Below are 57,671 nucleotides of genomic sequence, written 5' to 3' on the forward strand. Positions count from 1 at the left end.
CATATCGCATACGTGAAAATGACAATGCTGCATTACCATTCATAGTTGCAAAGGATTTGAAATTTTTGCCATCTTTTGCATATTGAAATTGTTCCTGTCCCTTAACAAATTTATAAGTTTCCGGCGTTGTGTCCGCTTCCGGTGTATAGGTGAAAGTCAATGGTGATGCGACTTTTACCCCACCTACTTGATCTATCATTTTTTCTAATCCACCCATATTAGCTAAAACGTAAAAATCAATTGGCACATTAAGATAATTCTGCAGCGTCATCATTGCTGATCCCACACCAGCAATCGGAAAAGCAGCATTTAACTTTTGCGGAAACGTATTCTCTGCACCAGAAATAGCCATCATGATATCGCGTGGTATGGACATCATCGTTGTTGTTTTAGTTTTCGGGTTAATAGTGACTATCATCATCGAATCTGTTAGTCCAGTGCGATCTCGTTGCAATGCACCAGTATCCGTCCCTAAAACCAGAACTGAAAACGGCTTGCCATCTTTCATAACTTGTTTAACATCACGTGCTTTAGTAATATTTGCGCTTCGTTGCATGCTATCCACTGATTTATGAATATTATGCAACGCTCTTGCAAATACAATGCCACCAACAACAAAAATTATAAGAATAATCATCAGTATCCAACGCCAAATTTTCTTGCGTTTACGTGGTGGCTTCGGTGGTTTTGGACCTCGTGATGGTTCTTTATTTCTATCATTTTGTTCACGTCGCGCAGCGCGACTAAAATTTTGATTATCCATAGTTCCCCCAGTCAATAATAAGTATTATACCATTAAAAATTGAGTGGTTCGCCACATATTAACAAAAATTTATCACATCTCAACAAATTATTGTCTACCTGTTATTTTTTTCAAAAGTCGATAAATTTTATACTTAATTGGTTGAACAGGCAATACAAAACTACCCACTAGTTGCCGTGCTTCGCCATCAAAAGCTGTTTTAAAGCCTAACACCCCATCTGATCCATCAAATCTACCAGATATACCGTAAAAATTATACTTTTTTATGCCATTAGCAACTGCTCTTTGAATTAATTTATCCTGAATTTGATAAGGACCATAATAGTCTTTATATGCTTCATAAGTGCCAGAATACAAATATGTCATCTCTTGTGGTTGCTGAATAAATAATGCCCCAGCCACTACAACCAATGATTTACCAGCCGCCTGCATTTGCTGAGTTGCCTTTTCAACGCGTTTGATATGATGCTGCTTCTGATCATCAAACTCGTTATATTGCCTTTTAAATTTATCTTGAGTTGGATACTTATCAATTTTCATCTGTAATTTATCTAACTTTTGATTTAAAATAATAATTTTTTGATTTTCCTCAGCAATATAGGTTTCAAAGTTCAATTCTGCAAAAATAAATGTTGCATCATCAGCGTATGTATCATAAACCATTTCATAAAAAGATAGATCTTTGTCATGATATTGTAGCCGATCAGCCGTTTTCTGCGTTAATAATTTAAATTCTGGTAAATCTTCACGTGATAATTCACGTAGTTTAATGCCAAATTGTTGATTTTTTTTGAGATAATACTGCACATTTTTACCATAAGACTTGCTAATTGTCTTACTGTCAGACAAATGAGACAAGTCTTTAACATATTCCCAAGTCGGTGAGCCAGTTGTCGACATACCAAATTCAAATGGTTGATGTTCAAAACCTCGTTGAGACATTAATTTTAAAAACGTGTCGTTTGGCGTTTCAATTAAATTGCCTTTATTATCAGTCTTTGCATATGTGACATTAGGCTCCCATTGTATATAGAGTATGCCAATTTTTTTTGCAAACTGACGTGCTTCACGGACAAAGAAAACCAATAAACTTGTATCATTAAAATCTAATAATGGCCCACGATCAAATAAAAAAACTGATCCAAACCGTGTTGATTCAGTCATTACCAATGCGGCAGCAACTACTCGACCATCGTTTTTGACACCTAATAAACGTGGTTTATGGCCACGTTGGATAAGCAATTTGTATTGTGCAATTGATTGTGTATATGTTCCTAAAGGGTGCTGACTCTCAAACTCAGTATATTCATTTGGTGATAATTCAGTAAAATCTAACGTCATAACATTATTATCCTCTATTACTATTATACAAAATAAAAAACGCCTTGCGGGCGTTTGAGAGATTATTAGTATTGTCCGACGTTTGATTCAGCAACAATTGTGTCGCCAACGATACCAAATCCTACAGAAGTTGCGCGTGCGTTAGCAACCCACATCCGGTGACCAGGTGTACCAGTAGTTATCATGTTAGTTTCGTTATACCATGCATCAATAACTTTCCCAATTTCCCACTGAGATGCAACTACTTCACCATTAGTAGCAAAATGATTAGTTGGTAAACCACCATTGGCTACAGCATTTTGGGCACGTGATTGGGCACGCGCTGACAAACCAGCATCCAATGATACAGGTGCTAATCCTAATGAAGCGCGCTTTGCGTTCAAAGAGTTCACCAATGTCTGTGCAGCTGAATCTGCTGCTGGTGCAACAGGTGCTGGTGTTGGTGCAACAGGTGCTGGTGTTGGTGCAACAGGTGCTGGTGTTGGTGCAACAGGTGCTGGTGTTGGTGCAACAGGTGCTGGTGTTGATGCAGCAGGTGCTGGTGTTGATGCAGCAGGTGCTGGTGTTGATGCAGCAGGTGCTGGTGTTGATGCAGCAGGTGCTGGTGTTGATGCAGCAGGTGCTGGTGTTGATGCAGCAGGTGCTGGTGTTGATGCAGCAGGTGCTGGTGTTGATGCAGCAGGTGCTGGTGTTGATGCAGCAGGTGCTGGTGTTGATGCAGCAGGTGCTGGTGTTGCATTAGCTGCAAAATTTAGCACTTGACCAACTGAAATATAATTAATATTTTGGATACTGTTTGCAGTTGCTAATTCGGCAACTGATACACCATTGTTAGCAGCAATGCGATATAATGTATCGCCAGCCTTAACAGCATATGTTCCAGCTGCTGACTTCTTAGAAGTTGTAGCCTCTTGTGATGGTGCCTTAGTTGATACTTGTGTGTTTAATTGTTGTCCAATAAAAATTAAATTAGTATTTTCAATTCCATTTTTTTGAGCCAATTCAGCAACTGTTGTACCATGTTCGGCAGCAAGCTTAGTTAGTGTATCTCCAGCTTTAACATTAATTGTGTCAGCCGATACAGAGGTAACGCCGGCAACGGCAAGAGCGCCGGCAGCAACAGCAGATTTGATAATAGTTGATGACTTCATAGTAGGTATGTTCTCCTTAAAAGTTAATGGCTTCTTAGTTAGTTTTTAAAATTTAGTGTCATGTGAGTTTACCTCAACAGTGATAAGTATATCAAAATAGCATAACATACATGTTTTATAATTTTTTCACTTTGTTATCAAAGTATTATTTGTATTACAAAAAAGCATTTTTAGCACGCTTTATTACTAAACGACTTCAAAATCATTTCATTTATATTTCAAAGAACACTGCCAGAAAAATCTGGATACCAATTATTGTTTAATACTTGCACATTAACCACTGAACCTTTTTCAGCCACTGAAATAAAGTGACCCCCACCGATATAAATACCAACACTATAAGGATGATCCCGTTTTCCCCAAAACAATAAATCTCCTGGACGTGAATTTTCTATCTTTTTTAAATCAGATAGTTCTTGTACAAGAGTATTAAGCGCTGGAGACCACTGACTACTTTTAGCGTTTATTCCTATTTTAGATGTGTTCATAACGAACGCAACAAACGCACCTGAAGAATGATAAGATTTCCCCAACTGCGTTAGTGCGACGTCAAGCCATTTGCCTGCCATAGAATGTTCTGATTAAAATTGACCAGCATCTGATTCGCCGACAATAATGCCGCCAACGATACCAAAGCCTACAGATGAGGCGCGTGCGTTAGCAACCCACATACGGTGACCAGGTTGACCATTTGGCGTACTCATATTTGTTTCATTAAACCAAGCATCAATAACAGAACCACTTGAGAAACCGTTAGCAACTACCTCACCGTTAGTTGAAAAGTGGTTCGTTGGGATACCACCATTAGCTGCAGCATTCTCAGCACGTTCTTGTGCACGTGCTGACAAACTAGCATTTAATGTTACAGGTGCCAAACCTAACGATGCACGCTTTGCGTTCAAAGAATTTACCAATGCTTGAGCATCTGACGAAGCAGCTGGTGCCGCCTGTGGTGCAGTATTTGTTGACACTTGAGTCACTTGTTCTGTAGCAGCTGGCGCAGTTGCTTGTACTTGTGGTGTTTGTGCTACAGTAGTAGTATTACCACCATTAGCTTTATACGTATTGTATTCATCCATTGACATGAAATTATCTTTATTCGTATCAGCAGCAGCAATGTATGACAATTTTTCGGTCGTTGTTTCTGGTGTAATAGCTTGTTGTTCTGTTGCAGTAACTGTTGGTACAGTATTCTGAGACACTGCTTGTTTTAATGCTAATACTTGGCCTGCTAGTACAAAATCGTGATTTGACAAATCATTTATGCTAGACAAGGTTTCAATATTAATACCAGTTTGTTGTGCCACCTTTGATAGCGTGTCACCAGTTTGAACAGTATATGTCGTGCCATCTGCAGAAACTGCTGAAGATGCTGGTGTAGATACTGTCAACTTTTGACCTGCTATAATCAAATTTTGGTCAGTAATATTATTTGCTTTTGCTAGATCTTCTGTTGATGTATTATTTGCGTGAGCAATACCACTCAAAGTATCACCCGTTTGCACTTCAACTGTATCAGCAGATGCAACGGCATGTCCACCAACTAAGGTAGCAACACCTGCAGCTGTTGCTAATAATGTCTTCTTTAAATTACTTGTCATTGATATAAGCTCCAAATGTTTAAATTTTATTATGATTATTAATTTTTAGACCTGTTGTTATACAAATCTTAATAACATTCTCTAGTATATCTACCTTTTATAACATCAGCGTTGTTTCAATTTGTCAATTTTATAACAATGTTTCATTTATATTACGCAAACAGAAATACACGCTATTCATCTATCTCATTGGGAATTTAACGTGCGCTTATTATTTTTTACCAATAAAAAAGATAGAATTCATCAAACAAAAATGACTGATTCTACCTTTTTTTTAAACTTATGTTTTGTTAATGCATTTAACTTATTCTTTAAAATTCAAACAGTATGCTACCGTAAGTAAATCCTGCACCAAAACCTGTCAATAGTACTCTTTTACCCTTTAGATTAACTGATTGTCTGAGTTCGTCAAAACCAATAGCTATGCCAGCAGAAGAAGTATTACCGTTACGAATGACGTTTGTTGAAAATTTATCGATTGGTTCATTTAATGCGTTTGCAATATATTCAATCAGCCTGAGATTGGCTTGATGTGGTATAAAATAATCTACGTCACTAGGTTTTAAAGATTTATTTTCTAAAAAACTGTAAATGTGCTGTGGAATTAACTCTGTCACTTCGTTAAAAACGTCGCGTCCAATTTGCGAAAAAGCATCTATCTTAGGATAATTATCTGGTGACAGCTGCGTTAAAGGTGCAATACGACCCGAATGCACAACATCTGCATTTCCAATTGTATGCATCTCCTCTCCAGCAACTATGCCATCGCCATGCTCATCTGCCGTCATTACTACAGCTCCCGCCCCATCACCAAAAAAAACGGTGCTTGTACGGTCTGAGAAATCCATCATCTTTGAATTAACCTCAGCAGCGATTACAAGTGCATTTTTGTAAGTCCCTGAGCGAATAAATTTATCTGCCGTACTCAAACCAAACACAAAACCAGCGCAGGCAGTCACAATATCATAAGCCCAAGCATTTTTTGCTGCTAAATTGCGCTGTACTAGTGCTGCAGTCGATGGTGCTAATCCATCGGGTGTAAATGTTGTTACAATAATTAGATCGATGTCTTCTGGCTTCATATGAGCTTGCGCTAATGCTAATTTAGCAGCTTGCGTTGCTAAATCACTCGTATTTTCACCTTGTAATGATATATGTCTTGTTTTAATACCTGTATGTGATTGTATCCATTCATCATTGGTATCTATTATTTGTGCCAAATCATCATTGGTCACTATGTCATTTGGTACATAATGCGCGCTCGCCAGTATTTTACTTCCGGGCATATATTTCCCCCTCTAACCGTGTTAACTGACGCTCATGTATAGCACATTGGAAATAATGGTCGATACATGTTAATCCTTATTTGTCTTGTTTTTTAATCCGACGACATAGTTACTCTTATATTATTGTAGCTGATTTTAGACATTACGCAAGTTCTTTGACGTATCTTGCCAAAGCAACGTTTGCGCCACGGTATCAATATCATGCCACATGAATGTGTCATATACACTCATTGCGAACAAATCATTACTTTTAAATTCTGCGTATAATACTTTTCCAACTGGCAATATACCTAATAAATCACGCCAAAGATCAAGTAATATCGCCATATCATCCCCAAATGTCCAGCCAAGTTTAAAGTCATTCTCATTTTCAAAAATTAGAATGACCGCGACAATGTGTTGCTGTGATAATCTTACAATGCTATGTTTCAAATCAAAATGGTGATTATCAAATAGCCAATCTTGATAGTTTATATTCTTGGAAGCCGGATTAGTACGATGGATGCGTTCATAATGATCGCGCAGCAGTATTAATAACTCTTGCTTTAGATCTGGCTCTAATTCATCAACCGTAACAACTGGTTCACCAGCATAATCTCGTACATTCAATTTAGCAAAATGAGTCGTATATATCAGATTAAATCCTCTATCTTCTAAAAAACCTAGAGAAACACGATCATATACTTGTGCGACAAGGCCTTTATGTTTTGCCTGAGCTTTTTCTTGTAATGTCCAGATTGTGTCCACATCCATATCTGGCACTTGCGTTAAATTAAAATTGTTTGGATGGTTTTCATTAATATTATAAAATTCAGTCATCATAATTTAAATACCGACTCAAAAATGAGATTAACTTATTTTCCCTAGATCTCTAATTGTTTACTTTGCTTTTTTGAGCGCGTTTAATCGGTCTTCTGTTGCAACTAGCTTCGCTTGCCAGTCAGCAAGCTTTTGTTTTTCAGAAAGAACCACAGCTTCTGGTGCCGAGTTCACAAACTTATCATTTCCTAACTTGCTTTCCGCACGCTTCACCTCAGCAGCAAACTTTTTAGTCTCTCCTGTTAAGCGATCAATTTCAGCATCGATATCAATTAACTCAGCCAAAGGCACATAAATCTCTGCACCAGAAATAACTTGTGACATAGCCAATGCCGGTATGTCAATTTCTGCCGAGATTTGCAATAACTTTGGATGTGCAAAACGATTAATATAATCTACATTTGATTTAAAGATATCGATCAACTTATCATCAGTTGTTTTAACTAATAAATCAATTGCTGTTGACATTGGCGCATGTGCTTCCGAACGAATGTTGCGCACAGCCACAATTAAATCTTGTAGTGATTTAAATGCCATTTCAGCTGCTTCATTGGCTAGTTCAGCATGTACCACTGGATATTTTGTAACAGAAAAATCAGCATTTTTGCCAGCCTGATCAGGCATTTCTTGCCAAATTGATTCTGTAACAAACGGCATAATTGGCTGTAGCAGACGCAATGTTTGATCTAAGACATACGCTAATGTTTGTTGTACGGGTGCTTTATCAGCATCTCCATTCAGGGTTTCTTTGGTCATTTCAATGTACCAATCAGCAAAATCAGACCAAATAAAGTTATACAGTTCACGGCCAGCTTCACCAAATTCAAATCTATCAAAATTACGCGTAACATCTTCGATTGTTGTATTTAATCGTGATAATATCCATTTATCACTTAATGACAGCTTGTCTAAATCAGGCAATGTTGATGGCGTCTTTTCATCCAAATTCATAATAACATAACGCGATGCATTCCAAATTTTGTTAATGAAATTCCAAGCAGCATCCATTTTATCATATGTAAAACGCACATCTTGACCCGGAGTTGAACCAGTTGCTAAGAACCAACGTAAAGCATCTGCACCATACTTTTCGATAACGTCCATCGGATCTACACCATTACCCAGTGACTTAGACATTTTACGTCCCTCACCATCGCGAATCAAGCCATGGATTAACACATTTTTAAATGGTCTTTGCCCTGTGAACTCTTTGCCTTGAAACATCATACGTGCTACCCAGAAAAATATAATATCATAACCTGTTACCAATGTGTTTGTTGGATAGTATTTGGCAAAATCATCTGCTTTATTATCCGGCCAACCCATTGTTGAAAAAGGCCATAATGCTGATGAAAACCAAGTATCTAGCACATCAGGATCTCGTTGCCAACCCTCACCCTCTGGTTCATCCGTTCCAACATATATTTCTTCTTGGTCCGTACCCTTATTCTTGTACCATGCGGGAATTTGATGCCCCCACCATAACTGTCGAGAAATAACCCAATCACGGATATTATCCATCCAGCGTGTAAACGTATCTTCAAATCTGGCGGGTACAAATTCAACCTTTTCATCAGCATTTTTTTGCATATCTAGTGCCTGCTTAGCTAATGGTGCCATTTTTACGAACCATTGTGTTGACAGACGTGATTCGACAGGAACACCAGTGCGTTCAGAGTGACCAACTGAATGTACAATTGGATCAACCTTTAACATATGATTCCCAGACTCAAGATCCGCAACAATCGCCTGACGCGCCTCGAAACGTTCTAAGCCATTATATTTGCCAGCCTTATCATTTAAGTGCCCATCATCAGTCATCGTGTTAATCCGTTCCAAATTATGGCGATTACCCACTTGAAAATCGTTAGGATCATGTGCTGGCGTAATTTTCACCATACCTGTCCCAAAATCCTTTTCAACATACTCATCTGCAATAATCGGGATTTCACGGCCTACAAGTGGTACCATGACTGTTTTACCAATCAAATCTTTATAACGTTCATCACTTGGATGCACAGCAACTGCGACATCACCAAACATTGTTTCTGGACGCGTCGTTGCAATTTCAATATAATTCTTGCCATCAATTGTCGTTCCATCTGTAAATGGGTATTTGACATGATAAAATGCACCTTCATCATCTTGATAAATAACTTCAATATCCGATAAAGCTGTTCTGGCTTGTGGATCCCAATTGATGATGTATTCTCCCCGATAAATCAGACCTTTTTTGTATAGATCAATAAATACCTTATTAACTGCTTTATTTAGGCCATCATCTAATGTAAAACGTTCGCGATCAAAATCGAGAGATAAGCCCATTTTTCCCCATTGTTTTTTGATCGTTGCTGCATATTCGTTCTTCCAATCCCAAACCTGTTCAACAAATTTTTCACGTCCTAAATCGTAACGAGAGATACCTTCTGCACGTAAACGTTGTTCAACCTTGGCTTGTGTTGCAATTCCTGCATGATCCATGCCAGGCAACCAAAGTACATCCATGCCTTGCATCTTTTTCTGACGAATAATCATATCTTGCAAAGTTGTATCCCAAGCATGGCCCAAATGTAATTTACCCGTAACATTAGGTGGTGGAATAACAATGGCGTATGGCTCTGGCTCATTGCCTTGAATAGCCCGATTTGATTCTGGGGCAAATAATTTCTTTTCTTGCCATTTATCATAACGCCCTAATTCCACAGCGGTTGGATCATACTTCGTTGACATATCAATTTCACGCATATTTTCTCCTTTTTTATGGTTACACTGAAAAATCGCCCTAAAAATTAAATTAGGACGATTTTCACCGTGGTACCACCTGTATTGTTGCTGACATATCAATATCAACAACCACTTTACTTATTTATATTTTAACACTTAGCAACCTTGGGCATTAACATCACTGAATTTCCAGCAGCATCAGTTCTCTATCGATGTATTTGCTTAATCCTCTAAGATAGTGCTAATATTACTAGAAAACAAACCATTCGTCAAGACTTTATTTCATGCGTTTAAAATAATTATCAGGATAGAAGACATAATTTACCCAGGAAAATTTTCCAGACAAGTAGATGGCAAAAATGCTAATACACCAAGAAATTACCAATGTACTAATAACTAACAAAGTATATGGTGGCAGAGCTACTTTTAAAATTAGTGTGCGAATAATTGACGCAACTGGGGCATGAACAAGATAAATAATCAAGGAATAACGACCGTATTTTGTAAAATATCTTGTGATGCCACCATTTTTAACATGTGAAAATATATATATAAATATTGGTATACTTGTGATTTTTGAAATCATATTTCCAAGTGACATCATATCAGTATTAAACCAATCACCACCTTGGCTTCCTTGCCAAAAAAAGTTGCAGAAAAATAATACACTGCAGGCGGATATGATATATTTATTTTCCAGAATTTGTGGTTTTTCTTTTAAGGTATACCCGATATAAAAACTTCCTACCCACATAAATAAACTTTTAACCGGATAAACAAGATTTGAAAATGGCATCACACTATATAATAACAAACCTGCATACAGTATCATTTGCCAATGAGGTGGTATATGAATAAGATGCATAAATTCCACAAACACATAAACCAAAAATAAAACATATAAATACCATAAATAGCCAACTGGCATAACATAAATCTGTAATAAATCATGCCATGAATTTAAACTATGGACCCCCGGACTAATATGTTGCAGTACAACATATATAATAGAAAAGATAATATATGGCATGCCTAACCTGAATAGCTTGTTCATTATTTTTTTAAAAAAATCTTGACTATTTTGTACCGGTTTGTAAACATATCCTGACAAAGCAAAAAAAATAGGCATAACAATTGTAAATAGTAAGCCCATCGTCATCTCCGAAAAAACATCACACTGAGGATACATTTCAGTTTTGTAGATACCCTCAACAACATGTACGACGACGACTAAAAACACTGTGATGCCCTTCGCAAAATCTAGCCACATGATTCTCTTTTTCGACACATTTATCTCCTAATTATAGCCACGGAAAAAATTGAAGCTAATATATGAATGACTTATAAATCATTAGACAACCCGCTTTTTTACTTCAAACCAACACTAATTCTCAGTGCGTGTTCAACCTGCTGCATTTCAGCAGATGAAACATTAATATGCGCTATTTTATCGCGTAATCGTCGTTTATCTATTGTACGAACCTGTTCTGCTAAAATAACAGAATCACGCTTCATTCCGCCCATATGTGCCGGTAATAAAACATGCGTTGGCAATTTTGGTTTTGATATTTGTGATGTTATGGCAGTAACAATGGTTGTTGGTGAATTTGCATTTCCAACATCATTTTGAATAATTAATACCGGCCGAACTCCAGCCTGTTCTGAACCAATTCCTTGTTTCAGATCTGCATAAAACACATCACCTCGCATCACTGCTTGATATTCTTCTTTCATAAATTCCCACTTATTATGTACGCGCCTTAGCGCTTTTAATTATATATTCTTGGTAGTCTTGAACTAAACGTTGTCGATATTTCATGCGGAATTGTTTTAGCATATTCTGCAAATTCTTCGAGAGTTATTTCTTCATCACCATCTTGACCAATTAGTGTTACCTCTGTATTAACAGGGTATTTTTTATCTAACGATATAACAATTTGATCCATTGTGACACGACCAATGACATGTTCAACATGTCCGGCAATTAATACTCTCATTCCAGTCATTCGTCTTAAGTATCCATCGGCATAGCCAATTGGTAATGTTGCTACCCATTGTGGCCTTTCTGCTGTATATGTGGCACCATAACTAACAGATTCTCCAGCCTGCAATTCATGAACAAATCCTATGCGCGATTTAAGTGATAGGACACTTTTTAATTTAATTGGCATGTCACGTTCTGGGGCGCCAGGATTATATCCATATAGCACAGAACCTACACGTATCGTATGAATATTAATTTCTTTTTTATGCCATAACGCAGATCCAGAATTTGCTAAATGCCAATACTTCTCTGGTATGTTTGCCCCATGCACCCATTTATAAAAATTTTCAACCTGATGATCATAATAGCTTTGATTATTGTCATCCGCAGTAGCAAAATGTGTAAATGCACCCATCAGTTGTAATTTATCCGACGACTGAATGAATTCATACATTTCCTTGACTTGTGATTGAGAGTGCGCACCCATACGACCCATACCAGTGTCAATCGCTAATTGTACTTCTAACACTTTACCTTCAGGTATTAATTTAACTGCTTGTTGCAACCAACTTAAGTCTCCCACGGCTGGTGATAGGTGATATGCTACCATAATATCTACAAAGGCAACATCTTGCACACCTAGCAATAATATCTGAAAATCATCATATGTCACTTCTTGACGCAATATAGCCGCTTCAGCAATTGTTGCAACTGCAAAATCACGAACACCAATCTCATACAAAGCTTTTACCGTAGCAACAGCACCGAATCCGTATCCATTCGCTTTGACAACTCCGATCAATCGTTTTGCGCCAGTATATTGCATAATTATTCGCGCATTTTCCTGGATAGCCTCTGAATCAATTGCAATCCAAGATGGTCTGGTTCGTAAAATATCAACTTTTTTATTCATCATAAAACCCCATGTTTAGGAAAAATTTTTAAACTTATTCGCTCCCACATCGTTAAACGTTCAATAATTACGACAGTATTAACTCTGTCTCCACTATGTGTAATCGCTACATGTGTCTTGTACAAAAATTTTTTTACACGCATAATTGGCCGGCCGTTAGGTGCATTTAAAATCTCTATATCATGCCAATGTACTTTTTCACCAATGCCATATCCTGTTGCCTTCGAAAAAGCTTCTTTGGCAGAAAACCGGCCAGCAATAAATTCATTGTAATGTTTACCCTTACGTTTAGCTGCTTGGCTACGTTCTGTTTCGGTCAAAATAGTTGTAATAAAATTATTTTGTCTTTCAACAATCGCCTCTACACGACTGATAGATTCTGTATCATTTCCTATTCCAATTATCATGTCTCTATTGTATCAAAATGTGTCGATTTCACCAAGTTGTTGTTATCTTGACACTTCACGTCATTTGTTAATGCATCGCTTAAATTTAAATATACACCCTTCACCATTAAAAAACACAGTAAAGTTGTAAACTTACTATTCTGTTTATTCATTTTCTTACCTCTTAATTAGTTAATAAGAAAATTGTAATATGTCATCACATTTAAAACAATGAAAATAGCCTAACGTGTCATGTTTTTGGCATAATTGGTAAATACTAATTGAATTGCAACATTAGAAAAAATAAAAAGGTTGCAGTATCATTGAGATACCACAACCTTTTTATGCCGTCGGTGGGAGTCGAACCCACACGGTGTTGCCACCACTGGATTTTGAGTCCAGCGCGTCTGCCAATTCCGCCACAACGGCAAATACAAAGCCTTAAGCTTATAGGGCGGTAGAAGGGGATCGAACCCTCGCATGCTGGATCCACAAACCAGTGTGTTAACCACTTCACCACTACCGCCATGGCAGGGATAGAGGGAATCGAACCCCCATCAACGGTTTTGGAGACCGCTATTCTACCGTTTAACTATATCCCTACAATCATAAAAATCAGCTAATGCTGATATAACATGGTAAGGAGTTGCACCCCACATAACACTGGCTGTTCATGCTTATTCATTCGTATACTTAGCGGTCGCAGCGGGGCTCGAACCCGCGATCTCCTGCGTGACAGGCAGGCGTCCTAACCAACTGGACCATGCGACCAATGGACGCTACAGGGATCGAACCTGTGACCCCCTGCTTGTAAGGCAGGTGCTCTCCCAGCTGAGCTAAGCGTCCCTATGGAGAGGAAGGGATTCGAACCCTCGAAACAATTCCTTGCTTACATAGTTTCCAACCATGCTCCTTCGGCCAGACTCGGACACCTCTCCGATTCTTCCACTCTCTCACTATCTTCTTACTTCATAAACCAAAAGTACCCTTCTCAGAGTACTCTCTATGTACGGCACCGCATCTTCCTATCCTCGCAGCCAGCGATCCGGCAACTACTTTCGGCGTGATAGAGCTTAACTTCTGTGTTCGGAATGGGAACAGGTGTGTCCTCTATGCTATCAATACGACACCTTTGAGTTTTACACTCAAAACTAAATAGTATCAAATTCTTCTTCTAAATTTTGCCACTCATATCTCTTGAACTTCCGTTCTTGACTTTGGTTAAGTCCTCGACCTATTAGTACTAGTCCGCTTCATTGATCACTCAACTCCCACTTCTAGCCTATCTACCTCATCATCTCTAAGGGGTCTTACTTCTTTCGAATGGGAAATCTCATCTCGAGGCGAGTTTCACACTTAGATGCTTTCAGCGTTTATCTCTTCCAAACATAGCTACCCAGCAATGCTCCTGGCGGAACAACTGGTACACCAGCGGTTTGTTCACCCCGGTCCTCTCGTACTAAGGGCAACTCCTCTCAAATTTCCTGCGCCCGCGACGGATAGGGACCGAACTGTCTCACGACGTTCTGAACCCAGCTCGCGTACCGCTTTAATGGGCGAACAGCCCAACCCTTGGGACCGACTACAGCCCCAGGATGCGATGAGCCGACATCGAGGTGCCAAACCTCCCCGTCGATGTGGACTCTTGGGGGAGATGAGCCTGTTATCCCCAGGGTAGCTTTTATCCGTTGAGCGATGGCCCTTCCATGCGGAACCACCGGATCACTAAGTCCTACTTTCGTACCTGCTCGAGTTGTTGCTCTCGCAGTCAAGCTTGCTTATGCCTTTACACGCTACGAATGATTTCCAACCATTCTGAGCAAACCTTTGAGCGCCTCCGTTACCTTTTAGGAGGCGACCGCCCCAGTCAAACTGCCCGCCAGACACTGTCCACGATCACGTTAAGTGACCAGTGTTAGAATGTTCATACAACGAGGGTAGTATCCCACTTTTTGACTCCGACTAGACTGGCGTCCAATCCTCTTCGTCTCCTACCTATTCTGTACAAGCAGCACAAACATTCAATATCAAGCTACAGTAAAGCTCCATGGGGTCTTTCCGTCCTGTCGCGGGTAACCCGCATCTTCACGGGTATTTAAATTTCACCGAGTCCCTCGTTGAGACAGTGCCCAGATCGTTACGCCTTTCGTGCGGGTCGGAACTTACCCGACAAGGAATTTCGCTACCTTAGGACCGTTATAGTTACGGCCGCCGTTTACTGGGGCTTCAATTCGTACCTTCGCCGAAGCTAAGCACTCCTTTTAACCTTCCAGCACCGGGCAGGCGTCAGCCCCTATACTTCATCTTACGATTTTGCAGAAACCTGTGTTTTTGATAAACAGTCGCCTGGGCCTATTCACTGCGGCTCATCTTTTACAATGAGCACCCCTTCTCCCGAAGTTACGGGGTCATTTTGCCGAGTTCCTTAACGAGGGTTCTCTCGCTCACCTTAGTGTTCTCCACTCGACTACCTGTGTCGGTTTGCGGTACGGGCAGTGTAATACTCCCTAGAAGCTTTTCTCGGCAGTGTGACATCACAGACTTCTCTACTTTATTTCGATCCGCATCACAGCTTGTTCTTATCAGAAAAAAGCATTTCACTCTTTCCCAAACTTACTGCTTGCACGCACATTTCCATCAGTGCGCTTCTGTTAGCCTCCTGCGTCCCTCCATTGGTCAAACGCATTACTACTGGTACAGGAATCTCAACCTGTTAGCCATCGACTACGCTTCTCAGCCTCGCCTTAGGTCCCGACTAACCCTGGGAGGACGAGCCTTCCCCAGGAAACCTTAGTCATTCGGTGGACAGGATTCTCACCTGTCTTTCGCTACTCATACCGGCATTCTCACTTGTAAGCGCTCCAGTAGTCCTTACAGTCTACCTTCTTTGCCCTTACAACGCTCTCCTATCGCGTGCTTTACGCACACCCGCAGTTTCGGTAATATGTTTAGCCCCGGTACATTTTCCGCGCAATGGCACTCGACTAGTGAGCTATTACGCACTCTTTAAATGGTGGCTGCTTCTGAGCCAACATCCTAGTTGTCTATGCACTATCACATCGTTTTCCACTTAACATATATTTAGGGACCTTAACTGGCGATCTGGGCTGTTCCCCTTTCGACGGTGGATCTTATCACTCATCGTCTGACTCCCATTCATACATAGCTGGCATTCGGAGTTTATCAAACTTTGGTAACCCGAGATGGGCCCCTAGGCTTAACAGTGCTCTACCTCCAGTATGCTTATAATGAGGCTAGCCCTAAAGCTATTTCGGAGAGAACCAGCTATCTCCAGGTTCGTTTGGAATTTCACCGCTACCCACAGTTCATCCGAGCATTTTTTAACATGCACCGGTTCGGACCTCCAGTAAGTTTTACCTCACCTTCATCCTGACCATGGGTAGGTCACCTGGTTTCGGGTCTACAGCATCGTACTATTCGCGCTATTCACACTCGCTTTCGCTGCGGCTCCGGTCTTTCCACCTTAACCTCGCACGATACCGTAACTCGCCGGTTCATTCTACAAAAGGCACGCCATCACCCATTAACGGGCTCTGACTTCTTGTAGGCGTCGTGGTTTCAGGAACTATTTCACTCCCCTTCCGGGGTGCTTTTCACCTTTCCCTCACGGTACTGGTTCACTATCGGTCACTAGGGAGTATTTAGCCTTACGGGATGGTCCCCGCAGATTCCGACCGGATTTCACGTGTCCGGCCGTACTCAGGATCCTGAAAGAAGTGTGCTTTATTTCGCGTACGGGGCTATCACCCTCTTTAGCCAAGCTTCCCAACTTGTTCTGCTATAAAACACTTTTGTAACTTCTATTTATCAGTCCTACAACCCCAGAATGCAAGCACTCTGGTTTGGGCTCTTCCCGTTTCGCTCGCCGCTACTTGGGGAATCGATTTTTCTTTCTGCTCCTGCTGCTAATGAGATGTTTCAGTTCACAGCGTGTTCCGTCAATAATCTATGTATTCAACTATTGACAACTCTTTGCGAGTTGGGTTTCCCCATTCGGAAATCTCTGGGTCTTAGCGTACTTACCGCTCACCAAAGCTTATCGTAGTTAGTCACGTCCTTCATCGGCTCCTAGTGCCAAGGCATCCACCACGCGCCCTTATTAACTTAACCGTCACAACCAAAGTTGTGCTTTAAGTTTATGAGTTGGTCTTCTTTCAGACCTGCGTTTTTTTCCATTCCTGTTACAGAACTTCTTTATTGCTTTGTTTCTCGGCTTAATTTATTAATAATTTTACTTATCTTTAAAAGAATTTGTTACTATTCAGTTTTCAATGTGCAACTCCGGCAGCTTTGACACTGCCTATGGAGAATAGCGGGATCGAACCGCTGACCCCCTGCTTGCAAAGCAGGTGCTCTCCCAGCTGAGCTAATTCCCCATAGGTGTCATCTTTGACCATGATCCCTATGTCGGTATCACACTCAAAACTAAACAAAACTTTGAACTTCTTGAACTGGCAATCTAATGCCCCTGCTACTTTCCGTTTATCCTTAGAAAGGAGGTGATCCAGCCGCAGGTTCTCCTACGGCTACCTTGTTACGACTTCACCCCAGTCATCTGTCCTGCCTTAGACGGTTCCCTCCTTACGGTTAGGCCACCGGCTTTGGGCATTACAAACTCCCATGGTGTGACGGGCGGTGTGTACAAGACCCGGGAACGTATTCACCGCGGCGTGCTGATCCGCGATTACTAGCGATTCCGACTTCGTGCAGTCGAGTTGCAGACTGCAGTCCGAACTGAGACGTACTTTAAGAGATTAGCTCACCTTCACAGGTTGGCAACTCGTTGTATACGCCATTGTAGCACGTGTGTAGCCCAGGTCATAAGGGGCATGATGATCTGACGTCGTCCCCGCCTTCCTCCGGTTTGTCACCGGCAGTCTCGCTAGAGTGCCCATCTGAATGCTGGCAACTAACAATAAGGGTTGCGCTCGTTGCGGGACTTAACCCAACATCTCACGACACGAGCTGACGACGACCATGCACCACCTGTCACTTTGTCTCCGAAGAGAACACTTCTATCTCTAAAAGCTTCAAAGGATGTCAAGACCTGGTAAGGTTCTTCGCGTTGCTTCGAATTAAACCACATGCTCCACCGCTTGTGCGGGTCCCCGTCAATTCCTTTGAGTTTCAACCTTGCGGTCGTACTCCCCAGGCGGAACACTTAATGCGTTAGCTTCGGCACTAAGAGGCGGAAACCTCCTAACACCTAGTGTTCATCGTTTACGGTGTGGACTACCAGGGTATCTAATCCTGTTTGCTACCCACACTTTCGAGCCTCAACGTCAGTTACAGTCCAGTAAGCCGCCTTCGCCGCTGGTGTTCTTCCATATATCTACGCATTCCACCGCTACACATGGAGTTCCACTTACCTCTACTGCACTCAAGTTAACCAGTTTCCAATGCCTTTCCGGAGTTGAGCTCCGGGCTTTCACATCAGACTTAATTAACCGTCTGCGCTCGCTTTACGCCCAATAAATCCGGATAACGCTCGGGACATACGTATTACCGCGGCTGCTGGCACGTATTTAGCCGTCCCTTTCTGGTATGGTACCGTCAAACTAAAGTCATTCCCTACTCTAGCTGTTCTTCCCATACAACAGTGCTTTACGACCCGAAAGCCTTCATCACACACGCGGCGTTGCTCCATCAGGCTTTCGCCCATTGTGGAAGATTCCCTACTGCAGCCTCCCGTAGGAGTTTGGGCCGTGTCTCAGTCCCAATGTGGCCGATCAGTCTCTCAACTCGGCTATGCATCATTGTCTTGGTAAGCCTTTACCCCACCAACTAACTAATGCACCGCGGATCCATCTCTAGGTGACGCCGTAGCGCCTTTTAACCTGGTATCATGCGATACTAAGTTTTATTCGGTATTAGCATCTGTTTCCAAATGTTATCCCCAACCTTGAGGTAGGTTATCCACGTGTTACTCACCCGTTCGCCACTCACTTGAAAGGTGCAAGCACCTTTCGCTGTGCGTTCGACTTGCATGTATTAGGCACGCCGCCAGCGTTCATCCTGAGCCAGGATCAAACTCTCAATTTAAATGAATTTAAATTCATCGCTTGAAGATGTACTCTTCGATTAAACTGACTAATTGTTATATCTCTATAACGTTGATCCGTTTTATTTGTTTGTTACGAATTGACTTCGCAAATTTGTTTCTTTAGCAATACTTTCGTACCACTAGCAACAGATTCGTTTGTTCAAAGTTTTGTTCAGTTTTCAATGTGCTACGCGCTGTCTCTCGCTTGAGACAACTATATTATCTTACCACGCTTCGCTCGCTCTGTCAACTACTTTCTGAAACTTCTTTTTAAAAGCTCTTCAAGTTCTTGTTTCCTGACACTTCGTCGCGCCTGTCCTGCCTTAGAACATATACTAATATACCAACTTCCTTCCCTGCCGTCAACACTTTCTCCCCTTCTTTTTCCCCTTTCTTTTTTTCCTCCCTTTTTGCCCCCTTTCTTCTCTACTACATTCGCTTTTTATCCTGATTTATTCCCCTTACCTATTCCCTCGTTCGCTTTTTTCTCCTCGCCCTTTACCCTTTCTTTACTATCATGATAACGTGAGTTTTAAATCTTCTGAATGAATTAACTTGAATTTCGTCATAAAAAGCCATTTAAGCGTAAAAGAAATAGCAATCGGTAAGATAAGGAACGTTAACAATACACTTATTATTGCTAGCAGAGATTTATCAGATATACTGTAAGCTGTCAAAGGTCCAATCAAACCAGAAAAACCAAACCCTGCTGAAAATGGTGTGCCCTTAATATCTAGAATAGTAGCAACCATCCCCATTATCATGGCGCCAATGGTTGTTGGTATAAATAATTTTGGTTTTGTCAGCATATTAGCCATTTGAATTTTAGGAGAACCAATAAAATGTGCTAATGTTGCGCCAATGGGATTAACTCGTGATCCCATTGCTGCCAAAGTAAAACTAGCAACAACAATTCCAGCGTTAGCTGCTCCTGAGCCAACACCTGTTAAATTGATTGCCATAGCAATACCAACCGAAGAGAGCGGAGACACAATTAGAAAAGCAAAAATACCTCCCAATAGGGCCCCTAACAATAATGGTGTTAAATCTGTCGCATAAGCAACAGCTTCACCAATTAAAGTTTGCACTTGTCGCAAGGGTCCTAATGTTATTAAACCAATTCCACCAGCGACCAGCAACACAAATAAAGGCTGTAGTAACATTTTTAAATGACCAAACATATTTGTCGTTGTTTTTACTAACGCTGTAGCAAGAACGGCTATTAATAAAATATTTAAAATAACCCCTGTACCACTTATCAACATGCCTGTTTTAGTTTGTGTTACCACACCAGAAGAGACAAACATTGCCAATGCTATTGATCCAGAGTCAATAGCTGATAGCTTAAATATTTGTCCAACAGAAAAACCCGCAACAATCGGCAAAGTACTCTGTATCAGAGTTGTCATAAATCCAATTTTTGTTGCAATAGGCATGCCAGTGAACAGCAAAAGCAGTTGACTAACCAATGCACTTGGAATCAATGTAATAACAATACCCAAACTTGTCCCATTTAAAACATCGACAATAAATTTTTTAATCTGTGCACCATTACTGTTCTGATTCATTTTTGTTGCATGTATTATCGTGCTAGTCATATTTTTTACCTTAATTATGTATGCGCAGATGCGCGTTAATAAATTACGCACCTCTAGTAATTCGAGGTGCTTGTTGTCACTTAACTAGTCAACATCTCATGAGAACGATTGCTTTTTATCTCTTATAATATCTCGTTTTTAAGAGATTCATAAAGGTTCTAGTTCAGCTTATTTTCAGACATATACTGTGTTAATCGTGTCATTGCTTCTTGCAAATTTTCCTGTGAAGCTGCATAACTTAGTCGAATGTAACCTTCTCCTCCAGGGCCAAACGAAGCACCAGGAATGACTGCTAGTCTACTTTTATGCGCTAAATCACGTGCAAACTCAAAATCATCTTGAATATAACCTGTCGGAATTTTAGCAAAAATATAAAATGCACCATCTGGTTTAGGTATTTGAAAGCCAAGTGCTGTCATTGTTTCGTAGATAAAGTCTCGTCTTGATTGGTATTCAGCTTTCATCTGCAAAGTATCTTGTCGACCCAAATCAGTAGACAAAGCCTCAGTGGCTGCTGCCATTGCGGAGTTAGTAGCCGTCGTAATCGTAAATTGGTGAATTAAACTAAATTTAGATACTAATTCTGCCGGTCCAGCCAAAAAGCCTATACGGTATCCTGTCATTGCATGTGATTTAGAAACACCGTTTAACACAACCGTTTGTTCCGGTAAATATTTAGCCATCGAGACGTGTGTTGTCTCGTATGTTAATTCTGAATAAATTTCATCTGAAATAACAACAATATTTGTCTCACGCAAAACATCTGCAAGTGCCTTTACTTCCTCTTCACTATAAGTCACACCTGTAGGGTTTGAGGGAAAGTTCAATACGACTGCTTTAATACTGTCTCCATATTTCTGGATCGCTTCCTTTAACATTTCCGGACTCAATACAAAGTTATTTCTAGATGTATCAATAAATACTGGTTCGCCCCCACCAACAAGCGTCACTGGTATATACAATGGAAATATTGGTGTTGGCAATAATATTTTATCCCCCTTGTTCATTAGCGAAGTTAACACGGTATAAATGGCCTCTGTTGCGCCAACTGTAACGATGATTTCAGTTGCCGCATCATATTTTAATCCGTAACGATTTTCTAAAAATAAAGTCACTGCTTGGCGTAATGCAAGTGTGCCATTTGAAGCAGCATAGTGAGAATCATCTTGTGTAATTGATTGTTTAGCTGCTTGCTTAATATGTTCTGGTACATTAAAATCAGGTTCACCTAATGTTAATTTTAAAATATCAGGAATACCACTCACTTCGTTATCAAATGCCCTAATAGCACTTGGTTGAACCTTATCTAGATTACGGTTGAAAACTGTCAATAAAGACTTTTTTGCTCTAGGCATATTATTTTTCCTCTTCATGGTTGGTTTCACAAAAACGCACATTCGAGATTTACCGAATGTGCGTTTGTTCTACAAACTGAACTCACTACGGTACTCGGTGAACGACCATCCGAGTACCAACGTAAAATACTCTTGGTAAACGGTGGGCTAACTAAAATACCAAAAGTAAAATTCATTTTCAATTGTATTGCTCTTACTCATCATTTGTTAAAAACCCTCAACTATTTATGAGATAATTGTAATTGTTTTTAATCCATTTGTCAATAAAAAATAGTTACTGACATGAGAAATAAAACTATGCAGCTACTATCATAGTGTTACTAATTTTTTTGAGGCAAACTACGCCCATTCATAATGTCATTTACAAGTAAGTCAAGCCTGACCTTTGTCTTTGACCAATCATCATTAGCTAATTCATAAGCGACATTTTTTAATTCAGTCGGTAACAAGACATCACGCAAAAACTCTGGTGAAGCAACACGTTGCTTAACAGCCGTTGGATCATCACCACGCACTTGAACACGCTCAACTAATACTTCAGGGCTGGTGACCGTAACAAAAATGATCACTGCCTGTTTCCCAAGTTCACGAGCATAAGTTATTGCGCCAGCAGTGTCCAATACAATTGTAATATACGGACTTTTTTGCCAAGCACATTCAAGTGCCTCATAAGATGAACCATATTGTGATCCTGCGTATTTTACTCGCTCTAAGTAGTGTTTCGTTTCAAATGTGATATCATCTTCGAAATAGTATGATATCCCATTAATTTCTCTATCCCGTGGTGCTCTTGTTGTGTGTGTAATAACACGTGGCATACGATAATTATCTTGTAAATATCGCGCAATTGTTGTTTTACCTACTCCAGTTGCACCCGTAATTACAAATACTTTATTGTCTTTCATATATCCTAATTCCTTACCTTTTCCATTGTAACGTATCTTGTCACCCAAAGTTAGACATTCACGTTTTAAATTGTTAGAATAATAGTTATGGTTTAATTAAAATAATATGGGAGAAACTTTATGTCTATCTTTACAAGAGCATTTAAACGAGAATCTGTTAATACCTACATAAAAGCTGATTCTCATATGTCGCGTGTATTAACAACACGTGACTTGATTGGTTTAGGTGTTGGCACTGTGATTGGCACAGGAATTTTCATATTACCTGGTCATGAAGCTGCACAACATGCCGGTCCTGCTGTAGCTGTAGCTTTTCTAATAGCAGCAATATTTTCAGGGTTATCAGGTATGGCATTCGCTGAATTTTCATCCGCAATGCCTGTCGCTGGATCTGCTTATTCTTATGGTACCGTTATTTACGGCGAGATTATTGGTTGGTTACTTGGCTGGTCCTTAATTTTAGAGTATTTTTTGGCTGTTTCAGCTATCGCTACTGGCTTTTCTGCTTATCTCGGAAATTTATTAACAATATTTAACATTCATATTCCCAAGGCATTAATGTCTGGGCCTATGGAGGGTGGTGTTATTAATCTTTTCGCCGTTTTAATCATATTACTGGTAACAGTTATCTTGTCACGCGGTTTAAACGCCTCTAAAAAAATTGAAAATGGCGCTGTTATCTTAAAGGTCGCTATTCTTGTCCTATTTATTGTTGGTGGTTCATTTTTCATCAAGCACACTAATTATGTGCCATTTTATCCAAAGGAATTTCAAACTGGTATTGGTGGCCTTGGTGGCCTTTCTGCTGCGACAGCTAGTATTATTTTCGCTTTTCTTGGTTTTGACACAATTGCAGCACACGCTGCTGAAGTTAAAAATCCGCAAAAAACAATGGCTCGCGGTATTATCGGCACAGTTATCATCTCTGCTTTACTATATGTTCTATTCTCAATTGTTCTGACCGGCATCGTTAACTACAAAAAACTTGGTGTTGATGACCCTGCTGCATTTGCTTTGCAATCTATACATCAAACACAATTTGCCGTCGTTATTACTGTTGGCGCTTTGATTGGGATGTTTACAGCCATATTGGCATTAATTTATGCGTCATCTCGTTTGACCTATTCATTTGGTCGTGACGGCTTATTACCAAGATCATTGGGTAAAATTTCTGCTGGATCGCATTTACCAGTAAATGCTTTAATACTGGCTATTATTATTGAATCTATTTTTGCCGGTTTGATTCCATTAAACACTTTAGCAAACTTAATTAATGCAGGTACATTATTAGCTTTTATGTTTATCAACTTCGGTATTTTAATTTTACGTCGTCGCAAAGATTTATCACATGATGGCTTCAAAGTACCCGGTTATCCCGTAATCCCCTTCATTGCCGGCGTCATCAGCTTCATATTATTGACACAATTGCCTTCTGAAACACTTGAATTATTTGCTGTGTGGGTTCTTATTGGTATTATCTGGTACTTCGCCTATGGTATTCATCACTCAAAATTATCGTAACACGATGTACCTTGCTTCTAATCGAGAAATTAGGCTGTATCTATATAACATTTAGTGCAGAAAATGCCTAAATCTAAATGAATAAGCGCATTATTGACTAAAATCCATAATCTGTATGAATCATATACAGATCATGGATTTTTTTAATAGCCACTGTTATTATCCTCAAAATACGCATTAACAAATTAAAACGCCGATCACAGATTAAATATCTGTGGTCGGCGACTTCATAAAAAAGATAGTTTATACTAATTAATTTTCTGCTGTTTCAAGCAAGCCATACTTGCCATCTTGGCGCTTATAAATAACCGAATCGGTGTTCGTTTCTGCGTCTTTAAAAATAAAGAAACTGTGTTCCAACAAATCCATTTGTAGCGCTGCTTCTTCTGGCGACATTGGTTTTAAATCTACTTGCTTTGTGCGAACAATTTGCAAAGCATCATCATCCACTTCGGATGCCGGAATCTCATCATTAGAATCAATTCCCTTAAACCCAGTCTCACGTGACTTACGGTTAATTTTAGTCTTGTACTTACGAATTTGACGTTCTAATTTTTCAGAAACAGCATCCACTGCTGCATACAAGTCAGGATTTGTATCTTCCGCACGTAACACAACATAAGGTAGTACAATTGTTACTTCAACTTTACCAGAATTATCTGATTTATAGGTGCGTAAGTTAACGTTAGCACTCGATTTTTCTTCGATGTAACGATTCAACTTTGTCAGACGCTTCTCCACATACTCACGAAGTGCGTCAGTCACTGCAATATTTTCGCCACGTACATTATAATCTAGCATAATAAATTCCTCCATTGAGTTACTACATTCATTATACCATACGTGTAAGCGTTTTCTGTCAAAATATTCATTTTTCCATAATCATCGAGATAAAGATATACTTTTCACATTTTTAGCGCCACATTCGTATAACAAATCTGCTGCATGATATAGGGTATTACCTGTAGTATAAACGTCATCAACCAATAGTACCTCTTTGCCCTTCAAAGACACCTGCTCTATCATTGTAAACGGTTGTTTTCTCGTCATTCGTATTTGACGATTAAATTGCGACTGAGGAGATTTTTCCTTTGCAAATACTTTAAGAAGTTGCTCGTACTGTATACCCTCAATTAATCCAGTTGTTTGATTAAATCCTCGTGTTAACATTGTGTGTTCACTCACTGGGATTGGTACGACAATATCAGCATTCAAAATATTAATTTTTTGACTGAACACACGATTAAAAATGACACGTAAGTCATAATCACCATCAAATTTATATTGTTTCATAAATTGACGCATAGCATCATTATACTGATACAAAGCTGTATGATTTAATAACTTTTTTCCTTTTTGTTGCCAAAGATAGCAATCATGACATAATTGACTATTTGTTTGTTGTCTACCACATCCTAAACATCCCACTATAATGACGCTAAACGCTAATTCACATGTTAGACATAATTTTTTTTTTGCTTTTTTTATGACATTAAATGTTTCTAATAATGATAATTTGTTATGGCTATTATTTTGACATAAATGACAACTCATACTCGTCCTCCTAACTGTTGCCCGCGTTTATTCATTTGTCTAATTTGGCGCTGTGCAGCTATTACTTTAAAATTTGTATGTTGGACATAGGCTTTCACTAAACCAGTTGGGCGATCTTTATTGCGACCAACACGACCAGCGATTTGAACTAAAGCATTTTCACTAAATATTTTTTCATCAGCACCTAAAATCAAAACATCTATGCCAGGAAACGTCACACCACGTTCTAAAATGGTCGTAGTCACAAGATATTGAATTGTTTGGTCTCTCATATTTTGAACCTTTTCTTGTCTTTTCGGATCACCAGCAAACACATGATCTCCAAGCATATCTGGAAAATTATTTTTTATATTTTGATACACACCCACTAGATCTGAAACTTGTGGCACAAAGATTAAAAATCTTCTCTTTGTTTGACTAAATTGTTTAATCTGTCGCAAAAAAATGACTGGTAATTTTTTTCGCCAAGGGCCGACAATTGTTGTTTTTAAAACTGGCAATAAATGTTGATGAAACCGTAACGGTAAATAAGAGGTTGTTAATAACTGCCGTTTCACTTGTTGTTGCAATGCTTTTGTCGGTGTTGCACTAAGATAAATTACTGCACTATTTATTTTTCGAGCATTTTTTACCGCATGTGCTAACATTTGATCCCCAGCGTACGGAAAACTATCAACTTCATCAACAATTAACAAATCAAATGCCGATTTAAACCGTAACATTTGATGTGTTGTGGCTAAAACAAGTGGTGTATAGCGATACGCTTCAGTTTGTTCGCCATGTAAAACGACTTTATCAGTTTCTGAAAAAGCCTGCTGTAATCGTGGTGCCAACTCAAGGATAACATCAACTCGCGGTGAAACAATAGCGATACGATATTTTTGTGTCAAGGCTTGGTGAATAACTGGAAATAACATCTCAGTTTTACCTGCACCCGTCACGGCCCAAACAAGATGTTCACGTTGCCGTGATAATGTCTCAAGTAGTTCATCGCTAACTACTTTTTGTTGCTGTGTTAATTGTCCAGTCCAAGATAAAATATCGTTACCATCAAAGTTATTGGGCTCAGGAAGTGAAAGAAGTACATCAAGTGTACTAACCCGTCCTAATGCTAAACAGGCACGACAATAAAAATGATTTTTTGGTAATTTACCATGCACATTTTGACCACATCGTTGACAAATATTGCCAATAAATGCAGCTGAAGAAACAATGTTTTCTGGTACTTTATTTACTTTTGCGTGAACAACTTGTCGACCAAAATATGATTTCATACTGTATAATACGATTTATGACTAACTATATCACAATCGCCCCAAATAATTTTATTTGGGAACAAAACATTAAAAAATCACGGTTTATTTTAAACGTTGCTCGTATTACTTCAGAAGAGCATGCACGCTTATTTATTGATCAAATATCTAAAACTCATGACAAGGCAAGCCACAACGTCTTCGCCTACACACTTGGTGATAATAATCAAATTAAGCGTTACTCGGACAACGGTGAACCTAGTGGTACAGCTGGGATTCCTATCCTAGAAGTTCTACAAAAAAATGAATTGCATGATGTCGTTGCAGTCGTGACACGCTACTTTGGCGGTGTTAAATTAGGCGCTGGTGGTTTAATACGCGCTTATGCCGGAACAGTAGCGGATGGTATTAAGGCTGCTGGATTAGTTTCACGGTTGACTCGTTTAAAACTAACTATTACAGTAAATTACAAAAATGCAGATATGCTCACTTACTGGCTAACTAGCCACGATTACCAAGTTATGAACACCCAATACGATACAGTTGTCCATATTATTGTGCCTGTATCAACGGATAATATTCCTGAATTTCAAGTAACATTAAATGATTTACTTGCTGGACAAGTAACATTTGAAATTGGTGAAGAAACTTTCTTTGAATTTCCAGTTAAATAGGCTATAATTGAATAGTTATGATCTGCTAGTGTAATGGATCGCACACAAGATTCCGGTTCTTGAGATCCGGGTTCGACTCCCGGGTGGATCATTATTTAACAAAAAGCCGTTAAACCTTTATTTTAAAAGGTTTAACGGCTTTTTACGTATAGCATAAATTGAATAAATCATGGAAAAGGTAAGTAAAAATTACAGGTCTTCTGTATCGATAGTCATGGCCGCTGGTTCTGGTGACACAACATTATGCCCTGTATTGGCTGCAATTTGTTCAAAGAGGATCCCTTCACGTAACCCACTTTGTGAAAAAATAACTTGCTGACCCTCAGTAAACAGAAGCAACTCAACTAATGGTAACAACCCACCAACAATAATATCACCGCGTTCCTTCGCAAGACCAGGTATTTTTTTGCGTTCTTCAAGATCTTTTTTTAAGATATTTTGATAAATTAAAGCCACTTCACCAACATTTAAATGATAGCCGTGAACTGCCATTCCTTGAATTTTTTCTTTTTTGCGACTGATTTTTGCTAATGTACGGTTACTACCGCCAAGTGCAATCAGAGGCATATTAATTGATTCACGAAGCCATGATATGTCGCCAAATAGTTGTCTTAAAGCCACTATTGCTGAAAACAATGCCCCAGCTGATATATGATCTTTTTCCAAATAACTTTCTGAGATGTTAACCGCGCCAACTGGTAAACTGACAGCATGCACCGCCTGCTTGTTACGAACCAGAATTAACTCTGATGATGCACCTCCCGTATCTAAAATCAACGCATCGTTAATCGGAAAGGTATTGATAACACCAACAAAGTCAAAATGTGCCTCTTCTTCACCGGTTAACACATTTAGTTCAAAACCCATTTCTTTCTTAAATGCAATCAAAAATTCAGCTTGATTACTTGCTTGTCGCACCGCAGCTGTCGCAACGGCATGTATCTCTACTTTATCATTATCATACACTTTTAAAGCTTGCTTGAATTTATTCAAAGCCGTCAAAGTACGTGCAACTGCTTCGGGTTGCAGTACCTTATCTGGGCCCATTCCAGTCGATAAACGGACCATTTCTTGAAATCTTGCTAAAACCTCATAAGAACCATCATGATGATAACGACTAACTGTCATCCGTACTGAATTAGATCCCAAATCTATCACTGCAATGACTGTCATTCTTCACCTCCATACTCTTCACTAATAAACGGATTATTCAACGGTTCAAACCTTTGCTTTGTTGCCGTTAGTTGTTCTTGTTTCATTTGATTGTTTTGTTGTACTAAAGTATCTTGTGTAAACATTTCTTGTGCATCAAGGGCCATCACACCGCGACGATCTTTCTTTTCAAAACTACCATTTGCTTGTAACACACGTGTTTTAACATTATCATGCCACATAATTTGAAAGATAGATAGCACCTTATCACGTAAACGATCATTTTTGAGTGGGAAAAGTAGTTCAACGCGTCGATCCAAATTACGAGTCATTAGGTCAGCTGATGACAAGTAAACTTTAGGATTACCGTCATTTTCAAAGCTATAAATACGACTATGTTCCAAAAATCGGCCAACAATCGAATGTACTTCTATTGTTTCACTAACTTCTGGTATTCCCACCTTCAACATAGTAATTCCTCGAATAATTAATGACACCTTAACCCCTGCTTGACTAGCTTGATACAAATGTCTTATCATACGTTCGTCTGATAGTGAGTTAAACTTCATTTTAATTCCAGCAACTTTACCTGCCTTTGCATTCGCAATTTCATTATCAATTTGTTCATAAATAAATTCACGAATACCATCTGGTGACATATGTAATTGATGGAAATAACCTGGGTCTGAGTAGCCAGTTAAAATATTAAAGATCGATGCAACATCTGCGCCTAATTCTGAGTCACTGGTTAATAGTCCTAAATCCGTATAAAAATTAGCTGTCACATCATTATAATTACCAGTTCCCAAATGGACATATCGTCGAATTGTATCATCTTCTCGCCGCACAACTAATACAACTTTTGCATGCGTTTTTAATCCTCGCAACCCATAAACAACGTGTACACCTTGTCGCTCTAGTTCTCGTGCCCAATGCACATTATTTTCTTCATCAAAGCGAGCCTTAATTTCAACTAAAACTGTAACTTGTTTGCCATGTTGTGCAGCTTCACCTAACGCTTTAACAATAGGAGACTTGCCTGATACACGGTACAATGTCATTTTAATGGCGAGTACCTGATCATCTTTTGCAGCAGTTTGAATAAATTCTATCACAGGTTTAAAGGAATCATAAGGATGGTGTAATAAATAGTCTTGATGTTTAATGCTATTAAATAATTTATCCGGTGCCAAATTTGGATTATTATAACCCTTAAATGGTGGAAACTTTAGATCTGGTGCCTGAATAAATTTCAACCACACATTCAAAAATGTTAAATCAATTGGCCCATTAACCATATATGCACGAGACTCATCTACATGCAGTAACTTGATTAACTTTATCCGTAATGATGAACTCGTTGTTCGCGAAAAAATTACCCGAATAACGCGGCCTCGTTCTCGTTCTTGCAATTTAGATTGTACATCTTGAAGAATATTTGGTGTATCTTCATCATCTGCTATATCTAATTCCATATCTCGAATAACATGAAATACCGTTGATTCTCTGATGACATAGCCTGGAAATAAAGAAGGCAAAAATAGTTGAACAATATCTTCAATTAAAATATACTGATTTTTCTCTGGTAATGCTATGACACGACCCGAAGTTTCAGGCACTTGCAATACAGCAATATACTTTTCTAACTTATCCTCTGATTTTTTAAGACGCACACCTATATTTAATGTATCGTTTGCTAAAAAAGGAAATGGTCGTGTCGTGTCAATCGCCATTGGTGTTAAAACTGGTAATAATTCTTGATCAAAAAAGCGTTTCAGAAATTGTATTTGATTGGCAGTCAAATCGTCAGAATGTAATAATTCAAAGCCTTCACGCCTTAACGCAGGTAATAAACTGCGAGTTAACACTTGATATTGTTTTTTAATTTGTCCTCCGGCAACCTTTGAAATTTCATCTAATTGCTTTGTTGGTGTCAAACCGGCTGCGTCTACTCGATCATGTCCAATCATGACCTGCTGCTGCAAGCTAGCAACACGCACCATAAACCATTCGTCCATATTTTTTTGCGTGATTGCCAAAAAATTGGCACGCTCAAATAATGGATTTTGAACATCGCGCGCTTCTTCTAACACCCGATCATTAAATGCTAACCAACTGATTTCACGATTGACATAATATTTTGTACGTTTAAAATCAACCATTAGCCTCTTCTCCTTTGTCGCTTCAACACGATGGGCAATCCAAATACTGTTTCAAAAAATTTTGCTTTCTGAGCAAATACATAAATTTCAAGTTGTAAATCAGCAATTGTCTGTCCTATAATTGTAATATTATCATCAGATATTGATACTGCTAATTTACTAATTTTTTGCAAGCGACTGTCATCCAAAGCATCGGCTAACCGTAATAAGGATGCTAACTTTGCAATACGCAATCGTTGTTGTGGTGAAAAATCTTGCACGGTACGTAAGGCATTATCAGGTGTCTCGGCGCTGTGATATCTGGCTATAGCTGCAATCATACGTTGTTCAGAGGTAGATAGACCATGAAAATCAATTCCCTCAAGAATTTCTTCTGAATACTGATAGTGTTTCTGAGAATTAATAAAGCCACCAACATCATGTACTAAAGCGGCAACCCCCAATAACAATCGATCACGTTTATTCAAATGATGAATTTTTTTCAAGCGATCAAATAACTGCCTAGCATAAACCAACACAATTTCACGATGTTTTTCTTCAACCATATAGCGATCAGCAATACCACGTGCAGCGGTAATGATGTCATCTTCAGCATGATTATCAGTGACTGACAAGCCATCTAATACCGTTAAATCGCTAATTTGTAAGGTATTGACACCCACTGCGACCATAACATTCATTAATAATAACATTTCTATCAATGCAAAGGGTACGTCATTTAAATTAACAGCGTACTTCTCAATAATTGCCTGATCATTCATAGTTGCTAAATCATCAATGACATTTTGTAACTGATCTTTTGACACAACAATCCAGTGATGGTTTTCTGGTAAAAATATATTCTGCGCTGAGTCGGCACCCAGTAAGATTAAAGTTTCAGTATGTTTAAATGGTGGTAACATATGCCAAAAATCGGCTAATTTACTACTAATAAACTCACCCGCCAAAGATTTTTCCTGTGCAACTTCAACTGACATAGCATTAATTGATTGTGCTAGTTTGACTGGTCCTACGGATGAGTGTTGAGAAAATTCAAAACGATTTTTCTCAAAATATCCCAAATCAATGCGACCTGAACTCATGCCAAGTACAAAGGCATTTTTTTCAATTAACGCTGTATGCTGAATACCCTGTGCATGGCGGACAGCAAGTTGTCGATAATAACTTTCTTGATTGCCGTTTAACCAATTAATGCTAAGACCAGTTATACTTTCAATTTGGTCTGCAAAATATACTGCATTTTTAACTTGTGACAATGCTTCACTACCAAATAACCGTATATCACGGACACCATAGTCACGTAATAATTGTCGAAAACGTTGCACTTGATCTAATATGCGTCGCATGATTTCGACTGAAAACGTCGATGTGTTAATATCACTTTCACTAAATTCCCGGTTAACATTTTCAATTTTGTTACCAGTCTTAGTATCAATAATTTGTAATGCAGCTGTGCTGGAATTCAGTAATACGATGCCCTCTAATTTCGCCATATTCACCCCTACCTCTAACGTATACGTTACACTAAGTTTATCATATATATGACGCTGCGAACTTATAAATCCGGTAAATAATTAATTTTATAATATATTTTAATTTAATCGTGATACTTAAAAGAACAAGTTTTTTCGTGATCATTAATAATACCTATCCCTTGTAAATAGGAATAAATAGTTACCGGTCCCAAAAATTTAAACCCTCTTTTCTTCATATCCTTCGCAACAGTTTGAGATAAGGCATTTTGTGCCGGCACGTCTTGATTGGCTATAACTTGGTTATCTATTATTTTATTGTTAGTAAACTGCCATATGTAATTAGAAAAACTATCAAATTCATCTTGCACGCGTTTTATGGCACGTGCATTATTAATTGTTGCCAGAATTTTTAAACCATTTCTAATAATATTTGGATTGGTTTTTAAATCTAGAGCCTCTTTTTCTGTCATTTGGCTCACTTGTAGCACGTCAAAATCATGAAAAGCCAATTTCATCCCTGGCCTTTTTCTTAATGAGATTTCCCAACTCAATCCTGCTTGAAAAACTTCCAACGTTAATAACTCAAATAGTGATCGATCATCGTCCCGCAATGGCCGTCCCCATTCCTGATCATGATATTTTGTCATGTCGTTAGTAACTTCATATTTGGCAACCCATTGACAACGAACTATCTTTTTTGTAACCATGTCAATATCCTTTTCATTGGATCCGTCTTTCTCTCAGTATTTCCTACATGCCAATATATCACATGAGCCATTGCTGCCAGACCTAAAGTTGTTCCCACACTTAACCACATTTTTTTATTACGCATACAACAGGCCTTCCAATATTTTATGTACTAAAAAATCATCCCAAAATGGCATGATTTTTGTCATTAATTAAATTACTTGTTTTGAATAGTTTCACGAGCGGCAGCTGATAAGTTATAGAATGAATGAATACCCTTATACTTAGCAGTTGTGTCCAACAATTCTTCAATACGGATTAATTGGTTGTACTTAGCAATACGATCAGTACGTGACAATGAACCAGTCTTAATTTGACCTGCGTTTGTAGCAACAACCAAGTCAGAAATTGTTGTATCTTCTGTTTCACCTGAACGATGAGAAACAATAGCTGTGTAACCAGCTTCTTTAGCCATTTCGATAGCTTCAAAAGTTTCTGTCAAAGTACCAATTTGGTTAACCTTGATCAAGATTGAATTAGCAGCGCCCATGTTGATACCCTTTTCAAGGTATTGTGTGTTAGTAACGAAGAAGTCATCACCAACTAATTGCACTTTTTTACCTAATTCTGCAGTAATTGTAGCCCAGTCTTCCCATTCGTTTTCATCGATAGGATCTTCGATTGAAATGATTGGGTAACGATCTGCCAAGTCTTCAAGATACTTGATAAATTCTGGTGTTGTGAATTCATCACCAGTTGACCAACGCAACTTGTATGTCTTTGTTTCTGCATCGTACAATTCTGATGAGGCAACATCGACAGCGATAGCAATATCTTGACCTGGCTTATAACCAGCAGCTTCAATTGCGCGAATCAAGTACTTTAAAGGTTCTTCGTTATCAGCGAAATCAGGTGCAAATCCACCTTCATCACCAACTGAAGTTGCCTTACCATCTGCTTCTAATAATTTCTTCAAAGCATGGAAAGTTTCTGAACCGTAACGAATTGCTTCCTTAACCGTAGGGGCACCTACGGGCATGATCATAAATTCTTGGAAATCAACCTTGTTAGCTGAATGAGCGCCACCATTGATAACATTCATCATAGGTGTTGGTAATACGTATGAGTTTACACCACCCAAGTATGAGAACAATGGTACGCCTAATTCATCAGCAGCAGCACGGGCTGCAGCAATTGAAACAGCCAAAATAGCATTTGCGCCTAACTTACCCTTATTTTCTGTACCGTCGAGCTCGATCATAGCTTGATCGATTGCACGTTGGTCAGTGACATCAAACTTACCAACCAAAGCTTTAGCGATAGCATCGTTAACATTGGCAACAGCCTTTGTTGTACCCTTACCGCCAAAACGTGACTTGTCGCCATCACGCAATTCAACAGCTTCGTGTTCACCAGTTGAAGCACCAGAAGGTACCATTCCACGACCAAAGCCGCCTAATTCTGTGATAACTTCAGCTTCAAGTGTAGGGTTTCCACGTGAGTCAAGGACTTCGCGTGCGATAATATCAGTAATTAAAGACATATGTCTAATTCTCCTTTGGTTTATGGTTTTATACCATGTATATTATATCACAGGGAGATGACCGAAACACAACTTGTGTCTCAATTATTTTAAGATGATTTAGAAATTGCCATGTGCATGGCTTTTTTAAAGCGATATTGCATTTGTTCAAAACGACGTGTGGTAAATTCTAAATTTTCGTTATCAACACCCAAAAGTTGTCGGACTGTTTGTTTAAATTCAGGCGTTTTAGCAATTTCTGTATTACTTAACATATCACGTAATACACATAGTTGTTCTGGATTATATGTATCTGTTCCCAAATTAAACAGATTTCCTGAATCATCACTATTTTCCGAAATAATTGTTTTTTCAAAATCTGATTTTGCTGTATAATATGATCTCACTAAATCTGTTGCATGGTTTGATAACGCTGTAATAAAGTAAGTTGAAAATTTAGCACGTGGCTTGATTGTGTCAAACTTATTAACACATTTTATCAGTATCTCTAGACCATCTGAATACCAATCATCTGCTGTGATACGACTGCTAATTTTTCGACGATGCACATCGTACATTGCACCACGTAAATGTTTAATTAATACATTATATGCCAACTCATGTCCGTTTTGCGCAGCACGAACAGCTGCTACCAATCTATCTTTCCTCAATTGCCTTCTCCCACTATATTAGTGCTCAAAGTCATTTTACCTGTAAAATATTACAAATAAAAAGCTTCGCACACTTTTTATAATGGATTACGAGAGCTAAATCCTTGATACATTAACAAACTTGCAGCCACACTGGCATTTAAACTTTGAACATGCCCAGTCATTGGAATAGTTAACATGCTATCTACCTTCTTCTTGAGTAATGGTGAAATACCTTTACCTTCATTTCCGATAATCAAAGCAGTTGCCCCTTTCGCATCCCAACGTCGATAATCCTCACCAGCCATGTCGGTCCCAAACACCCAAATACCGCGATCTTTTAATTCACTAACTGTATTAACTAGGTTTGTGACACGAGCCACTGGCACATGCTCAATTGCACCAGTTGAAATTTTAGCCACTGTTGCGGTTAACTGTACTGCACGTCGCTTTGGAATGATAATACCATGTACACCAGCAGCATCAGCAGTTCTTAAAATCGATCCCAAATTATGTGGATCCTCAATACCATCTAAAATCAAGAAAAAAGGTTCTGCTTCGTGTTTTTTAGCATTTTCAAATAAATCATCAATGGTTGCATAGTTAAATGCTGCAACACTCAAAACAACACCTTGATGATTCCCACCATCCGTTAATTCGTCTAGTTTTGATTTTGGTGCTTGTTGAATTACTAATCCTTTTTTCTTAGCTAGTTGGGTTACTTCATTACGTATTTTGTCCTGTAAACCTGTTTGAAGCCATACTTTATTAATTTCTTGTGTCCCTTTTAAAGCTTCAACACTGGCATAATGGCCATATACAAACTCTGTTTGATCTGGTATTTGTTCTTGTTTCATTTGCTCGTTCTCCCTGATTCTACTTGTTCAAAAACCCATGTCATTAATTCACTAATGCGCTCAGATTGCCCTGATAAATGCAAAAATCCAAATAATGCCTCAATACCAGTTGATATACGATATGTCACCACATCGGTATTTTTCGCTTTTGTGTGTGATTTTGCGTTTCGGCCACGTTTGAAATAAATCAATTCGTCATCTGTTAATAGACTATCTGTCATCATGCATGCAAACAACGCTGCATGTGATTTAGCTGAAACATAATGTTTACTGTGTTTTTGCAAGTCATTAACTTTTGTTAAACCTAGCGAGAGCAAGTGCTGGCGCACTTCAAGTTCGTAAATTGCATCACCGATATATGCTAACGATAATCCATTCATTTGTTCATATTGTAAATTTTTCATATCTTTATTATACGCGAGATTTAACATGCACGTATAAGTTTCGTGTGTGTTCTGCAGAACTATTTTAGTGTAAATGAAAAAACCAGGTATGCCTATACATTTGGCCTAATTGGTTGCTTTTTTGGCCTAATTGGAATCTTCACATCATTTTCGTCAAATTTTTATACTATTAATTATTTTTTGTTATAACATACACAATCTAACCAAAAAAATAGCGACTGTCATGCATTAGATTTTTAATCCAATGCACGGCAGACACTATTTTATGAACAGCCTTTTTAAAATTATTGAAATATATTAAAAATTACGCTTCAAATGTTTTAGCAACATCATCTAATTTAGGAATATCTGGTGTTGTTTCTTTATCGGCTTCAGGTTGTGCAATAACATTACCAACCACTTTGCTCTTAATTTTACGATATTCAGCCATACCAGTTCCGGCAGGAATAATTTTACCAATAATAACGTTTTCTTTCAAACCAACCAACGGATCATTTTTACCGCGAATAGCTGCATCTGTCAAGACACGAGTCGTCTCTTGGAATGATGCTGCAGATAAGAATGAGTTTGTCTCCAAAGCAGCTTTCGTGATACCAAGTAGCACTGGACGCGCAGTTGCTGGAACAAGACCTTCGAACAATGCTGGTTCATTAGCACGTTTGAAATCAGCAATATCCATCAACATACCTGGCAAAAGATTTGTTTCACCTGGATCCATAACACGAATCTTACGTAACATTTGACGAATCATTACTTCGATATGTTTGTCAGAAACTTCAATACCTTGCAAACGATAAACTTTTTGGATTTCCGTCAGCATATACGACTCTGTTGTCAATGTATCTGTAACTGCTAACAATTCTTTAGGATCAACTGGTCCTTCATTAATTGCAGCACCACGTTTAATATCATCACCTTCAGCAAAGCGCATACGCGCTGCTAATGGCAAAGTATACGTACGTGTATCTGTTTCACCTTCGATCGTCACAGCTTTTGTACGTTCAGCTGGATTTTCTTCAATGGAAACAATTGTACCAGTAACTTCCGAAATTTCAGCGCGTCCCTTAGGGATACGTGCTTCAACAATTTCTTGCACACGAGGCAAACCTTGTGTAATATCGTTACCACCGGCAACACCACCCGTATGGAAGTTACGCATTGTCAATTGCGTACCCGGCTCACCAATTGATTGTGCTGCGACAGTACCAACTGCTTCTCCGACTTCAACTTCTTCACCTGTAGCTAAGTTGCGACCATAATCAAGTACTGAAACACCATGTTCTGTGGTTGAGGTAAAGACCGAACGAATTGTTACTTCTTCAACACCTGCAGCAACGATAGCTTTTGCAACATCTTCATCAATCATTTCGTTACGTGAAACAATTCTGTCACCATTTTCTGGATTAAAGACAGATTTCATAGCATAACGACCCAAAATACGATCATACAGTGGTTCAACAACTGAGTTACCATCCATAATTGCCTTAACAGCAACACCACGATCAGCATTGTTATTCCATTCACGAACAATAACGTCTTGTGCAACATCGACAAGTCGACGTGTCAAATAACCAGAGTTAGCTGTCTTCAACGCCGTATCAGACATTCCTTTACGCGCGCCGTGAGTAGAAATAAACATTTCCATCACTGTCAAACCTTCACGGAAATTAGCAGTAACTGGCAATTCAATAATCTTACCACCAGGGCCAGCCATCAATCCACGCATACCAGCTAATTGCACGAAGTTCGAAATGTTACCACGCGCTCCTGAATCTTGCATCATGAAAATAGGGTTTGTTGGTTCAAACAAATCGATTAACTTATCTTGAATAACATCTTTTGCTTTGGTCCATATTTCAGTCACGCGTTGGTAACGTTCTTCATCTGTGATCAAACCACGACGGAATTGCTTTGTAACTGTTGCAACTTGCTGGTGAGCATCAGCCAAAATAGCAGGCTTTTCAGGCAATTCAGTCACATCGTTCATTGACACTGTCAAACCAGATTCTGTTGACTTTGCATATCCCAGATCCTTCATTCGATCCAACAATAATGATGTTTCTGTTACTTTATAACGCTTATAAACTTCAGCAATGACATCTGACAAGAAGCCCTTTTTAAAGGCACTCACAGTTGACGTATCTGCCAAATAATCATGAATATCTTCACCTGCTTCAATAAAGAATGTATCTTTGATACCCTTAAAGTTTTCTTCAGAAGGTTCATTGATGTATGGAAAATCAACAGGTAAAATCTCATTAAAAATTAATTTACCGACTGAAGTCACCATGATTTTAGCACGTTGTTCATCTGTAAAAGGCTTTGCTGCAGGGAAAGAAGATGTTTGAATACCAATACGTGTATGATAATGAACAACTTTATTTGCAAAAGCAATTTGCGCTTCTTCTACAGATGAAAATATCATACCTTCGCCTTCACGGCCAACTTCTTCAGCCGTCAGGTAGTAGTTTCCAATAACCATATCTTGCGAAGGTGCAACAATTGGTTTCCCGTCCTTAGGTGCCAAAATATGACCAGCAGCAAGCATTAACAAACGTGCTTCAGCTTGTGCTTCATCAGACAAAGGTACGTGAATAGCCATTTGATCGCCATCAAAATCAGCATTATATGCTTCTGTAACCAATGGGTGCAGACGCATTGCTTTTCCTGAAACCAGCACTGGTTCAAAAGCTTGGATTCCCAAACGATGTAATGTTGGTGCGCGGTTCAAAAGAACTGGATGCTCTTTAATGACATCTTCCAAAACATCCATGACATCTTCATCTGCCTTGTCAATTTTACGTTTAGCAGATTTCACATTGCCAGCTAAATTGCGAGTGGTTAATTCTTTCATGATGAATGGACGGAATAATTCAATTGCCATTGGACGTGGCAAGCCCATTTGGTTCATCTTCAAGAAAGGCCCAACATCAATAACCGAACGACCAGAATAATCAACACGTTTACCTAACAAGTTCTGACGGAAACGACCTTGTTTTCCCTTCAACATATGAGAAAGTGACTTTAATGGTCGGTTACCTGGTCCAGCTACTGGTCGGCCACGACGACCATTATCAATCAATGCGTCAACAGCTTCTTGAAGCATACGCTTTTCGTTTTGCACGATAATGCCTGGCGCATTCAAATCAAGCAAACGCTTTAAACGGTTGTTACGGTTAATCACACGACGATACAAATCATTCAAATCAGATGTGGCAAAACGGCCACCTTCTAATTGAACCATTGGACGTAAGTCTGGCGGAATAACTGGAATAACATCCATGACCATCCACTCAGGCTTATTGTTTGACTGGAAAAACGCCTCAATAATATCCAGACGTCGTACGGCACGTACGCGCTTTTGGCCTGTTGCTTCTTGCAATTCGCGCTTCAATTGATCTGCTTCAGCAGCTAAATCAACACTAGCCAACAAATCTTTTATTGCTTCAGCACCCATGCCAGCTTTAAAACTAGCACCATATTCTCGCTTCAATTCACGGTATTCACGTTCTGTCATTAATTGCTTCTTTTCAACAGGTGCATCACCAGGTTCGATGACAACATATGAAGCAAAGTAGATAATTTCTTCCAGTGAGCGAGGTGACATGTCTAAAACAAGACCCATACGTGATGGAATACCCTTGAAGTACCAAATGTGTGTAACAGGTGCAGCTAATTCGATGTGACCCATACGTTCACGACGAACTTTTGATGATGTAACTTCAACGCCACAACGATCACAAACAATTCCTTTATATCGGATTCGCTTATATTTACCACAGGCGCATTCATAATCTTTTGTTGGTCCGAAGATGCGTTCGTCAAACAAGCCATCTTTCTCTGGCTTAAGTGTTCGATAATTAATTGTTTCTGGCTTCTTTACTTCACCATGAGACCATGAACGGATCTTATCAGGAGAAGCCAAGCCAATTTGCATGCTTTCGAACTTATTAACATCAATTGCCATCTATTTGCTGTTACCTTTCATTATTTATTACGTAAACGTGTATATACAATACCCACGCTTGCTATCAACCACTTTTTATAATGATTATAAAAAGCATCTGATAACAAACGTGCAATATTTGTATCTACACGTTATGTTTTATGTTAAACTTCGTCGTTTGATTGCGTAGTATCTTGCGATGTTACCTTCAAGAATGCTGCCGCTACTTCATCGTCTTCTTTGTTCAATAAGTCAGGATTTGAACGCACTAACTTTTCAAGCGCATCAACAGGTAGAATTGAATCATCTTCGTCCATTTGACGTAATTCAACTTCGTCCCCGTCACCATCCAAGACCTGCATGTCCAATCCAAGTGCTTGTAATTCTTTCACAAGAACACGGAATGACTCTGGCACACCTGGACGAGGAATTGGTTCACCCTTAATAATTGACTCATAGACTTTCACACGACCAGCAACATCATCTGACTTATATGTCAAAATTTCTTGCAAAGTATATGCAGCGCCGTAAGCTTCAAGCGCCCAAACTTCCATTTCACCGAAACGTTGTCCACCAAATTGTGCTTTACCACCCAAAGGTTGTTGTGTAACAAGTGAATAAGGTCCTATTGAACGTGCGTGAATTTTATCATCAACCATGTGGGCTAACTTCATATAGTGCATCACACCAACACCAACACGTTTATCAAAGGCTTCACCGGTACGGCCATCATAAACAACTGACTTACCATCTTGTGGCAAACCTGCTTCACGTAAGGCAGCTTCGATTTCATCATCACTTGCCCCATCAAAGACAGGCGATGCAACATGAATTCCTAATTTCTTAGCAGCGAAACCAAGGTGTAACTCAAGTACTTGACCAATATTCATACGTGAAGGCACACCCATGGGTGACAACAGAATGTCAATTGGCGTACCATCAGGCATATATGGCATATCTTCTTCAGGGACAACAACGGAAACAGTTCCCTTGTTACCATGACGTCCAGCCATTTTATCACCAACTTGAATCTTACGCTTTTGAGCAATGTAAACACGCACCATCATGTTAACGCCAGGTGCTAATTCATCCCCATTTTCTGGTGTATAAATACGCACATTTTGAACGACACCACCACCACCGTGAGGAACACGAAGTGATGTATCACGAACTTCTCGTGCTTTTTCACCAAATATAGCATGAAGCAAACGTTCCTCAGCTGATAATTCTGTCACACCCTTAGGTGTGACTTTACCAACCAAAATATCACCATCATGTACTTCGGCTCCGACGCGGATAATACCATCAGCATCCAAATCCTTCAACTGATCTTCACCAGTATTAGGAATTTCGCGCGTCATTTCTTCAGGCCCAAGTTTTGTATCTCGTGCTTCTGAATCATATTCTTCAATATGAATTGATGTATAAACATCTTCACGAACCAGTCGTTCATTCAAAACAATCGCATCTTCGAAGTTATAACCTTGCCAAGTCATGAATGCAATTAATGGGTTTTGACCCAAAGCTAATTCACCTTGCTCCATTGAAGGACCATCAGCCAAAACTTCATCGGCTTCGACATGTTCACCTTCATGAATAATAGGTTTTTGGTTATAGTTTTTTCCACCGTTTGAACGACGGAATTTCATCAATTCATAATGATCCAATTGACCATCTTCACGACGAATACGAATTTCACGGCCATCAACATATTCAACCATACCAGCTGCACGTGAAATCATGGCAACACCTGAATCGTGAGCAGCTTTGTATTCAATACCCGTACCAACAAGAGGCGCATGTGGATCAAGCAGTGGTACTGCTTGACGTTGCATGTTAGCACCCATTAAAGCACGGTTAGAATCATCATTTTCCAAAAAAGGAATAGCAGCTGTTCCAACAGAGACTACTTGTTTAGGTGACACATCCATATAATCAATACGATCAATTGGTGTTTCAATGTTTTCTTCACCAAAGCGGGCCATTACTGTATCATGAACAAAGCTACCGTCATCATTCAAAGGTGAGTTTGCTTGTGCCACAATAAAGTTATCTTCTTCATCAGCTGTCAAATAGTCAATTTTGTCAGTAACCATATGTGTTGTCCAGTCGACACGACGATATGGTGTTTCGATAAAGCCATACTTGTTAATACGACCATAGGTGGCTAATGAGTTAATTAACCCAATGTTAGGACCTTCTGGTGTTTCGATTGGATCAATACGACCGTAATGCGTATAATGTACATCTCGAACTTCTACACCAGCACGATCACGTGTCAAACCACCAGGCCCAAGAGCTGATAGACGACGCTTATGGTTCATTTCTCCTAATGGGTTTGTTTGATCCATAAATTGTGACAATTGTGATGAACCAAAGAATTCCTTCACAGCAGCAACAACAGGTCGAATATTAATCAATTGCTGTGGCGTTACTGTGTTGGCATCTTGAATTGACATACGCTCACGTACAACACGTTCCATACGTGTCAACCCAATACGGAATTGATTTTGTAATAGCTCACCAACTGAACGGATACGACGATTTCCCAAGTGATCGATATCATCAACGTTTCCGATACCTTCTTGCAAATTCAAGAAGTAGTTCATTCCTGCTAAAATATCTGCAGGACGCACAGTACGATCATTCTCATCAATATGACCATTACCAATTAATACCAAAGTCTTTTCAGGATCTTCTGGTGATTCGATTTTGATTTTTTGAAGTACAACAGGTTCTTCAAGTACGGCATCTCCAGAAGGAGTATATGTCGTGGTCTTAAAGTCTTCACGTTCCAAAAATGGCATCAACTTTGACATAACTGTCTTATCAACAGTTGTTCCTTTTTCAGCGATAATTTCACCAGAATCTGGATCAGCTAATGTTTCTGCTAATGTGTGATTCAATAAGCGTGTCTTCAAAGACAATTTTTTGTTGATCTTATAACGACCAACCGAGGCTAAATCATAACGTTTTGGATCAAAGAAGCGTGCAACTAATAAAGCACGTGATGAATCAGCAGTTTTTGGTTCACCTGGACGCAAACGCTCATAAACATCTTTCAAGGCTTCCTCAACACGTGAATCAGACATATCTTTGTGAACATCTTTTTCCAAAGTCATGTTTAATGCATCGTATTGATCAGAAAAAATATCAAGAATATCTGAATCCGAACCAAATCCAAGCGCACGTACTAATTCGGTCATCAATAACTTACGTGTACGATCAATGCGAACGTTAGCAATGCCTTTAGCATCTGTCTCATATTCTAACCATGCACCACGGTTAGGGATAACAGTCGTGCCGTAACGTGGTCGACCATTTTTATCATTTTCTTGGTTGTAATAAATTCCAGGAGATCGTACTAACTGTGAAACGATAACACGTTCCGCACCGTTAATAATGAACGTTCCTTGTTCCGTCATCAATGGAAAATCACCAAAGAACACGTCTTGTGACTTAATTTCACCAGTCTCATGGTTTGTCAGACGCAAAGTTACGTGTAATGGTGCTGAATAGTTGGCGTCGTGTTCACGCGCCTCATCAATATTATATTTTGGTTCCATCAATTGATAATCGACGTATTCCAAAGATAATGTTCCCTGGAAATCGTCAATTGGCATGATGTCGCCAAACATTTCTTTAATACCATCATCCAAGAACCATTGATATGATGCCGTTTGAATCTCAATCAAATTAGGCACATCAAGTACTTCTTTGATGCTAGCATATGAACGACGGGTACGGTGCTTACCGTACTTTACTAAATGTCCTGCCACATTTATCACCTCACTTGTTTTTCGCTGCGTTTTGTTTGTTACAATTTAGTTACAAAATCACTTTTATCCCGGATTTCATCACCGCATAGGCACAAAAAAAGCAATCGCCGCTGTTTCCGCAGACAACGTTTGCTTCAATATAAAGGTATTGCGGACAATATTTCGCAAAATGCCATATTTATTCACAGTATTACTATCAATAATTATACGCTTTTAACAATGTTTTGCAAGTCAGTCCAATTAATAAACTAGTCTGATTTAAAGTTAGAAATTTGTCTCTTTAAATGTGATCGACATCAAATTCTGGTACGTTTGGATCACGCACAATTTCAACTAATTGCAGAAATTGTGTTGGATCTAACGCTGCTGTTCCAACAAGAACACCATCTATATCCTTTTGCAGCATAATTTCACGCGCATTATTAGGCGTTACTGAGCCACCATACAGAATTCGAACTTGCTCCGCAATAACTGGTGAATATAGTTTAGCCAATGTTTGACGGATAAGATGAGCCGCTTTTTGCGCTTGATCAGCACTAGCTGCTTCACCAGAGCCAATTGCCCAGGTAGGTTCATATGCAATAGTGACATTTCTAATTTGATCTACGGAAACGCCAGCTAATGCTGCAGCCACTTGGGCAACAGAAGGTTCGGCATCCATAAACTGTGCATATGTGCTCATATCTTCGTCAACATCAATAATCGGACGTAAACCGTTCCGTAAGGCAGCTGTCACCTTCAAATTAACTGTTGAATCTGTTTCATTAAAAAACTTTCGCCGTTCGAAGTGCCCAATTAATACATATTTTGCGCCAATATCCTTTAAAGCTCGTGGTGATGTTTCACCTGTATAAGCGCCACTATCTTCCCAATGTACGTTTTCAGCCACAACATGAATTGGTGAATCTGCCGTCGCACGCACCATATCTGACAAAAACAAATCTTGTGCTGCAATTCCTATCTCAACGACTTGTTTGTCTGGCACTTTACCATTAACCTGCGCCAAAAAATCAACAACATCTGCTTGCAACTTGTTGATTTTCCAGTTAGCGACTACGAATGGCACCCGCTGCGCCTTATGAGTTTTAGTCATGACTCATCACTACTCCTTAGCATCATAAAAATGAACGCTGCCTCAATTAAAAGCAACATCGCCGTGTATTGTGGTTCTTCATTAAGTACATACAACACTGCAAAACTAATAATTAAGACACCTAGTCCTATAACGGTTTTGACTATAGATTGATAGTACTTACTGCGTGTTAACTGCTCTGTTAAATGTTGATTTTTTTCAGTTAATTCTGAAACATCCAATTTTAATGTCTCTAATTGATCTAACAATTGATCATTTTCTTGTTGCATGGCATCGAGAACCGTGCGCGAAACAACATCTTCATCTAGCTGAGACTCATTATTTTTTTTAGTTCGTTTAAAGAGTAACATATTATTCTCCATTGTTTTTATTTTACCACAACAGATGACACATGAACTAGAAAATAGAACGTTTTCATTCATTAAATCCACCATTTGCTGATGCTATTCAAACAGTGATTTTTACCTTCTAAATATCAATTAATAATAACTAAGCTATAAACACCCTATTAAAACAATTATTTGTCAAAGAAAACAAACATGCAGATTTGGCCTAATACACCAGTCACTTACATATTTATTCAGGTTTAGAGTTAATAATATCTGCAATATTTTGAAGCTTTTCTTCTAGTGCACGATTATCCTCAAGTAATTCGTCAATACTTGGATCGGCTGATCCAAAAAGTTCATAAGGTTCTATGCTCAAAGCATTCATTAATTTCAACAAGGTTGTAATTGATAAATTAACCTTTATTTTTCGTTCAAGTGTTGAAATTGTACCGACTGAAACATCCGCAATTTCACTCAGTTTTTCAACAGTCATACCATGTTGCAATCGCTTCATTCTTAACTTTTCAGCTATTTGTTCAGTTGTAGTTTTCATGTCCTGCCACCTTTCTTTATTTTCAATTTTGACAAGGCTTTGAGACATTTCACACATTTTTTATTTAAGGTTTTCATTATAATGTGTTATTATGATATTATTAACTTTGCTCATATAACAAATTAAAAATATGGCACATTGTTGACCATACTTGAATACGTGCAATAATGAATCACGAAAAAAGCTTTTAGGAGATTTTACAATGGTTGAATCAATTCAAACTTCCACTAACAAGGACTTTGCCGTAAGTCTTGTTACCCCTTGGATCAAAGGAAACATGTACGTTTCACCAGATGGCTTTTTAAAGATAAAAATGCAAAACACTATTTTATTCGGAATGATTCCAGCAGGAATGACAAAAGATTCATCACCTTTGGGAAATGTTTCGAACGTTTCATCGAATAAAGAATTTAAAATAGGCCGTATCTTTTTAGGATTATTAATTGCAATTGGTGGTCTTATGATCTTATCAAGCTCACCAATTGTAGGCATTATTCTTGCACTTATTGGTGTGGGAATATTCGGTAGTGGCATTATTACAGTTTTTTCATATGAAAGAAACGGTATAGAAAAGCAAGTCTACTTACCATTCTTCGAAGCAAACCATGTTGCAGAGTTCGAAGAACAAGTATTAACGGAAATTGCAAAGTTTTACGATGACAGAAATGTTAGAAAACATTCCCAAGAGAATGCACAAACAATTGTTGACGGGTTGCGTGACAAGTAGTAAATTGTAACTTACCACTAACAATGTATTCATACTATGACAAAACAAACAAAAGTTACAGACAATGACTATTAAAGCGACTGTAAATTTTTGAAAGTATGTCACAAAGGAAAAAAACTATGAATAAAAAACTAACGTGGCTAATTTGTGGTGTAATCGTTTTAGGTTTAGGTGGTGTATGTGTGTACGCATCACTCGATCACACACCAGCAACAAATCAATCCAGTAAAAAAGCACAACAAACAGCCAATTCGAAGCATACGATTCAGTCGACAAACAATACCGCGTCAAATAAAACTGTTAAATCATCATCTTCAATTGCAACAAAAAATAACACCGGCATGAACTTAACAGAAATCCAAGCGCATGATTTCTCAAGCGTTATCGGCACATGGGTAAACCCGACCGGCGATACTTTTATTTTTAACAAAAGTGGTTTACTCTCTCGTTCACATTCTGGACAAACAACACCAAAAGAAAAAGTTTATTTCGATAACGCTAAAGCCGAAGACGGTATGTTAAAAGCATCAATAGGCGCTGACCCATTACCAACAGAAGGCGCCTCAATTTCAGTACCGCTTTACTTCATTCCAAAAGGTGTTGCTTTTAGCGGTTCATCTGACAAATCACAAGACAGAATTTACTCTGGTCAACAATTTAGTGAACAAAACATATACACCCTTCAAAAAGAAGTATCAGCAACTGATACAAGTGCAGTTAATTCATTATCCAGTGTCGACAAACAAGCTCTAGCGCTCTTAGGTCTGCCATCAGGATTTGTATCTGATTATGGTGACTTAAGCGTCAACACGATCTTGTCAGGCAAGTCTAACGTCACAAATAATGCCTTCGATTCAGCACACGTCGATGTCAATAATGGCAAAATTTCCGATGTGACCTTTTCAGGTGTCACAATTGCGTTAGATGGTGCCAAAAATATTGTGAAACTAAATAATGTACCAAGCAACATTAATAATACAGCTTATAAGCAAGGTTACTTCACAATTTCTGGTGATATGATTACTTATAAAAATCAAGGCACACGAGTATCTGGTGCAGAACAAGATGCTCTTGCTGAAACTGTTGGTAACAAGAATTTGAGCTCGTTATATGCACAATATAAGAGCGACCCTAAATTTGAACAAATCAAAAACTTAATCACAGAATAATGAAAACATGACGCGTTCCCATTAACCTTGGAGAAAATTAACATATGCGTTATCGAAGTGGATCACAAAAAAATAAAGTTTATAACGACCGTCATTTATTAGATTTCAAATCTAGCACATGGCGGTCGCTATTTTTATGTCATTTATTACATTAGCCTCAATGTTGTAACAACTAACTAAAAATCATGCGACATCTATAGTAGTATTAAATATATTTTGAACCGTTGTATTTTTCTTTTTTTCTAAATTTCTATTAGCTACAATAATGAATATGCCGCTGACTTATCTTAGTTAACTAACTATGTCTCCTGCCCTAAAGATTGTTTCCCATTTGGTATGAAATACAGTGCACCGTTTTTGAACAAAAAAAACGCTACATCAAGGTTTTTGCAACCTTATGCAACGCCATGAAATATGATTATGCAGCTGGCGGGAGTCGAACCCGCACGCCCTTAACGGGCACAGGATCCTTAATCCTGCGCGTCTGCCAATTCCGCCACAGCTGCATGGTTATCCATACTGACAACTATACAATTCTATCGTTAATAAACTATCTTGTCAAGTTGAAAAGTTTAATCAAAAGTACAATAACCAACTGTCTCATTAGGCTTTCTGACATAAAATAAGTATGCTACTCCAACTTATCACTAATCTATATTTATTATTTTTTATTATTTCGCTTGCTTATTTCCACCAGTATGGTAAACTAGAACTTGTAATAAAAGTTTTTGATTTTGATTTGTTTTTCTCGGAAGGCGCTCAAGTACCAATTATTTAAGTTACAAAATAAAATTATTGGTGGAGCACACCAAAGGAGAAACACATCATGGAAAAAGGCACAGTAAAGTGGTTTAACGGAGAAAAGGGTTACGGTTTCGTAACTCGTGAAAACGGAGAAGATGTATTTGCACACTTCTCAGCTATCCAAGGTGACGGCTTCAAGACTCTTGAAGAAGGTCAAGCTGTTGAATTCGAAGTTGAAACATCAGACCGCGGTTTGCAAGCTGCTAACATCTCAAAGTTGTAAGATTAAGTTCTAATACTTTGAAAACTCGCTTAGGCGAGTTTTTTTGTGTCCTCTTTTCGTGGTATAATATAATTGTTAGATTAAACACAAACTAAGGAGTTTAGAATACATGGCTAAGTTAGTATTAATCCGTCACGGTCAAAGTGAATGGAACGCATTAAATTTGTTCAACGGTTGGGTTGACACGAAGTTATCAGATAAAGGTGTTACTCAAGCTAAAGAAGCTGGCGAATTATTGGCTACTGAAGGTATCCAATTCGATCAGGCTTATACATCAGTTTTAACACGTGCCATTACAACATTGCACTTTGCATTAGAAGAGGCTGGACAATTGTTCATCCCTGAAACCAAATCATGGCGTTTGAATGAACGTCATTATGGCGCCTTACAAGGCCAAAACAAAGCTGAGGCTGCCGAAAAATGGGGTGACGAGCAAGTTCACATCTGGCGTCGTTCATATGACGTATTACCACCATTGTTGGACAGCTATGAAGAAACTGTTGAAGTGCAAGGAACAACTTACCCCGCTTTTGATCGTCGTTATGCTGATGTACCAAAAGGTGAATTACCTTTAGGTGAAAACTTGAAGATTACTTTGGAACGTGTGTTACCCTTCTGGGAATCAGACATTTCAAAAGATTTGAAAGCTGGTAAAAACGTTGTTATTGCTGCTCACGGTAATTCATTACGTGCCTTAGCAAAACATCTTGAGCATATTTCGGATGACGACATCTTAAATCTCGAAATTGCTAATGGACAACCCTTAGTATACGATTTGGATAATAATTTGGAAGTTATCTCTAAGAAAACATTAAGTAAGTAATTTAAAAACCGTTATCGAGTAAAGATAACGGTTTTTATGTTATATCTTGTAGATGATATAAATTAAAAAGAGCTTTTCAGCCCTTTTTAATTTATTATATTGCCCCTGCTGGATTCGAACCAGCGCATAGCGGTACCAAAAACCACTGCCTTACCACTTGGCGAAGGGGCAATAGTTAATCTTTTTAGCCGTTAACTATTAAATCGGCTATGGGAGCGGTAGGATTCGAACCTACGAACCCGAAGGAACGGAGTTACAGTCCGTCGCGTTTAGCCAGACTTCGCTACACTCCCATATCTCAAACAACTATATAATCATATCAAATTTCAGCACGGTTGACAACCCCTTTTTAAAAATTCCTGCAATGACATATTTTTGATAATAAATTAAACATGGCTAATTACAATTTTTGAAGTTGTAATCTAAATAAGTGGATTATTATTTATTTGCTACCCCAATAACCTTGTTTATATCACTATCTTTCATTATACTAGAGTAAGGTAAAAATCAACATTTGGAGTCGTACAATATGATCGTATCTATTACAAACAAACAACGCCGACAAGCAATCATCAGTTGTATCATTGCTATTGTCTTAGCCATTTTGATTAAATTTAATGTCATACTCCCAGCCATGCTTGATAATAGCATCCACAGCTGGTTTACTAACATACAAACCGGATATGGTGATGTTGTAATGGCTATTGCAACTTTTCTAGGCAATCCTGTGGTTGATGTTGTTTACATACTTATTTTAGCTGGTGTTCTTATTATTGCCAAGCTTCACATCCCAGCTATTTGGACCATTGCGACTATTATATCCGGGGATGTATTTATAGCCATAGTAAAGGCTATTGTTGGCCGTTCACGTCCAGTAGGACACTTACTGGCTGACAGTTCGTCTTCATTTCCAAGTACGCATGTCTTTGGTTTATTTATTGTCATATTTATTATTGCTATTCTCGTAACTCCTAACATAAATTCCACCTACACACAGGTACTAATTAATTGGATTAGTATTACAATAGGATTAATGACCATGCTAAGTCGCATTTACTTTAATGCCCATTTCTTCAGTGACACCATTGCAGCAGTCTTGTTTGCCTATAGTTGGGTTATTCTCTCCGCCTCTCTGTATCCTAAACTAGCAATATTTTTACAAACTCACATTGCATTATTTAAACATGATGAAATATAAAAAACGCTTAATATCATTAAATGATATTAAGCGTTTTTTATAATCAATTATTGCTAATATTATAATCATCTTCTTCCATGGCTTCAACTGCACCAAGCAAGTATCCATTTCCCACACCAGAGAAAAAATCATGATTAGCTGTTGAGGTTGAAATACCATTCATAACAACTGGATTAACATCATCCGCACCGTCTGGAAACATCGGCTCCTGGCCCAAGTTCATTAGTGCCTTATTAGCATTGTAACGCAAGAAAGTTAACACCTGTTCTGTCCATCCCAAATCATCATATAATTGATGTGTATATTTCTCTTCATTTTCGTATAATTCATAAAGCAAATCATACATCCAGCTTTGTAGTTCACTTTTTTCTTCTGCTGGTAGTTGGTTGAAACCAATTTGGAATTTATAACCAATGTATGTGCCATGAACAGATTCGTCACGTATAATTAATTTAATAATTTCTGCAACATTCAACATCTTATTATGTCCTAAAAAATATAGTGGTGTATAAAATCCAGAATAAAACAAAAATGTTTCCAAAAATACTGAGGCTATTTTCTTTTGTAATGGTGATCCAGTTTGATAGATACCATTAATACGGTTAGCCTTGTATTGCAAAAACTCATTGGTATCAGCCCAATCAAAAATAGCTTCAATTTCTGTTTTCTCATTCAAAGTTTCAAAAATAGATGAATATGATTTAGCATGAACAGACTCCATAAATTGAATGTTATTCAATACCGCCTCTTCTTTTTGATTAACCACATCTAATTTCAATTGCGCCATGCCATCTTGTGATTGCAATGTATCCAAAGTTGTCAGTCCACCAAAGACCAAATTCATCGTTTGACGTTCCTGATCTGACATATTACCACGCCATGTTTTCAAATCATTAGAAATTGGAATACGTGTGTCGAGCCAAAACTGTTGTGTCAATTTTTCCCAGGTTGCCTTATCAAGTTCATCTTCAATTGTATTCCAATTAATTGCTGTATATGAGTTATCTTTTAAATGTTTCATAGGTTTTATTCTCCAAATAAAGGTTTGATTAAGTTATAGGCTTTCTCTGCATCAAATATGCTACCCCGCAGTTCAAAAGCAAACAGCATTGGCACATTAAATTTATCCGCATACCGTAACGCTGTTAAATTAAATTGTACATTGAAATTACGATTTCCCGATCCAATAATACCTTTTAAATACTGATTATTACGCCCAAATGATAAATAGTCTCCTAAGGCGCTCGTAAAAATTTCTGTCACTTCTGGACCAATTCCTGTTCCCCCAGTTAAATAGGTGGGAACAACGGCAACATAGGGTTCTGTTTCATTGGCGTACTCTGTCTCATCACCAATCATACGTGCTTCAAGTATATCACCATTCTTTTCAGCCACTACCTGTAATTTTTCCACAAAAGATTGTGTATTCCCCTCAGTTGAGGTATATAAAACATTGATTTTTGTCATAAATAATTAGTGTCCCTCAGTTACTGCTATGCTGTATGTACAAATAAATCATCTCACAAATAATTAGACGATTTATTTTTAAAACTAAATTGAGCAGCTTTCACATTCATTTACACCTGATTCTTGGTTATCATCAGTAAACGTTCGCACATAGTACAATGATTTAATCCCTTTATTAAACGCATAATGACGTAAAATAGTTAAATCACGCGTCGTCATTTTATCTGTTCGACCTTTTTTCCATTCATACAAATCGCTGGATAACGTCGAACGCATAAACAAAGTTAACGCCATTCCTTGATCAATATGTTCCTGAGCAGCCGCGTAAATGTCAATTACTTTACGCATGTCTATATCATACGCTGAGACGTAGTATGGCATTGTTTCATTATTCAATCCAGGAGCTGGATAATAAACTTTTCCAATCATACCCTCTTGACGTTCTTCTATTTTATTTACAATTGGCAATAAGGTTGCTGTTGTATCATTAACATAGGAAATAGAACCTGTTGGCGCAATAGCATGACGATAGGCGTTGTACATGCCATATTTTGCGACATCCGCTTTTAATTCTGCCCAGTCATGTTTCGTTGGGACATTATGTTGAGCAAACGATGCAGCGACTTTTTGTGTACGCGGTGCCCAATCTTCCTCTAGATACTTATCAAAGTAAGAACCATCAGCATACGTAGATTTTTCAAATTCAAAAAAAGTATCGTTTCGTTCTTTAGCAATCGCCATTGACGCTTTAATTGAATAATAATTCAATGTCATAAAGAATGTTGTTGTGAAGTCCAGAGACTCCTCATCCCCATAGTACATTTTATTTTGAGCAAAATAAGCAGCTAATCCCATAGCACCTAAGCCAATAGCATGCTTTTCAGTGTTACCTTTGGCAATTGATGGTACAACATCTAAGTTTGATGTGTCTGATACATATGTCAACGCACGCACCATTGTATCCACTGATTCACCAAAATTATTTGTCGCCATCATATTAACAATGTTAATCGATCCCAAGTTGCAGCTCACATCTGAACCTAAACGCGTATACTGTTGTCCATTATCTAATTCAGATGGTGTTTGTACTTGTAAAATCTCTGAACATAAGTTGGATGAAATGATTTTTCCAGCAATTGGATTTGCTCGATTAGCAACATCAATGTTAATGACATAGGGATAACCAGATTCTTGTTGCAATTTTGATATTTCTTCTTCCAAAAAGCGTGCATCAACATGATATTTAGTAATCTTATCGTTATTCACCATATTATCATATTCAGATGTAATATCAATATAGTTAAATGGTTTGCCGTACACTTTTTCAACATCAACTGGACTAAATAGATACATGACGTCGTTTTTACGCACTAAATCATAAAACTTATCAGGAATTGTTAACCCTAATGATAATGTCTTAACACGTATTTTTTCATCAGCATTTTCTTTTTTTGTTGACAAAAATGCCATGATATCAGGATGAAACACTGATAAATAAACAACACCAGCACCTTGTCGTGCACCAACTTGGGAAGAAAAAGTAAAGGAATCTTCCAGTAATTTCATAATTGGTACAATACCACCAGCAGAATTTGAAATTCCCATGACTGGCGCCCCAGCCTCTCGAACATTTGACACATTGATACCAACACCGCCACCCATTTTTGACAATTGCAATGCTGAGTTGACTGTTCGACCAATTGAATTCATGTCATCAGATGTTTGTATAATAAAGCACGACACTAATTCACCACGACGTGCGCGACCAGCATTCAAAAAACTCGGTGTGGCAGGTTGATAACGTTGATGAATCATTTCATCAGCCAAACGCAATGCCAATTCTTCACGACCATCGGCATAATATAGAGCATTCATTGCTACACGATCTACATAGGTTTCAACATACTGTTGCCCATCATTAGTCTTCAAAGCATATTGATTATAAAACTTAAATGCTGCCATAAATGACTTAAAATTAAAATGTTGACTTTCTAAATATGTATATAATTTTTCAATAAACGCAAGACGATATTTCTCAATAAATGCGCGCTCCAAAAAATTATTTTCAAACAACCACTCAAAACGATCTGCTAATGAGTCAAACTGAATAACATTTGGCCAGACATTCTCTTTTAAAAAGGCATCAAGTGCTTCTTGATCCTTTTCGAGTTGAATTTGATTATTTTTAGGAATATTGACTTGATTATTTAAATCAAAATAAGTCACTTGATCCAAGTTGAGTTCTTTTAATGGCATGAATTTTGTCCTCTATAACATCTTACAATTTATGTTTCTAACTAAAATAAAAAAACATCGGTTGATTGTCTCACGATGTTAATTCCATTCAATTTAAGCTGAAATCTGCTTTAATACATCTGGGCGGAAACCAGAAAATTTTGGCATTCCTTCGATTGACACAACTGGTGTTTGACGGAAACCATCCGCTTTTAGTGTATCAACATACTGTGTATTTTCTTCAATATTGATTTCTTTAAACGGAATACCTTGTGTTTCCAAAAACTTTTTTGTCATTTTGCATTGTACACAATCGTACTTTGTATATACTATTACTTTCTCCATAAGGCACCTCTTTAATAATATTTATTATTTTTCATCATAAAATCAAATATCTGTTACTAGTTAGTTTACCTGTTTTTAAAAAAATAACAAGGACAATATGCGTCTTCACAAACAATTGTTCGATATGACTCAATAAATTCAGTCCATACAAAAGAAATACTACAATTTTTTTCACAATCTAAATAGACGAACGTTACAAACGCTGTTATATCAGAGTAAAACAACAATACTCACAAATTAAATAAACCATCAAAAATTTATAAAAGTTGTTTAAAACGTGTTCTATCAAACTTTAAATAGGCCAATGGTTAATCTAATTAAGAACCCAACCGAAATTTTGTTCGATTTTATCTTTTATTCGTATACTGTTATCAGAAATTGTTCGCTTTTTTTAAACCTTATAATTTTTATAAATGGCTTAGATTTTTCATTTTTTTCTGGTATAATAGCGAATAGTTACACATTAGAAAAGAGGTTTACGAATTTGGATTCTGGTCCGTCTATGCTCCTCAACTTTGTCATTATTGTTGTGGTGTTACTACTCGCTATTTTGTTTACATTAACAGAATATTCTTTGGTGAAAGTCCGTCTTAGTGCTTTACGGGATTTGCAGGAAAAACGTGAAAAACCTTCACGAAATATCGCCAATGCCATTCACATGGTGACCCATCTAACTGAATATTTATCGACTGCACAAGTCGGTATTACATTAACAAGTTTAATATTAGGCTGGGTCGGTGAAGAAACCGTCGCTAATATTATTCTAAACTCAGGTGCTTTACCACCTGAGTATGCGCGCGCGGTTGCCTCAGTTTCTGCCATGATTATTTTTACAATAGTTCATGCTGTATTTACTGATCTGGTCCCCAAAAATATCGCTATTGAGTCCCCTGTTAAAGTCTTACTTTTTATTGTTCGCCCTGTTCGTTTTTTTCACATCACACTTTTCCCAATGATTTGGGCATTAGATCATTTATCAAACGTTATTACCCATTTGTTAGGATTTCGTACTGATGGTGAAGAAGACATTTATTCACAAACTGAAATTCTATCCTTATCTAAGAATGCTGCTGCTGCAGGAGAGTTAGATGCAGAAGACTTAACATTTATGAAACGTGCTTTTGAAATGAATGATAAAGTTGCCGTTGATATTATGATTGATCGCACATCTATGACAGCAATTGACGTCAAAACACCCATTGCTGATGCGCTTAATTTGTATTTGCAAGAACGTTATTCCCGTTTTCCAGTCATTGCAGATAACGATAAGGATAAGGTTTTGGGTTATGTCTTCAACTATGATTTAGTCAGACAAGCGCGAATTAAAGATACTGATCCGGTTTCTAAAATCATGCGTGACATTCCCGCCGTTCCTGAAAATATGGATTTACATGACGTTATGGATGAAATGATCATCAAGCGTTCACCAATCGCAATTGTTGTGGACGAATATGGTGGCACAAGTGGTTTAATTACCGACAAAGATATTTATGAAGAACTTTTTGGTACAGTTCGAGATGAAATTGATGATGTATCAGATGACTATATCGAAAAACTTGGAGACCATCATTATAAAGTTTCTGGTAAAATGACACTTTATGACTTTGAAAGATATTTCAACCAGAACGTTAAAGAATTAGAAGATAACGATGCTGTCACTTTGACTGGCTATGTATTAAATGAAGATCCCGAATTTCGAGCTGGTGATACCATGAAGGTTGCTAATTTCCGATTAACTGCGTTAGATTATGATAATGCTTATATCTCTCAGTTTACCGTGAAAGTACTCCCAACTCCTAAACAAGATCGAAATAACAATGGTATTTTTGATGAAGATGAGAATAAACAAAATGAAGCATCTTCAGAAACCACAACGCAACTTAATTAATCCAAAAACCGCTTAGGCGGTTTTTTTATCCAAGAATTTATAGCAATTAAATGTTAAAATAGAAGTAATAAACTTTAGGAGGATAATGTACTAACTAGTGTTAACAATATATTCACGAACATGCTTGAAGCACAATAATAACTGCTCCAATCAATCATATAGTTTACACATACTACGTACATACCCACAATTATGGCTATTAATCTTTATATTGTTCGACATGGAGAAACTTACTTTAATTTTTTGCATCGTTTTCAAGGCTGGTCAGATGCCCCACTGACATCAAAAGGT

General features: G+C 38.3%; 44 protein-coding genes, 10 tRNA genes and 3 rRNA genes (2 of these 57 only partly in view). 9 read left to right on the top strand and 48 right to left on the bottom strand.

Annotated elements, in window-relative coordinates; translation table 11 throughout:
- From LEGAS_RS08175 to LEGAS_RS08295, 25 genes are all read right to left on the bottom strand, one after another.
- Positions 1 to 763, bottom strand: partial view of an LCP family glycopolymer transferase gene (locus LEGAS_RS08175; protein WP_010388745.1) — the 5' portion only. Its footprint begins 422 nt before the window's first position; only the first 763 of its 1,185 coding nucleotides appear in the window; it begins with the start codon at positions 761 to 763; the stop codon falls past the left edge of the window.
- An 87-nt stretch (positions 764 to 850) separates the two neighbouring features.
- On the bottom strand, positions 851 to 2,104 hold the full coding sequence (locus LEGAS_RS08180; protein ID WP_013231957.1) for a peptidoglycan bridge formation glycyltransferase FemA/FemB family protein: 1,254 nt from the start codon (positions 2,102 to 2,104) through the stop codon (positions 851 to 853).
- Between the two features lie 65 nt (positions 2,105 to 2,169).
- Entirely contained in the window at positions 2,170 to 3,255 is a 1,086-nt protein-coding gene (locus tag LEGAS_RS08185; protein ID WP_041771784.1) for a LysM peptidoglycan-binding domain-containing protein, read from the bottom strand.
- A gap of 218 nt (positions 3,256 to 3,473) precedes the next feature.
- Positions 3,474 to 3,824 carry an NlpC/P60 family protein gene (locus LEGAS_RS08190; protein WP_010388840.1) on the bottom strand — a complete coding sequence of 117 codons (351 nt, stop codon included), beginning with the start codon at positions 3,822 to 3,824 and terminating at the stop codon, positions 3,474 to 3,476.
- Between the two features lie 12 nt (positions 3,825 to 3,836).
- The gene (locus LEGAS_RS08195) at positions 3,837 to 4,856 is read right to left on the bottom strand and encodes a LysM peptidoglycan-binding domain-containing protein (RefSeq protein ID WP_013231962.1); all 1,020 of its coding nucleotides are present in this window, start codon (positions 4,854 to 4,856) and stop codon (positions 3,837 to 3,839) included.
- A 311-nt stretch (positions 4,857 to 5,167) separates the two neighbouring features.
- Positions 5,168 to 6,142, bottom strand: coding sequence for a beta-ketoacyl-ACP synthase III (locus LEGAS_RS08200; protein WP_013231963.1), 975 nt, complete (start codon positions 6,140 to 6,142; stop codon positions 5,168 to 5,170).
- Positions 6,143 to 6,277: 135 nt separating this feature from the next.
- Positions 6,278 to 6,964 carry a hypothetical protein gene (locus tag LEGAS_RS08205; protein ID WP_010386365.1) on the bottom strand — a complete coding sequence of 229 codons (687 nt, stop codon included), beginning with the start codon at positions 6,962 to 6,964 and terminating at the stop codon, positions 6,278 to 6,280.
- 57 nt (positions 6,965 to 7,021) lie between these two features.
- Complete coding sequence (locus LEGAS_RS08210; protein WP_013231964.1) at positions 7,022 to 9,706, bottom strand: valine--tRNA ligase; 2,685 nt, start codon at positions 9,704 to 9,706, stop codon at positions 7,022 to 7,024.
- A 256-nt stretch (positions 9,707 to 9,962) separates the two neighbouring features.
- Positions 9,963 to 10,973 (bottom strand): acyltransferase family protein, encoded by a 1,011-nt coding sequence (locus LEGAS_RS08215; protein ID WP_013231965.1) that lies wholly within the window; start codon positions 10,971 to 10,973, stop codon positions 9,963 to 9,965.
- Between the two features lie 80 nt (positions 10,974 to 11,053).
- Positions 11,054 to 11,419 (bottom strand): type II toxin-antitoxin system PemK/MazF family toxin, encoded by a 366-nt coding sequence (locus LEGAS_RS08220; protein ID WP_010383533.1) that lies wholly within the window; start codon positions 11,417 to 11,419, stop codon positions 11,054 to 11,056.
- A 35-nt stretch (positions 11,420 to 11,454) separates the two neighbouring features.
- Entirely contained in the window at positions 11,455 to 12,582 is a 1,128-nt protein-coding gene (gene alr / locus LEGAS_RS08225) for an alanine racemase (protein ID WP_010383532.1), read from the bottom strand.
- Positions 12,582 to 12,989, bottom strand: coding sequence for a holo-ACP synthase (gene acpS, locus LEGAS_RS08230; RefSeq protein WP_010383530.1), 408 nt, complete (start codon positions 12,987 to 12,989; stop codon positions 12,582 to 12,584). The genes alr and acpS overlap by 1 nt, the downstream gene beginning before the upstream one ends.
- A 324-nt stretch (positions 12,990 to 13,313) precedes the next feature.
- Positions 13,314 to 13,397: transfer RNA gene (locus LEGAS_RS08235), tRNA-Leu, on the bottom strand.
- Positions 13,398 to 13,421: 24 nt separating this feature from the next.
- Positions 13,422 to 13,494 (bottom strand) — tRNA-His (locus tag LEGAS_RS08240).
- A 2-nt stretch (positions 13,495 to 13,496) separates the two neighbouring features.
- A tRNA-Trp gene (locus LEGAS_RS08245) sits at positions 13,497 to 13,570 on the bottom strand.
- 95 nt (positions 13,571 to 13,665) lie between these two features.
- A tRNA-Asp gene (locus tag LEGAS_RS08250) sits at positions 13,666 to 13,739 on the bottom strand.
- 2 nt (positions 13,740 to 13,741) lie between these two features.
- Positions 13,742 to 13,814: transfer RNA gene (locus LEGAS_RS08255), tRNA-Val, on the bottom strand.
- Between the two features lie 3 nt (positions 13,815 to 13,817).
- Positions 13,818 to 13,906, bottom strand: a tRNA-Ser gene (locus LEGAS_RS08260).
- A 74-nt stretch (positions 13,907 to 13,980) separates the two neighbouring features.
- Positions 13,981 to 14,097 (bottom strand): 5S ribosomal RNA (gene rrf, locus LEGAS_RS08265).
- An 88-nt stretch (positions 14,098 to 14,185) separates the two neighbouring features.
- Positions 14,186 to 17,099 (bottom strand): 23S ribosomal RNA (locus LEGAS_RS08270).
- Between the two features lie 193 nt (positions 17,100 to 17,292).
- A tRNA-Ala gene (locus tag LEGAS_RS08275) sits at positions 17,293 to 17,365 on the bottom strand.
- A 116-nt stretch (positions 17,366 to 17,481) separates the two neighbouring features.
- Positions 17,482 to 19,031: ribosomal RNA gene (locus LEGAS_RS08280) — 16S ribosomal RNA — on the bottom strand.
- Together the 16S, 23S and 5S rRNA genes with 7 tRNA genes alongside form the textbook arrangement of a ribosomal RNA operon.
- Positions 19,032 to 19,547: 516 nt before the next feature.
- Positions 19,548 to 20,600 (bottom strand): PTS sugar transporter subunit IIC, encoded by a 1,053-nt coding sequence (locus LEGAS_RS08285; RefSeq protein ID WP_010382107.1) that lies wholly within the window; start codon positions 20,598 to 20,600, stop codon positions 19,548 to 19,550.
- 188 nt (positions 20,601 to 20,788) lie between these two features.
- Complete coding sequence (locus LEGAS_RS08290; protein WP_010382105.1) at positions 20,789 to 21,985, bottom strand: aminotransferase class I/II-fold pyridoxal phosphate-dependent enzyme; 1,197 nt, start codon at positions 21,983 to 21,985, stop codon at positions 20,789 to 20,791.
- A gap of 320 nt (positions 21,986 to 22,305) precedes the next feature.
- On the bottom strand, positions 22,306 to 22,890 hold the full coding sequence (locus LEGAS_RS08295; RefSeq protein ID WP_010382103.1) for a nucleoside/nucleotide kinase family protein: 585 nt from the start codon (positions 22,888 to 22,890) through the stop codon (positions 22,306 to 22,308).
- Positions 22,891 to 23,010: 120 nt separating this feature from the next.
- On the opposite strand from LEGAS_RS08295, the gene LEGAS_RS08300 reads away from it, so the two are divergent.
- Positions 23,011 to 24,411 (top strand): APC family permease, encoded by a 1,401-nt coding sequence (locus LEGAS_RS08300; RefSeq protein WP_013231968.1) that lies wholly within the window; start codon positions 23,011 to 23,013, stop codon positions 24,409 to 24,411.
- A gap of 252 nt (positions 24,412 to 24,663) precedes the next feature.
- Here the strand turns inward: LEGAS_RS08300 and hpf are convergent, their stop codons facing one another.
- From hpf to LEGAS_RS08315, 3 genes are all read right to left on the bottom strand, one after another.
- Positions 24,664 to 25,212, bottom strand: coding sequence for a ribosome hibernation-promoting factor, HPF/YfiA family (hpf, locus tag LEGAS_RS08305; protein ID WP_010382101.1), 549 nt, complete (start codon positions 25,210 to 25,212; stop codon positions 24,664 to 24,666).
- An 81-nt stretch (positions 25,213 to 25,293) separates the two neighbouring features.
- Complete coding sequence (locus LEGAS_RS08310) at positions 25,294 to 25,965, bottom strand: ComF family protein (RefSeq protein WP_010382099.1); 672 nt, start codon at positions 25,963 to 25,965, stop codon at positions 25,294 to 25,296.
- A complete protein-coding gene (locus LEGAS_RS08315) occupies positions 25,962 to 27,239 on the bottom strand; it encodes an ATP-dependent helicase ComFA (protein ID WP_013231969.1) in 1,278 nt (425 codons plus the stop codon). The genes LEGAS_RS08310 and LEGAS_RS08315 overlap by 4 nt, the downstream gene beginning before the upstream one ends.
- A 17-nt stretch (positions 27,240 to 27,256) precedes the next feature.
- Here LEGAS_RS08315 and LEGAS_RS08320 point away from each other — a divergent pair, with 17 nt between their 5' ends.
- Positions 27,257 to 27,892 carry a YigZ family protein gene (locus LEGAS_RS08320; RefSeq protein WP_010382097.1) on the top strand — a complete coding sequence of 212 codons (636 nt, stop codon included), beginning with the start codon at positions 27,257 to 27,259 and terminating at the stop codon, positions 27,890 to 27,892.
- A gap of 189 nt (positions 27,893 to 28,081) precedes the next feature.
- Here the strand turns inward: LEGAS_RS08320 and LEGAS_RS08325 are convergent, their stop codons facing one another.
- From LEGAS_RS08325 to LEGAS_RS08385, 13 genes are all read right to left on the bottom strand, one after another.
- Complete coding sequence (locus tag LEGAS_RS08325; RefSeq protein WP_010382095.1) at positions 28,082 to 29,065, bottom strand: Ppx/GppA family phosphatase; 984 nt, start codon at positions 29,063 to 29,065, stop codon at positions 28,082 to 28,084.
- The gene (locus LEGAS_RS08330) at positions 29,062 to 31,206 is read right to left on the bottom strand and encodes an RNA degradosome polyphosphate kinase (RefSeq protein WP_013231970.1); all 2,145 of its coding nucleotides are present in this window, start codon (positions 31,204 to 31,206) and stop codon (positions 29,062 to 29,064) included. The genes LEGAS_RS08325 and LEGAS_RS08330 overlap by 4 nt, the downstream gene beginning before the upstream one ends.
- Positions 31,206 to 32,699 carry a Ppx/GppA phosphatase family protein gene (locus tag LEGAS_RS08335; protein ID WP_010382093.1) on the bottom strand — a complete coding sequence of 498 codons (1,494 nt, stop codon included), beginning with the start codon at positions 32,697 to 32,699 and terminating at the stop codon, positions 31,206 to 31,208. Before LEGAS_RS08335 ends, LEGAS_RS08330 begins: the two co-directional genes overlap by 1 nt.
- A 104-nt stretch (positions 32,700 to 32,803) precedes the next feature.
- Positions 32,804 to 33,388: a DNA-3-methyladenine glycosylase I gene (locus tag LEGAS_RS08340; RefSeq protein ID WP_010382090.1), complete on the bottom strand. Its 585-nt coding sequence runs from the start codon at positions 33,386 to 33,388 to the stop codon at positions 32,804 to 32,806.
- A 197-nt stretch (positions 33,389 to 33,585) separates the two neighbouring features.
- A complete protein-coding gene (eno, locus tag LEGAS_RS08345; protein ID WP_010382084.1) occupies positions 33,586 to 34,911 on the bottom strand; it encodes a phosphopyruvate hydratase in 1,326 nt (441 codons plus the stop codon).
- An 89-nt stretch (positions 34,912 to 35,000) separates the two neighbouring features.
- On the bottom strand, positions 35,001 to 35,561 hold the full coding sequence (locus LEGAS_RS08350) for a sigma factor (RefSeq protein ID WP_013231972.1): 561 nt from the start codon (positions 35,559 to 35,561) through the stop codon (positions 35,001 to 35,003).
- 77 nt (positions 35,562 to 35,638) lie between these two features.
- The gene (gene rlmB, locus LEGAS_RS08355; RefSeq protein WP_010382075.1) at positions 35,639 to 36,397 is read right to left on the bottom strand and encodes a 23S rRNA (guanosine(2251)-2'-O)-methyltransferase RlmB; all 759 of its coding nucleotides are present in this window, start codon (positions 36,395 to 36,397) and stop codon (positions 35,639 to 35,641) included.
- On the bottom strand, positions 36,394 to 36,801 hold the full coding sequence (locus tag LEGAS_RS08360) for a Mini-ribonuclease 3 (RefSeq protein ID WP_013231973.1): 408 nt from the start codon (positions 36,799 to 36,801) through the stop codon (positions 36,394 to 36,396). Before LEGAS_RS08360 ends, rlmB begins: the two co-directional genes overlap by 4 nt.
- 304 nt (positions 36,802 to 37,105) lie before the next feature.
- Entirely contained in the window at positions 37,106 to 40,768 is a 3,663-nt protein-coding gene (gene rpoC / locus LEGAS_RS08365) for a DNA-directed RNA polymerase subunit beta' (RefSeq protein WP_010382067.1), read from the bottom strand.
- 143 nt (positions 40,769 to 40,911) lie between these two features.
- The gene (rpoB, locus tag LEGAS_RS08370; protein ID WP_010382064.1) at positions 40,912 to 44,526 is read right to left on the bottom strand and encodes a DNA-directed RNA polymerase subunit beta; all 3,615 of its coding nucleotides are present in this window, start codon (positions 44,524 to 44,526) and stop codon (positions 40,912 to 40,914) included.
- Positions 44,527 to 44,806: 280 nt separating this feature from the next.
- Positions 44,807 to 45,619: a triose-phosphate isomerase gene (gene tpiA / locus LEGAS_RS08375; protein WP_010382060.1), complete on the bottom strand. Its 813-nt coding sequence runs from the start codon at positions 45,617 to 45,619 to the stop codon at positions 44,807 to 44,809.
- Positions 45,616 to 45,969, bottom strand: coding sequence for a hypothetical protein (locus LEGAS_RS08380; RefSeq protein ID WP_013231974.1), 354 nt, complete (start codon positions 45,967 to 45,969; stop codon positions 45,616 to 45,618). The genes tpiA and LEGAS_RS08380 overlap by 4 nt, the downstream gene beginning before the upstream one ends.
- A 226-nt stretch (positions 45,970 to 46,195) precedes the next feature.
- The gene (locus tag LEGAS_RS08385) at positions 46,196 to 46,501 is read right to left on the bottom strand and encodes a helix-turn-helix domain-containing protein (protein WP_013231975.1); all 306 of its coding nucleotides are present in this window, start codon (positions 46,499 to 46,501) and stop codon (positions 46,196 to 46,198) included.
- A gap of 202 nt (positions 46,502 to 46,703) precedes the next feature.
- Between LEGAS_RS08385 and LEGAS_RS08390 the strand changes: the two genes are divergently transcribed.
- Both LEGAS_RS08390 and LEGAS_RS08395 read left to right on the top strand, forming a co-directional pair.
- Positions 46,704 to 47,228, top strand: a complete 525-nt coding sequence (locus LEGAS_RS08390) for a hypothetical protein (RefSeq protein ID WP_010388542.1) — start codon at positions 46,704 to 46,706, stop codon at positions 47,226 to 47,228.
- Positions 47,229 to 47,347: 119 nt separating this feature from the next.
- A complete protein-coding gene (locus LEGAS_RS08395; RefSeq protein ID WP_013231976.1) occupies positions 47,348 to 48,397 on the top strand; it encodes a DUF6287 domain-containing protein in 1,050 nt (349 codons plus the stop codon).
- Positions 48,398 to 48,818: 421 nt separating this feature from the next.
- Here the strand turns inward: LEGAS_RS08395 and LEGAS_RS08400 are convergent.
- Positions 48,819 to 48,903 (bottom strand) — tRNA-Leu (locus LEGAS_RS08400).
- A gap of 320 nt (positions 48,904 to 49,223) precedes the next feature.
- Between LEGAS_RS08400 and LEGAS_RS08405 the strand changes: the two genes are divergently transcribed.
- Positions 49,224 to 49,424 (top strand): cold-shock protein, encoded by a 201-nt coding sequence (locus LEGAS_RS08405; RefSeq protein WP_010015676.1) that lies wholly within the window; start codon positions 49,224 to 49,226, stop codon positions 49,422 to 49,424.
- A 109-nt stretch (positions 49,425 to 49,533) separates the two neighbouring features.
- Entirely contained in the window at positions 49,534 to 50,247 is a 714-nt protein-coding gene (gene gpmA / locus LEGAS_RS08410) for a 2,3-diphosphoglycerate-dependent phosphoglycerate mutase (RefSeq protein WP_010383155.1), read from the top strand.
- 99 nt (positions 50,248 to 50,346) lie between these two features.
- On the opposite strand, the gene LEGAS_RS08415 is transcribed toward gpmA, so the two are convergent.
- Positions 50,347 to 50,418 (bottom strand) — tRNA-Gln (locus tag LEGAS_RS08415).
- Positions 50,419 to 50,457: 39 nt separating this feature from the next.
- A tRNA-Tyr gene (locus tag LEGAS_RS08420) sits at positions 50,458 to 50,540 on the bottom strand.
- A gap of 236 nt (positions 50,541 to 50,776) precedes the next feature.
- On the opposite strand from LEGAS_RS08420, the gene LEGAS_RS08425 reads away from it, so the two are divergent.
- The gene (locus tag LEGAS_RS08425) at positions 50,777 to 51,445 is read left to right on the top strand and encodes a phosphatase PAP2 family protein (protein WP_010385723.1); all 669 of its coding nucleotides are present in this window, start codon (positions 50,777 to 50,779) and stop codon (positions 51,443 to 51,445) included.
- 43 nt (positions 51,446 to 51,488) lie between these two features.
- Here the strand turns inward: LEGAS_RS08425 and nrdF are convergent, their stop codons facing one another.
- The 4 genes from nrdF to nrdH form a co-directional block, all read right to left on the bottom strand.
- The gene (gene nrdF, locus LEGAS_RS08430) at positions 51,489 to 52,466 is read right to left on the bottom strand and encodes a class 1b ribonucleoside-diphosphate reductase subunit beta (RefSeq protein ID WP_010390593.1); all 978 of its coding nucleotides are present in this window, start codon (positions 52,464 to 52,466) and stop codon (positions 51,489 to 51,491) included.
- A 5-nt stretch (positions 52,467 to 52,471) separates the two neighbouring features.
- Positions 52,472 to 52,912: a class Ib ribonucleoside-diphosphate reductase assembly flavoprotein NrdI gene (locus tag LEGAS_RS08435; protein ID WP_010390594.1), complete on the bottom strand. Its 441-nt coding sequence runs from the start codon at positions 52,910 to 52,912 to the stop codon at positions 52,472 to 52,474.
- An 84-nt stretch (positions 52,913 to 52,996) separates the two neighbouring features.
- Positions 52,997 to 55,168: a class 1b ribonucleoside-diphosphate reductase subunit alpha gene (gene nrdE / locus LEGAS_RS08440; protein WP_013231977.1), complete on the bottom strand. Its 2,172-nt coding sequence runs from the start codon at positions 55,166 to 55,168 to the stop codon at positions 52,997 to 52,999.
- A gap of 93 nt (positions 55,169 to 55,261) precedes the next feature.
- Positions 55,262 to 55,492, bottom strand: a complete 231-nt coding sequence (gene nrdH, locus LEGAS_RS08445) for a glutaredoxin-like protein NrdH (protein WP_013231978.1) — start codon at positions 55,490 to 55,492, stop codon at positions 55,262 to 55,264.
- A 484-nt stretch (positions 55,493 to 55,976) separates the two neighbouring features.
- Between nrdH and LEGAS_RS08450 the strand changes: the two genes are divergently transcribed.
- The gene (locus LEGAS_RS08450) at positions 55,977 to 57,380 is read left to right on the top strand and encodes a hemolysin family protein (RefSeq protein WP_013231979.1); all 1,404 of its coding nucleotides are present in this window, start codon (positions 55,977 to 55,979) and stop codon (positions 57,378 to 57,380) included.
- Between the two features lie 192 nt (positions 57,381 to 57,572).
- Positions 57,573 to 57,671, top strand: partial view of a histidine phosphatase family protein gene (locus tag LEGAS_RS08455; RefSeq protein WP_013231980.1) — the start only. It continues 567 nt past the right edge of the window; the window shows 99 of its 666 coding nt (coding positions 1-99); its start codon is at positions 57,573 to 57,575; its stop codon lies off the right edge, out of view.

This window comes from Leuconostoc gasicomitatum LMG 18811, assembly GCF_000196855.1.
Taxonomy (GTDB): Bacteria; Bacillota; Bacilli; order Lactobacillales; family Lactobacillaceae; genus Leuconostoc; species Leuconostoc gasicomitatum.

What these genes read in the sequence shown, in the direction of transcription:
- LEGAS_RS08380 (WP_013231974.1), bottom strand. Translation starts at nt 45,969, where the DNA reads ATGTTACTCTTTAAACGAACTAAAAAAAATAATGAGTCTCAGCTAGAT.
- LEGAS_RS08205 (WP_010386365.1), bottom strand. Translation starts at nt 6,964, where the DNA reads ATGATGACTGAATTTTATAATATTAATGAAAACCATCCAAACAATTTT.
- LEGAS_RS08190 (WP_010388840.1), bottom strand. Translation starts at nt 3,824, where the DNA reads ATGGCAGGCAAATGGCTTGACGTCGCACTAACGCAGTTGGGGAAATCT.
- tpiA (WP_010382060.1), bottom strand. Translation starts at nt 45,619, where the DNA reads ATGACTAAAACTCATAAGGCGCAGCGGGTGCCATTCGTAGTCGCTAAC.
- LEGAS_RS08435 (WP_010390594.1), bottom strand. Translation starts at nt 52,912, where the DNA reads ATGACAAAAATCAATGTTTTATATACCTCAACTGAGGGGAATACACAA.
- LEGAS_RS08295 (WP_010382103.1), bottom strand. Translation starts at nt 22,890, where the DNA reads ATGAAAGACAATAAAGTATTTGTAATTACGGGTGCAACTGGAGTAGGT.
- LEGAS_RS08395 (WP_013231976.1), top strand. Translation starts at nt 47,348, where the DNA reads ATGAATAAAAAACTAACGTGGCTAATTTGTGGTGTAATCGTTTTAGGT.
- alr (WP_010383532.1), bottom strand. Translation starts at nt 12,582, where the DNA reads ATGAATAAAAAAGTTGATATTTTACGAACCAGACCATCTTGGATTGCA.
- LEGAS_RS08290 (WP_010382105.1), bottom strand. Translation starts at nt 21,985, where the DNA reads ATGCCTAGAGCAAAAAAGTCTTTATTGACAGTTTTCAACCGTAATCTA.
- LEGAS_RS08320 (WP_010382097.1), top strand. Translation starts at nt 27,257, where the DNA reads ATGACTAACTATATCACAATCGCCCCAAATAATTTTATTTGGGAACAA.
- LEGAS_RS08340 (WP_010382090.1), bottom strand. Translation starts at nt 33,388, where the DNA reads ATGGTTACAAAAAAGATAGTTCGTTGTCAATGGGTTGCCAAATATGAA.
- LEGAS_RS08285 (WP_010382107.1), bottom strand. Translation starts at nt 20,600, where the DNA reads ATGAATCAGAACAGTAATGGTGCACAGATTAAAAAATTTATTGTCGAT.
- nrdF (WP_010390593.1), bottom strand. Translation starts at nt 52,466, where the DNA reads ATGAAACATTTAAAAGATAACTCATATACAGCAATTAATTGGAATACA.
- LEGAS_RS08405 (WP_010015676.1), top strand. Translation starts at nt 49,224, where the DNA reads ATGGAAAAAGGCACAGTAAAGTGGTTTAACGGAGAAAAGGGTTACGGT.
- acpS (WP_010383530.1), bottom strand. Translation starts at nt 12,989, where the DNA reads ATGATAATTGGAATAGGAAATGATACAGAATCTATCAGTCGTGTAGAG.
- gpmA (WP_010383155.1), top strand. Translation starts at nt 49,534, where the DNA reads ATGGCTAAGTTAGTATTAATCCGTCACGGTCAAAGTGAATGGAACGCA.
- LEGAS_RS08425 (WP_010385723.1), top strand. Translation starts at nt 50,777, where the DNA reads ATGATCGTATCTATTACAAACAAACAACGCCGACAAGCAATCATCAGT.
- LEGAS_RS08315 (WP_013231969.1), bottom strand. Translation starts at nt 27,239, where the DNA reads ATGAAATCATATTTTGGTCGACAAGTTGTTCACGCAAAAGTAAATAAA.
- LEGAS_RS08220 (WP_010383533.1), bottom strand. Translation starts at nt 11,419, where the DNA reads ATGAAAGAAGAATATCAAGCAGTGATGCGAGGTGATGTGTTTTATGCA.
- LEGAS_RS08180 (WP_013231957.1), bottom strand. Translation starts at nt 2,104, where the DNA reads ATGACGTTAGATTTTACTGAATTATCACCAAATGAATATACTGAGTTT.
- eno (WP_010382084.1), bottom strand. Translation starts at nt 34,911, where the DNA reads ATGTCTTTAATTACTGATATTATCGCACGCGAAGTCCTTGACTCACGT.
- LEGAS_RS08210 (WP_013231964.1), bottom strand. Translation starts at nt 9,706, where the DNA reads ATGCGTGAAATTGATATGTCAACGAAGTATGATCCAACCGCTGTGGAA.
- nrdE (WP_013231977.1), bottom strand. Translation starts at nt 55,168, where the DNA reads ATGCCATTAAAAGAACTCAACTTGGATCAAGTGACTTATTTTGATTTA.
- nrdH (WP_013231978.1), bottom strand. Translation starts at nt 55,492, where the DNA reads ATGGAGAAAGTAATAGTATATACAAAGTACGATTGTGTACAATGCAAA.
- LEGAS_RS08300 (WP_013231968.1), top strand. Translation starts at nt 23,011, where the DNA reads ATGTCTATCTTTACAAGAGCATTTAAACGAGAATCTGTTAATACCTAC.
- LEGAS_RS08310 (WP_010382099.1), bottom strand. Translation starts at nt 25,965, where the DNA reads ATGAGTTGTCATTTATGTCAAAATAATAGCCATAACAAATTATCATTA.
- rpoC (WP_010382067.1), bottom strand. Translation starts at nt 40,768, where the DNA reads ATGGCAATTGATGTTAATAAGTTCGAAAGCATGCAAATTGGCTTGGCT.
- hpf (WP_010382101.1), bottom strand. Translation starts at nt 25,212, where the DNA reads ATGCTAGATTATAATGTACGTGGCGAAAATATTGCAGTGACTGACGCA.
- LEGAS_RS08200 (WP_013231963.1), bottom strand. Translation starts at nt 6,142, where the DNA reads ATGCCCGGAAGTAAAATACTGGCGAGCGCGCATTATGTACCAAATGAC.
- LEGAS_RS08185 (WP_041771784.1), bottom strand. Translation starts at nt 3,255, where the DNA reads ATGAAGTCATCAACTATTATCAAATCTGCTGTTGCTGCCGGCGCTCTT.
- LEGAS_RS08335 (WP_010382093.1), bottom strand. Translation starts at nt 32,699, where the DNA reads ATGGCGAAATTAGAGGGCATCGTATTACTGAATTCCAGCACAGCTGCA.
- LEGAS_RS08390 (WP_010388542.1), top strand. Translation starts at nt 46,704, where the DNA reads ATGGTTGAATCAATTCAAACTTCCACTAACAAGGACTTTGCCGTAAGT.
- LEGAS_RS08385 (WP_013231975.1), bottom strand. Translation starts at nt 46,501, where the DNA reads ATGAAAACTACAACTGAACAAATAGCTGAAAAGTTAAGAATGAAGCGA.
- LEGAS_RS08195 (WP_013231962.1), bottom strand. Translation starts at nt 4,856, where the DNA reads ATGACAAGTAATTTAAAGAAGACATTATTAGCAACAGCTGCAGGTGTT.
- LEGAS_RS08325 (WP_010382095.1), bottom strand. Translation starts at nt 29,065, where the DNA reads ATGACAGTCATTGCAGTGATAGATTTGGGATCTAATTCAGTACGGATG.
- rlmB (WP_010382075.1), bottom strand. Translation starts at nt 36,397, where the DNA reads ATGAAACAAGAACAAATACCAGATCAAACAGAGTTTGTATATGGCCAT.
- LEGAS_RS08360 (WP_013231973.1), bottom strand. Translation starts at nt 36,801, where the DNA reads ATGAAAAATTTACAATATGAACAAATGAATGGATTATCGTTAGCATAT.
- LEGAS_RS08330 (WP_013231970.1), bottom strand. Translation starts at nt 31,206, where the DNA reads ATGGTTGATTTTAAACGTACAAAATATTATGTCAATCGTGAAATCAGT.